The organism is Candidatus Edwardsbacteria bacterium (genome assembly GCA_018821925.1).
Lineage (GTDB): Bacteria > Edwardsbacteria > AC1 > AC1 > EtOH8 > UBA2226.
The window spans coordinates 1-57671 of the sequence record JAHJLF010000039.1 but is presented as its reverse complement, the minus strand read 5'-3'; the positions used below and the strand labels follow the sequence as shown (position 1 = coordinate 57671).

The 57671-nt window shown below is 53.3% G+C and carries 61 protein-coding genes and 2 tRNA genes (1 of these 63 running past the window's edge); 31 read left to right on the top strand and 32 right to left on the bottom strand.

Features of this window, described 5'->3' with window-relative positions:
- The 7 genes from KJ869_03960 to era all read left to right on the top strand — a co-directional run.
- Positions 1-527: the 3' portion of a hypothetical protein gene (locus KJ869_03960; GenBank protein MBU1576344.1), read on the top strand. Its footprint begins 34 nt before the window's first position; the window shows 527 of its 561 coding nt (coding positions 35-561); the start codon falls outside the window, past its left edge; it ends in the stop codon at positions 525-527.
- Positions 528-692: 165 nt separating this feature from the next.
- On the top strand, positions 693-1484 hold the full coding sequence (locus KJ869_03955) for a patatin-like phospholipase family protein (GenBank protein MBU1576343.1): 792 nt from the start codon (positions 693-695) through the stop codon (positions 1482-1484).
- 7 nt (positions 1485-1491) lie between these two features.
- Complete coding sequence (locus KJ869_03950) at positions 1492-2295, top strand: patatin-like phospholipase family protein (GenBank protein MBU1576342.1); 804 nt, start codon at positions 1492-1494, stop codon at positions 2293-2295.
- A gap of 8 nt (positions 2296-2303) precedes the next feature.
- Positions 2304-3425, top strand: a complete 1122-nt coding sequence (locus KJ869_03945; protein MBU1576341.1) for a DNA recombination protein RmuC — start codon at positions 2304-2306, stop codon at positions 3423-3425.
- Between the two features lie 3 nt (positions 3426-3428).
- On the top strand, positions 3429-4130 hold the full coding sequence (locus KJ869_03940; protein MBU1576340.1) for a hypothetical protein: 702 nt from the start codon (positions 3429-3431) through the stop codon (positions 4128-4130).
- Positions 4131-4449: 319 nt separating this feature from the next.
- A complete protein-coding gene (locus KJ869_03935) occupies positions 4450-4959 on the top strand; it encodes a DUF4833 domain-containing protein (protein MBU1576339.1) in 510 nt (169 codons plus the stop codon).
- Positions 4960-5038: 79 nt separating this feature from the next.
- A complete protein-coding gene (era, locus tag KJ869_03930) occupies positions 5039-5908 on the top strand; it encodes a GTPase Era (GenBank protein MBU1576338.1) in 870 nt (289 codons plus the stop codon).
- 22 nt (positions 5909-5930) lie between these two features.
- Here era and mltG read toward each other — a convergent pair whose 3' ends face one another.
- The 19 genes from mltG to KJ869_03835 form a co-directional block, all read right to left on the bottom strand.
- Complete coding sequence (mltG, locus tag KJ869_03925) at positions 5931-6938, bottom strand: endolytic transglycosylase MltG (protein MBU1576337.1); 1008 nt, start codon at positions 6936-6938, stop codon at positions 5931-5933.
- Positions 6916-7353 carry a Holliday junction resolvase RuvX gene (gene ruvX, locus KJ869_03920; GenBank protein MBU1576336.1) on the bottom strand — a complete coding sequence of 146 codons (438 nt, stop codon included), beginning with the start codon at positions 7351-7353 and terminating at the stop codon, positions 6916-6918. The genes mltG and ruvX overlap by 23 nt, the downstream gene beginning before the upstream one ends.
- A complete protein-coding gene (locus tag KJ869_03915) occupies positions 7350-7847 on the bottom strand; it encodes an NUDIX hydrolase (protein ID MBU1576335.1) in 498 nt (165 codons plus the stop codon). Before KJ869_03915 ends, ruvX begins: the two co-directional genes overlap by 4 nt.
- A gap of 73 nt (positions 7848-7920) precedes the next feature.
- The gene (gene rpmB / locus KJ869_03910) at positions 7921-8112 is read right to left on the bottom strand and encodes a 50S ribosomal protein L28 (GenBank protein MBU1576334.1); all 192 of its coding nucleotides are present in this window, start codon (positions 8110-8112) and stop codon (positions 7921-7923) included.
- Between the two features lie 23 nt (positions 8113-8135).
- Positions 8136-8483 carry a hypothetical protein gene (locus KJ869_03905; protein ID MBU1576333.1) on the bottom strand — a complete coding sequence of 116 codons (348 nt, stop codon included), beginning with the start codon at positions 8481-8483 and terminating at the stop codon, positions 8136-8138.
- 13 nt (positions 8484-8496) lie between these two features.
- Entirely contained in the window at positions 8497-8970 is a 474-nt protein-coding gene (locus KJ869_03900) for a PTS sugar transporter subunit IIA (GenBank protein ID MBU1576332.1), read from the bottom strand.
- Entirely contained in the window at positions 8952-9395 is a 444-nt protein-coding gene (rplI, locus tag KJ869_03895; protein MBU1576331.1) for a 50S ribosomal protein L9, read from the bottom strand. The genes KJ869_03900 and rplI overlap by 19 nt, the downstream gene beginning before the upstream one ends.
- Positions 9396-9419: 24 nt before the next feature.
- Complete coding sequence (gene rpsR / locus KJ869_03890; GenBank protein ID MBU1576330.1) at positions 9420-9686, bottom strand: 30S ribosomal protein S18; 267 nt, start codon at positions 9684-9686, stop codon at positions 9420-9422.
- Between the two features lie 63 nt (positions 9687-9749).
- Positions 9750-10130, bottom strand: a complete 381-nt coding sequence (ssb, locus tag KJ869_03885; protein ID MBU1576329.1) for a single-stranded DNA-binding protein — start codon at positions 10128-10130, stop codon at positions 9750-9752.
- A 17-nt stretch (positions 10131-10147) separates the two neighbouring features.
- The gene (ssb, locus tag KJ869_03880) at positions 10148-10603 is read right to left on the bottom strand and encodes a single-stranded DNA-binding protein (protein MBU1576328.1); all 456 of its coding nucleotides are present in this window, start codon (positions 10601-10603) and stop codon (positions 10148-10150) included.
- Positions 10604-10615: 12 nt separating this feature from the next.
- Positions 10616-10972, bottom strand: a complete 357-nt coding sequence (gene rpsF, locus KJ869_03875; GenBank protein ID MBU1576327.1) for a 30S ribosomal protein S6 — start codon at positions 10970-10972, stop codon at positions 10616-10618.
- Positions 10973-10983: 11 nt separating this feature from the next.
- Positions 10984-11571, bottom strand: a complete 588-nt coding sequence (gene pth, locus KJ869_03870; GenBank protein ID MBU1576326.1) for an aminoacyl-tRNA hydrolase — start codon at positions 11569-11571, stop codon at positions 10984-10986.
- 16 nt (positions 11572-11587) lie between these two features.
- Positions 11588-12247 carry a 50S ribosomal protein L25 gene (locus KJ869_03865; protein ID MBU1576325.1) on the bottom strand — a complete coding sequence of 220 codons (660 nt, stop codon included), beginning with the start codon at positions 12245-12247 and terminating at the stop codon, positions 11588-11590.
- A 59-nt stretch (positions 12248-12306) separates the two neighbouring features.
- The gene (locus tag KJ869_03860; GenBank protein ID MBU1576324.1) at positions 12307-13245 is read right to left on the bottom strand and encodes a ribose-phosphate pyrophosphokinase; all 939 of its coding nucleotides are present in this window, start codon (positions 13243-13245) and stop codon (positions 12307-12309) included.
- Between the two features lie 30 nt (positions 13246-13275).
- Positions 13276-13350 (bottom strand) — tRNA-Gln (locus KJ869_03855).
- Positions 13351-13356: 6 nt separating this feature from the next.
- On the bottom strand, positions 13357-13599 hold the full coding sequence (locus KJ869_03850; GenBank protein MBU1576323.1) for a GIY-YIG nuclease family protein: 243 nt from the start codon (positions 13597-13599) through the stop codon (positions 13357-13359).
- A 469-nt stretch (positions 13600-14068) separates the two neighbouring features.
- Positions 14069-14389, bottom strand: a complete 321-nt coding sequence (locus KJ869_03845) for a SpoVG family protein (GenBank protein ID MBU1576322.1) — start codon at positions 14387-14389, stop codon at positions 14069-14071.
- Positions 14390-14460: 71 nt separating this feature from the next.
- Complete coding sequence (gene ispE / locus KJ869_03840; protein ID MBU1576321.1) at positions 14461-15360, bottom strand: 4-(cytidine 5'-diphospho)-2-C-methyl-D-erythritol kinase; 900 nt, start codon at positions 15358-15360, stop codon at positions 14461-14463.
- 366 nt (positions 15361-15726) lie between these two features.
- Entirely contained in the window at positions 15727-15981 is a 255-nt protein-coding gene (locus KJ869_03835) for a hypothetical protein (protein MBU1576320.1), read from the bottom strand.
- A 60-nt stretch (positions 15982-16041) separates the two neighbouring features.
- Here KJ869_03835 and purD point away from each other — a divergent pair, with 60 nt between their 5' ends.
- The 11 genes from purD to KJ869_03780 all read left to right on the top strand — a co-directional run bounded on the left by purD (position 16042) and on the right by KJ869_03780 (position 33382).
- Positions 16042-17310, top strand: coding sequence for a phosphoribosylamine--glycine ligase (gene purD, locus KJ869_03830; protein ID MBU1576319.1), 1269 nt, complete (start codon positions 16042-16044; stop codon positions 17308-17310).
- Positions 17307-21722 carry a PAS domain S-box protein gene (locus tag KJ869_03825; protein MBU1576318.1) on the top strand — a complete coding sequence of 1472 codons (4416 nt, stop codon included), beginning with the start codon at positions 17307-17309 and terminating at the stop codon, positions 21720-21722. Before purD ends, KJ869_03825 begins: the two co-directional genes overlap by 4 nt.
- Position 21723: 1 nt before the next feature.
- Entirely contained in the window at positions 21724-26463 is a 4740-nt protein-coding gene (locus KJ869_03820; protein MBU1576317.1) for a GAF domain-containing protein, read from the top strand.
- Between the two features lie 78 nt (positions 26464-26541).
- Positions 26542-27792: a HAMP domain-containing histidine kinase gene (locus KJ869_03815; GenBank protein ID MBU1576316.1), complete on the top strand. Its 1251-nt coding sequence runs from the start codon at positions 26542-26544 to the stop codon at positions 27790-27792.
- 273 nt (positions 27793-28065) lie between these two features.
- Positions 28066-28227: a hypothetical protein gene (locus KJ869_03810; protein MBU1576315.1), complete on the top strand. Its 162-nt coding sequence runs from the start codon at positions 28066-28068 to the stop codon at positions 28225-28227.
- An 85-nt stretch (positions 28228-28312) separates the two neighbouring features.
- Entirely contained in the window at positions 28313-29872 is a 1560-nt protein-coding gene (locus KJ869_03805; protein MBU1576314.1) for a bifunctional response regulator/alkaline phosphatase family protein, read from the top strand.
- Positions 29873-29973: 101 nt separating this feature from the next.
- The gene (gene tsaE, locus KJ869_03800; protein ID MBU1576313.1) at positions 29974-30438 is read left to right on the top strand and encodes a tRNA (adenosine(37)-N6)-threonylcarbamoyltransferase complex ATPase subunit type 1 TsaE; all 465 of its coding nucleotides are present in this window, start codon (positions 29974-29976) and stop codon (positions 30436-30438) included.
- Positions 30435-31112 (top strand): tRNA (adenosine(37)-N6)-threonylcarbamoyltransferase complex dimerization subunit type 1 TsaB, encoded by a 678-nt coding sequence (tsaB, locus tag KJ869_03795; GenBank protein ID MBU1576312.1) that lies wholly within the window; start codon positions 30435-30437, stop codon positions 31110-31112. Before tsaE ends, tsaB begins: the two co-directional genes overlap by 4 nt.
- Positions 31109-31564: a ribosomal protein S18-alanine N-acetyltransferase gene (rimI, locus tag KJ869_03790; protein ID MBU1576311.1), complete on the top strand. Its 456-nt coding sequence runs from the start codon at positions 31109-31111 to the stop codon at positions 31562-31564. Before tsaB ends, rimI begins: the two co-directional genes overlap by 4 nt.
- The gene (gene rlmD / locus KJ869_03785) at positions 31558-32889 is read left to right on the top strand and encodes a 23S rRNA (uracil(1939)-C(5))-methyltransferase RlmD (protein ID MBU1576310.1); all 1332 of its coding nucleotides are present in this window, start codon (positions 31558-31560) and stop codon (positions 32887-32889) included. Before rimI ends, rlmD begins: the two co-directional genes overlap by 7 nt.
- A 4-nt stretch (positions 32890-32893) precedes the next feature.
- Positions 32894-33382 carry a hypothetical protein gene (locus KJ869_03780; protein MBU1576309.1) on the top strand — a complete coding sequence of 163 codons (489 nt, stop codon included), beginning with the start codon at positions 32894-32896 and terminating at the stop codon, positions 33380-33382.
- Positions 33383-33396: 14 nt separating this feature from the next.
- Here KJ869_03780 and KJ869_03775 read toward each other — a convergent pair whose 3' ends face one another.
- Positions 33397-34278, bottom strand: a complete 882-nt coding sequence (locus tag KJ869_03775) for a hypothetical protein (protein ID MBU1576308.1) — start codon at positions 34276-34278, stop codon at positions 33397-33399.
- 61 nt (positions 34279-34339) lie between these two features.
- Here KJ869_03775 and priA point away from each other — a divergent pair, with 61 nt between their 5' ends.
- Together priA and KJ869_03765 are read left to right on the top strand one after the other, a co-directional pair.
- Positions 34340-36694 carry a primosomal protein N' gene (gene priA / locus KJ869_03770; GenBank protein MBU1576307.1) on the top strand — a complete coding sequence of 785 codons (2355 nt, stop codon included), beginning with the start codon at positions 34340-34342 and terminating at the stop codon, positions 36692-36694.
- 109 nt (positions 36695-36803) lie between these two features.
- Positions 36804-37073 carry an HU family DNA-binding protein gene (locus KJ869_03765; GenBank protein ID MBU1576306.1) on the top strand — a complete coding sequence of 90 codons (270 nt, stop codon included), beginning with the start codon at positions 36804-36806 and terminating at the stop codon, positions 37071-37073.
- Positions 37074-37147: 74 nt separating this feature from the next.
- Here KJ869_03765 and KJ869_03760 read toward each other — a convergent pair whose 3' ends face one another.
- The 12 genes from KJ869_03760 to KJ869_03705 all read right to left on the bottom strand — a co-directional run bounded on the left by KJ869_03760 (position 37148) and on the right by KJ869_03705 (position 46553).
- A complete protein-coding gene (locus tag KJ869_03760) occupies positions 37148-37744 on the bottom strand; it encodes a DedA family protein (GenBank protein ID MBU1576305.1) in 597 nt (198 codons plus the stop codon).
- A complete protein-coding gene (gene ispF / locus KJ869_03755) occupies positions 37741-38217 on the bottom strand; it encodes a 2-C-methyl-D-erythritol 2,4-cyclodiphosphate synthase (GenBank protein MBU1576304.1) in 477 nt (158 codons plus the stop codon). The genes KJ869_03760 and ispF overlap by 4 nt, the downstream gene beginning before the upstream one ends.
- On the bottom strand, positions 38208-38888 hold the full coding sequence (gene ispD / locus KJ869_03750) for a 2-C-methyl-D-erythritol 4-phosphate cytidylyltransferase (GenBank protein MBU1576303.1): 681 nt from the start codon (positions 38886-38888) through the stop codon (positions 38208-38210). The genes ispF and ispD overlap by 10 nt, the downstream gene beginning before the upstream one ends.
- Positions 38889-39317 (bottom strand): GNAT family N-acetyltransferase, encoded by a 429-nt coding sequence (locus tag KJ869_03745; GenBank protein MBU1576302.1) that lies wholly within the window; start codon positions 39315-39317, stop codon positions 38889-38891.
- Positions 39318-39443: 126 nt separating this feature from the next.
- Positions 39444-40820 (bottom strand): DNA repair protein RadA, encoded by a 1377-nt coding sequence (gene radA, locus KJ869_03740; protein ID MBU1576301.1) that lies wholly within the window; start codon positions 40818-40820, stop codon positions 39444-39446.
- A complete protein-coding gene (locus tag KJ869_03735) occupies positions 40817-41209 on the bottom strand; it encodes a DUF559 domain-containing protein (GenBank protein MBU1576300.1) in 393 nt (130 codons plus the stop codon). Before KJ869_03735 ends, radA begins: the two co-directional genes overlap by 4 nt.
- Before the next feature lie 136 nt (positions 41210-41345).
- Entirely contained in the window at positions 41346-42539 is a 1194-nt protein-coding gene (locus tag KJ869_03730; GenBank protein MBU1576299.1) for a hypothetical protein, read from the bottom strand.
- An 18-nt stretch (positions 42540-42557) separates the two neighbouring features.
- Positions 42558-43397, bottom strand: coding sequence for an MCE family protein (locus KJ869_03725; protein MBU1576298.1), 840 nt, complete (start codon positions 43395-43397; stop codon positions 42558-42560).
- Positions 43398-43806: 409 nt separating this feature from the next.
- On the bottom strand, positions 43807-44442 hold the full coding sequence (locus tag KJ869_03720) for a phosphatase PAP2 family protein (protein MBU1576297.1): 636 nt from the start codon (positions 44440-44442) through the stop codon (positions 43807-43809).
- Between the two features lie 9 nt (positions 44443-44451).
- On the bottom strand, positions 44452-45369 hold the full coding sequence (locus KJ869_03715) for a 4Fe-4S binding protein (GenBank protein ID MBU1576296.1): 918 nt from the start codon (positions 45367-45369) through the stop codon (positions 44452-44454).
- A 15-nt stretch (positions 45370-45384) separates the two neighbouring features.
- A complete protein-coding gene (locus tag KJ869_03710; protein MBU1576295.1) occupies positions 45385-45951 on the bottom strand; it encodes a hypothetical protein in 567 nt (188 codons plus the stop codon).
- Positions 45948-46553, bottom strand: a complete 606-nt coding sequence (locus KJ869_03705) for a hypothetical protein (protein ID MBU1576294.1) — start codon at positions 46551-46553, stop codon at positions 45948-45950. The genes KJ869_03710 and KJ869_03705 overlap by 4 nt, the downstream gene beginning before the upstream one ends.
- Positions 46554-46738: 185 nt before the next feature.
- On the opposite strand from KJ869_03705, the gene KJ869_03700 reads away from it, so the two are divergent.
- From KJ869_03700 to KJ869_03650, 11 genes are all read left to right on the top strand, one after another.
- Positions 46739-48094 (top strand): DUF4139 domain-containing protein, encoded by a 1356-nt coding sequence (locus KJ869_03700; GenBank protein MBU1576293.1) that lies wholly within the window; start codon positions 46739-46741, stop codon positions 48092-48094.
- A gap of 113 nt (positions 48095-48207) precedes the next feature.
- Entirely contained in the window at positions 48208-49569 is a 1362-nt protein-coding gene (locus tag KJ869_03695) for a TldD/PmbA family protein (GenBank protein ID MBU1576292.1), read from the top strand.
- 66 nt (positions 49570-49635) lie between these two features.
- A tRNA-Ser gene (locus tag KJ869_03690) sits at positions 49636-49723 on the top strand.
- A 335-nt stretch (positions 49724-50058) separates the two neighbouring features.
- On the top strand, positions 50059-51024 hold the full coding sequence (gene gmd / locus KJ869_03685) for a GDP-mannose 4,6-dehydratase (protein MBU1576291.1): 966 nt from the start codon (positions 50059-50061) through the stop codon (positions 51022-51024).
- On the top strand, positions 51021-51959 hold the full coding sequence (locus tag KJ869_03680) for a GDP-mannose 4,6-dehydratase (GenBank protein MBU1576290.1): 939 nt from the start codon (positions 51021-51023) through the stop codon (positions 51957-51959). The genes gmd and KJ869_03680 overlap by 4 nt, the downstream gene beginning before the upstream one ends.
- A 77-nt stretch (positions 51960-52036) precedes the next feature.
- Positions 52037-52726, top strand: a complete 690-nt coding sequence (locus tag KJ869_03675; protein ID MBU1576289.1) for a hypothetical protein — start codon at positions 52037-52039, stop codon at positions 52724-52726.
- 24 nt (positions 52727-52750) lie between these two features.
- The gene (locus KJ869_03670) at positions 52751-53206 is read left to right on the top strand and encodes a dTDP-4-dehydrorhamnose 3,5-epimerase family protein (GenBank protein ID MBU1576288.1); all 456 of its coding nucleotides are present in this window, start codon (positions 52751-52753) and stop codon (positions 53204-53206) included.
- Between the two features lie 75 nt (positions 53207-53281).
- On the top strand, positions 53282-54292 hold the full coding sequence (gene rfbB, locus KJ869_03665) for a dTDP-glucose 4,6-dehydratase (GenBank protein ID MBU1576287.1): 1011 nt from the start codon (positions 53282-53284) through the stop codon (positions 54290-54292).
- A 37-nt stretch (positions 54293-54329) separates the two neighbouring features.
- A complete protein-coding gene (locus tag KJ869_03660) occupies positions 54330-55637 on the top strand; it encodes a nucleotide sugar dehydrogenase (GenBank protein ID MBU1576286.1) in 1308 nt (435 codons plus the stop codon).
- A gap of 311 nt (positions 55638-55948) precedes the next feature.
- Positions 55949-56866 carry an SLBB domain-containing protein gene (locus tag KJ869_03655; GenBank protein ID MBU1576285.1) on the top strand — a complete coding sequence of 306 codons (918 nt, stop codon included), beginning with the start codon at positions 55949-55951 and terminating at the stop codon, positions 56864-56866.
- Between the two features lie 252 nt (positions 56867-57118).
- The coding region (locus KJ869_03650) for a class I SAM-dependent methyltransferase (GenBank protein ID MBU1576284.1) at positions 57119-57671 on the top strand (553 nt) is incomplete at its 3' end.

Genomic DNA, 57671 nt, shown 5'->3' with positions numbered 1-57671 from the left:
CATCTATTGAGAAAATCTTAAGGTTTAAAAAAGATTTCCTGGAATATAGGGTATTGGCAAAGAAAAATAGGTTATCCAATGAAGAAGTTCTGGAATTAAAAAAACTACGAGAAAAACTAAACATATCGCTCACAGAAATAGCAAGACTTGTATTGCAAAGTGGTGTAGGTATTCGCTTCCACAGTGATTCGAATTCAATCGATATCTTTACCAATATATTCAATCTTGATCGTTTAAATATACCAAGTTCAGGTGTTATTGATTTGCTTGATCGTTCTATCGGTTGCTATTATGTTCTAAGAAGAAATGTTTATAGGAGATTGATCAATCCTTTTTATTGGATTGGTGAAGTTATAAGGTTTCCATTCCGAATTCTATCATTTGCCGGATTTGATTCTGTAAGGGCTGAAGTATCATTGATCGGCAAACTTTATAAGTTTACAATGGGTCTTATGACTTTTATTTTGACAGCAATTCAGTTATTGCGTCTTTTAGGGATTGATATTGGAAATCATATTTTGAAATAAATATTTGTTAAAAATAAACTGATTTATTCATAACCATCAATACACAAAGCGAAAGATTACAAATTACAAAAGGACTTGCCAGCAGGGCAGCCGTTTATTCGCAATGGTGCAATACGCTGGCCATCAAGGCCAGAGTAAGTTATTATAAATACTAAGGTAAATTAAATGTCTGAAAAACCAAAGATCGGCCTGGCCCTCTCCGGCGGAGTGGGCTACTGCATGACCCACATAGGTGTATTGCAGGCTCTGGAGAACGCCGGCATCCGGCCGGATATCATCGCCGGGACCTCGGGCGGGGCCCTGATCGGCGCCCTGTACGCCTCGGGCATCCGGCTGGACCGGATAGAGGAGATCGCCAAATCCATCAAGTGGAACAAGCTGATGGGGCCGCATTTCCTTTTCCAGGGTCTGGGCTCATCCAAACCGATCGAAGACCTGATGGATGACCTGCTGGGCAGGGGCCGTCGCTTCGCCGACCTCAACATCAAGCTGCTGGTCTCGGCGGTGGACCTGATCAGCGAGCAGAAGATCATCTTCCCCGAGAACGAATCCCAGACCATCTCCATGCCGGTCCGGGCCTCCTGCAGCCTGCCGCTGGTATTTTCCCCGGTCAGGGATGGAGAACGGCTGCTGGTTGACGGCGGGATGCTGGTGCCCCTGCCGGTGCGGGAGCTTAAGGAGCATGGCGCCGGGTTTGTGATCGCGGCCGATTTCAAAGTGGCCCGCGACGAGCCCAAGAATATGTTCGACGTGGCCCTGCGCACCCTGCGGATCGCCAACCAGGAAAGGGTCGAGGCCTCGGCCAGGGCCGCCGACATCATGGTGGAAAGCCATATCGGCGGGGGAAGCCGGTGGGACCTGGCTGCTGCGGTGGACCTGATCAAGGTGGGGCGGATGGAAACAGAGGATATGCTGGCCAAGAACGGCGAAAAGATCAAAACCATCAAGGATGTCTGATAATTATATGAATGACAAACCGAAGATCGGCCTGGCTTTGGCCGGAGGGGTGGGCTACTGCCTGGCCCATATCGGCGTGCTGAAGGCCCTGGAGGAGGAGAACGTCAAAGTCGACGTGTTGTCCGGGACCTCGGGCGGAGCCCTGATCGGGGCCCTGTATGCCTCGGGGATAGGCGCCGACCGGCTGGAGGAGATCGCCAAAACCATCTCTTGGAGCCAGCTGATGAGCCCCACCATGATATTCCGCAACAAGGGGCTGGTCTCCTCGGAGCCGATAGAGAATTTAGTGGAGGAGCTGATCGGCAAGAACCGTCGCTTCAGCGAGCTGAAGCTTCCCCTCTCGGTGGCCACCGTGGACCTGATCTCGGGGGACGAGATAATGTTCCCCAACAGCCCCGACGATCTTATAGCTCCGGCGGTACGGGCCTCCTGCTCGGTGCCGGTGGTGTTCGCCCCGGTGAAGATAGGCAAATGGCTGCTGTCGGACGGCGGGATCAAGGACCCCCTGCCGGTCAAGCCGCTGAAAAAATACCATCCCCAGTTGATGATCGGGGTGGCCTTTGTTACCGGGAAGTACGAGCCCACCAATCTTTTCGAGATCGGGGTCCGCTCCATGATGCTGGCCAACGACAAGATCCTGGAGGTCTACGAGCAGGAGCTGGATGTGCTGATAAAATGCCAGACCGGCGAGATATCCAGCTGGGACCTTAAAACCGCCGTCCAGCTGATCGACGTGGGCTACGAAGCCGCCCGGCAGAACATCGACAAGCTGAAAGGGTGCTGCGATAACAAAAAAATCAATTTGGGATAGGGCGTAAGATGACCGTGCTGTATGTTCTGTTGACGGCTGTGATAGTGATATTCGGGCTGGGGATGCTCCTGATGCAGAGAAGGACCGACCGGGCCCTGCGGGAGCTCAAGGATTCCGCCAGGAACGACCAGTCCCTCAATCTGATGAGCCAGTGGCTGCAGGACACCAAATCCTCCCTGGACGGCCGCATGCAGGAGACCAGGCAGACCCTGGATTCCCGGCTGGCCGAGGTGGACCGCAAGATCGGCAACTCCATGGAATCGGTCAGCCAGCGGCTGGAGGGCAACACCAAAACGGTGGGCGACCGCTTGGACAGCGCCGCCCGGGTGATCGGCGAGGTCCAGAAACAGCTGGGAATACTCTCCAAAGCCACCGACGCCATGCAGGAGATGGGAAAGGATATCTCTTCATTGCAGGATATCCTCCGGTCGCCCAAGCTGCGGGGCGGGATGGGCGAATATTTCCTGGGCGATCTGCTGGCCCAGATCCTGCCGCCGCACCATTTCGAATTGCAATATACCTTCCGCTCCGGCGAGAAGGTGGACGCCGTGGTAAAGCTGTCCGACAAGCTGGTGCCGGTGGACGCCAAGTTCCCGCTGGAGAATTTTCAGAAAATGCTGGCGGCCCAAAGCGACGATGACCGCAAGACCTGGCGCCGGAAATTCGTCTCCGACGTCAAGAAGCACGCCGATGCCATAGCCTCCAAGTATATCCTGCCGGATGAGGGTACCTTCGACTTTGCCCTTATGTATATCCCGGCCGAGAACGTCTACTACGAGACCATCATCAAGGACGAGAATTTCGGCGAGGAAAAGTCCATCTCCACCTACGCCATAGAACAAAAAGTTATCCCGGTCTCGCCCAACTCGCTCTACGCCTACCTGCAGGCCATCATTCTGGGCCTACGAGGCATGAAGGTGGAGGAGAGGGCCCAGGAGATAATAGAATCATTATCCCGCCTGGCCGGGGACCTTAGCAAATTCCGGGGGGAGTTCGACGTGGTGGGCACCCATATCGGAAACGCCTGGAAGAAATACGAGGAGGCCGAAAAACGGCTGGTCCGCTTCGAGGACCGGCTGGAGAGCGTGGAGGGTAAACATCTGGAGCAAACCAAGGAGATAACGGAGTAAACTATGCAAATCGATGCCAGATTGATACAAGACCTTTTCCCGGTGGGGGTCTTCACTGTTATATTTGCAGTGGCCCTGATTGCCAGCTACTACAGCCTCAAGAAACAGAAAAAGTTGATGAGGGAGGTGGCACTGAAACTGGGGCTTGAGTTCAGCGAAACAGACCCCTTCTCGTTCCTGTCCCGGGATAAACGGTCCCGTCCCGCCTACCGCCGGCCCAGCGATGCCGGGTTCGATATCCAGGGTTTCGTAAAAAAAATAGCGGCGGTATTCTCGCCCTGGCGGGTGACCGGGAAATATCACGGCTATCAGGTCATCATCCGGATCGAGAAGAAGGATAAGCAAAGTTTCACCGTGGTTCAGTTGCTGTTCAACCAGTCCCTGGGTATGGGTTTGAACATCGCAGAGGGCAATTTTCTTTCCAAGATCGGCAAGAACATATTGGGCAAGAAACCGATCAGCACCGGCAACCTTGATCTCGACGGCAAGGTCTACATCTCCGGTCAGGACGAGATGAAGATCAAGTATCTGGTGAAACGCTCCGAATTACAGCAGATATTGCTGTCGCTATACAACAAATACCCCGGCACACGGATCGACGATCAGGGCCTGACCTACCGGCAGAACAAGGTCCTGACCGATCTGGCCGGTTATCAGGCGCTGTTGACCAGCCTGATCGGCGCCGCCAAAGCATTTACTCAATAACCGAATTTAAACCTGATATTTCGCGAGTTATTAAGGAGAGCAGTTAATAGTGGTCTTTTTTTACCACAAAGGCGCAAAGACCGCTAAGAAAATTGTACCATGTGTCCTTGATATCATTTAGTTTTGTGCTGAATTTCCCTGACAAAAGACCCTTCGCGACCTTAGCGTCTTAGCGGTGATTGAATTTCCAATGACTACAATTAATCGCTCGGATTAATAATTTTCTGCCGTATGCGGCAGTCACCGTCTCCCGGTTGGGCGCCTATAGTCGAAGAAATAAGAATCCAAAACAGCCTGTAAATAAAAAACTAGGAGGCCTATGAAGAAAACAATAATCACAGCCCTGGCGCTGTCCTTCCTGGGAGGCCTGGCTCTGGCCCAGAGCACCCAGCCGCTGTTCCATATCGAGCGGACCAAGAACGCCAATAAACTTTATTACGAAGCCCGGATAGGGGCCGACGGAAAAATAGACGCCGAAGATCCCATCAAGGTCTATTGGATCATGTGGGCCAAGGATTCCACCGGGAAGACCACCGAGGGCATGAATTTCATCGAGCGGGTCAAGGTTTACGGATATAACATCAAGGCCGACAGCACCGGGAAGATATTCAAAATGACGCTTAAGCCCTTTAAGGAGCGACTGATAAGAGTTTATCTCAAGGATAATGTGGCCAAGGCCGAGATGACCATCAACTACCGGCCGGCCTATTTCGAGAAGATGTTCATCTATGCCAAGGGGGATTCCAAGCCTGATTCCATTAGGCTGTCCGGTTATGATGTGGATAGCGGTAAAGAGATATTCGAAATGTTCCTGCCGAATAAAAAATGAATAATTTTGATATGAATTTGACTGTCGTGAAAATAAATCCATTCTTGATACGAGCCCACAGAGATTATCGGAGATGCCCATGAAGACAGGCTATGTGGCCATTGCCGGAAGGCCCAATGTGGGCAAATCCACTCTGCTCAATAAATTCATGGGGGTAAAGCTCTCGGCCGTCAGCCGCCGGCCCCAGACCACCCGCCAGCGGGTGCTGGGGATAGACAACGGTCCGGAGTATCAGATAATCTTCCTGGACACCCCGGGGCTGCTGGATCCCAGCTATGCCCTGCAGGTGAAGCTGCTTCGGATCGCCCACCGATCCATCGAGGAGGCGGACCTGCTGTTGTTCATGATCGATGCCAAGATAGGGATATTGGCTGAGGATGCGGCCTTCCTTGAAAAAAACAAGAAGGGCAAGGTGATCGGAGTTCTGAACAAGATCGACCTGATGGAAAAGGAAGGGGTGCTGAAAGCCATAGCGCAGTTCCACCGCCTGACGGCCATTGAAGACATATATCCCATAGCTGCCCTGAAGGGGTTCGGCATCGATGAACTGCGCCGGGGCGTTTTGGACAAACTGCCGGAGGGCCCGGCCCTCTACGACCAGGATTCCCTGACCGACCAGCCGGAGAAATTCTTCGTATCGGAGATAATACGGGAGAAGATATTCGAGCTGTGCGGGGCCGAGGTGCCCTATGCTACGGCGGTGGTCATCGACCAGTTCAAGGAGCAGCCCGGCCGCAAGGATGTGATCTCGGCCACCATCTGGGTGGAGAAGGAATCGCAGAAGCCGATATTGATAGGCCAGGGCGGCCACAAGATGAAGGCCATCGGCTCGTCCGCCCGGCGGGACATAGAGAAGTTTTTGGACCGGCCGGTGTTTCTGGAGCTGTTTGTCAAGGTCAAGAAAAAGTGGAGGTCGCGGGAGAGCGACCTTAGGGACCTGGGGCTGTGATAAGAAAAAGACCGCCGCTGAATCAGCGGCGGTCTTTCAGTTCCTGGACCAGGCGTTTGGCCCGGTTATGCTCCTCCAGGGTCCTGGTGAAGATATGGCTGCCGTCCCCCTTGGAGACGAAGTAAAGAAAATTGGTCTGGGCCGGGTAGGCCGCGGCCTCCAGGGATCTTCGGCCCGGGTTGCAGATGGGGCCGGGCGGCAGCCCCTGGCGGCGGTAGGTGTTGTAGGGGGAGTCGATCTCCAGGTCGTCGTAGGTCAGCCTGCGATTCTTGTGCCGGGGCAGGGCATATTCAACGGTGGCGCAGGATTCCAGGGGACGCCTGGCCTTAAGGCGGTTGTAGAAGACCGAGGCCACCACCGGCCTCTCGGCATCCACCTGGGCCTCCCGCTCCACCAATGAGGCCATGATCACCATCTGTCGCAGGTCCCGCTTCTGCCTCTTGAGCTCATCCATCCATTCCGGCTTGATGTTGGCAAAAAAACTCTCCACCAGCCTCCGGGCGATCAGATCGGCAGATGACCCCCACTCGAAATCATAGGTCTCCGGGAAAAGGTAGCCCTCCAGCGAAGCGGCTTTTATTCCGTGGAAATTCATCAGGGCCGTGTCCCGGAAAGCCTTGATCAAAGCCTGGCTGTCGGCTCCGGCCTCATTGGCCAGAATGCCGGCGATCCGGGCCAGGGTCAGTCCTTCGGGTATGGTGACCTTATGATAAACCACCGCCCCGCTGTGGATCTTGTCCAATGCCTCCCAGGCCGAAAGGGGGTAGTCGAAGCGGTAGCGTCCGGCCTTCAGCCTGCGGTTCAACCCGCCGGCCAGGGCCAGATATTTGAACATGGCCGGATGCTCGATGACGCCGTCCCGGTGCAGCATATTGGCGATCTGCCCGGCCGAAGCCCCGCGCCGGACGGTGATTATCCTGGGCTGCCATTCCCGGTCGATGGACCTGGTGCCGAAGATTATGACCAGCAGATAAATAAAAAGGCCCAGCAAGGCCGCCAGGGCTATTTTAATCGCTATCTTTTTTAACATGAAGTTTTAGAAAATCACTTAATATTATAGAAGCGGATATGCTATCCAGCGCTTTTTTATTGTCTTTTAATTTTTGCCCGGCCAGATGGATCGATTGCTGGGCAATTTTACTGGTGAAACGTTCGTCGTACAGGTACACCGGCAGTTTGAATTCACCCTCCAGCCGGGATTTTACTTTATCCACGAAACAGGTCAGATGGGTGTCGCTGCCATCAAGCCTGGCCGGTCTTCCTACTACCAGAGCTGTAACATTGTTCTGAGTTATTATGGGAAACAGCTGCTTCATCAGATCGGGGATTCCCCTGATCTCCAGGGGAGGGAGGGGCTGGGCGCTGATCAGCAGTTCGTCGGTAAGGGCCAGACCCACCCGGCGCCGTCCCAGGTCCAAACTCAGTATCCGTCCCTTAAAACTCATTTCTGGCGGGCTAAAAAATCGCGGATGGCATAGCGGTGAGCCTTGAAAGCGATATCCCGGGGGAGGCTTTTGGGATTGAACAGCTCGATCTGGCTGGCATCGTCTCCGGCCACCATATTGCGGGTCACGGCCTGGCCCTGATAGACCACCAGGATGACGTGGCACCGGGGATCATCGACCCCGCTATATACGCCCACCAAGGGGCCGGTCTTTATCTTCAGGTTGGTCTCCTCCTTGGCCTCCCGGGCGGCGCATTCCTGGGCGCTCTCGCCGTATTCCATGAACCCGGAGGGCAGGGACCATAATCCGGCAAAAGGCTCGTATTTCCGTTTGACCAGAACCAGTTTTCCATCGATCATAATGATGGCGGCTGCCGCCGGGGTGGGGTTCTGATAATAGATGAAACCGCAGTCCAGACAGACCTGCCGTTTATGGGCGTCGATCTTTTTATGCTTAAGAGGCGATTTGCAGAGGGGACAGAATTTATATTTCATAAATGGGTATGTCGTTCTTAAAAGATGTGAAAGGGCTGCAAGTTATAACGCTTGCAGCCCCAGGGTGGTGGCGCTATTTGGCCTTTTGAACCTTGCCAGAACGAATGCAGCGGGTGCAGACGGAAATGCGCTTTACCTTGCCGTCGGTCAGGACCCGGACCTTTTGAAGATTGGGGTTCCAGCGGCGGGGTCCTACATTATGGGCGTGACTGATGGTATGGCCGAAGGCCACCCCTTTGCCGCAGATATTGCATATTTGAGACAATTTATGCTCCTTTCGTGATTATTTTATTCGGAAAGCCAGTAGAGAAAGCGGCCGCAATTGCCACAGGTGGTCAGCGACTGGTTTTTCCCCACCTTGGTGGCCTGAGCGGTCGGCATTCTGATATAACAGCCGCAGCACACCCCGTTGATCACCGGTACCACCGGGCGGCCGTATCTGATCTTGAGCTTCTGGTAACGGGAGAAAATATCCTTGTCCACCTGTTTGGCCACGTCGGACTGGGCTTTGGTCAGATGCTCCAGGCTGTCTATCTTGAAGCCCATGGCTTTCTCCTGGGCGGAATCCTCGGTGGTCTCCTTGATCATTAGTTCCAGGTCGTGCAGCGTAACCAACAATTCCATTTGGGGATGCATGATGACCTCGTCGTTAAATATTCTTTTCTAATTCTGTTATCCGGGAGATGAATTCCGCCGGCTGGTCCGCCGTGAACAGGGCATCGCCGGGTAACAGCTCCTTGGCCAGCTGGGCGATCCTGCCCAGGGTGATCAGGTACTGGTTCTGGGGGTCGTGGGGCGGAGCTATGATCAGGAAAAAAAGCTTGGTTGGCTTTTTATCGATGGCGTCGAAATCCACCCCGGCTTTTGACCGGCCGACGATCAGGGTCAGGGAATTAAGCAGCAGGGAGCGGCAGTGGGGGATGGCCACGGATTTTCCGATCCCGGTGGAGCCCAGCTCCTCGCGTTGCTTGAGGCTGACCAGCAGGATCTTCTGCTCTTTCTCCTCCAGCCCGGTCCGGCCCACCAGCTCTTTGAGGACGGAATCCCGCCCGGCGGCCTTGAGGTTCAGGTGAACCCGTTCCGCCTTAAGCAATGATGATATTTTTACTGACGCACTACCCATAATTTTATCGTGGCCTCCACTTCAGGATGGAGCTTGATCGGTATGTTGTAAACCCCCAGGGCCTTGATCGGCTCCTCCAGTATAATATTGTTTTTATCGATATCCACCCCCTGGTCGCCCAAAAGCTTCGCGATATCGGGGATGCTGACTGATCCGTAGAGTTTGTCGTCCTCGGCGGCCTGAACGGTGGCGGTGCAGGATACCTCGTTGAGCTTCTTGGCCAGTTCTTCGGCCTCCTGCTTCTTCTTGCTGAGGTGCAATTCCTCTTTCTTGATCTTGATCTGCAGCTGCTTCATGCTGTTCTCGTTGGCCGGAAGGGCCTTGCCTTGGGGGATCAGGTAATTCCTGGCATAGCCCGGTTTGACCTCCACGGCTTCGGTTTTTTTGCCCAGGGAGGGAATATCCTGGGTCAGTATGACCTTCATATTATTACTCCTAAAAATGCTTGATTAACGGTGATCGGAAATGAACGGGAGCAGCGCCAGGTGGCGGGCTCTTTTGATGGCTGTGGTCAGCATCCGCTGATGCTTGGCGCAGGTGCCGGAGACCCGGCGGGGGACTATCTTGCCCCGTTCGGTCATGAAGTGGCGGAGCTTTTTGTCGTCCTTATAGTTGACATGGGCGGCCTTATCCAAACAGAACTTGCAGTCCTTGCGGTGAAATACCCTGCGTTCTTTGGGATTGCGGGGGTTGTCTTTGGTTTCTCTTTTCAACATGATTTGAATGTCTTCCTTAAATATATGTTAGATTGAGTTTTTCTTAAGGTCGGCCGGACGCTGTCAATCGGCTTCGGGCGCGGAGTCCTGGCTGGTTTCGCTTTTTTCCAAAAAGCGGACGCTGTCGGCCCTGATCTCGATGACGGTTCTCTTCTGGCCGGTTTCGGTCTCCCAGGAACGGCTTTCCAGCCGGCCCTCCACCATCACCGGGCTGCCTTTATGCAGATACTTATTCACGTTTTCGGCTATGGCCTGCCAGGCCACCACGTTGATGAAGGTGGTGTCATCCTGCCAGCGCCCGGACTGGTCCTTATGCCTCCGGTTGACCGCCAGCGAGAAATTGCAGACCGCACTGCCGTTGGGAGTATATCTCAACTCCGGATCACGGGTCAGCCGGCCTGACAGCAGTACCCGGTTAAGGGTGGGAACGCGTAATTCACTCATATTCTTATCCTTTTAAATCAAAAGGGAAGATCGTCGTCGCTTTTGTCCGGAGAGACCTCAGGTCCGCTGGGCTGTCCCTCGGGACTGCCGCTGTCCGGGGAAGGGCCGGAGGTTCCGGCGGCCCGGGGCTCGCGATCCAGGAATTCTATCCGATCGGCCCTGATCTCCAAAGTGCTGCGCTTTTGGCCGTCCTCAGTCTCCCATGACCGGTTCTGCATCTTGCCCTCGACCAGCACCGCCCGGCCCTTGGCCAAAAACTGCTGGCATAGTTCGGCCAGTTTCTGCCAGGCTACTATGCCCACAAAGGTGGTGTCTTCCTTAAGTTCTCCGGAGGCGCTTTTGTATTTACGGTTGATGGCTATGCTGAAATTAGTGACCGGGGTCCCGTTGGAGGTTTGGCGGACCTCCGGATCCTTGGTCAGCCTTCCGATAAGAAAAACCCTGTTCAATTCGGCAAGTTTGAGATCAGGCATTTTACCTCCTAATTATTCGCTGTCTTTGGCAGGGGCTTTGGTTTCAACCGGGGCGGCTTCGACGGGCGCCGGGGTGCTGGTGGCAATATGCCCCTTGATTATCAGATGTCGTACAACATTCTCATTCAGACGGCATATCCGGTCCAGAGCCTTGGGGGCTCCGGCCGGGGCGTTGAACTGGATGCATAAGTAATTGCCATCGCGGTGCTTATTTAGGAGATAGGCCATCTTGCGGCGGCCCCATCGCTCCACGTTGACGGTCTCTCCGCCCTGTTCCTTGATGAGTTCGGAGACCTTCTGGATCTCGGTCTCCAGTCCGGCATCATCGGTGGCCGGATTTAGTATGATCACTGTTTCGTATGCGTTCAAGGTATTGCTCCCTAAATAGTTTTCTGATTTATAGAGTTCATGGCCGTTTCCAGGCCTAGGTTAATTATTTTTATTATCGAGTCGGCCGCTCTGGCGGTCATCTCTTTGGCCATAGGGTATTCCGGAGCGGTAAATTTGCCCAGCACGAAGTTGCTGGCATCGCAGGAAGAGGGCAGGGGACCCACTCCCAATCGCAGCCTGGCGAAATTTTCAGTCTTCAGGGAGTCGATGATGGATTTAAGGCCCTTCTGTCCCCCGTGTGACCCCGCTAACCTTAAACGCAGCTGCCCCAAAGGCAGATTGATGTCATCGCAGACCACCACCAGCCGATCGGTGCCGAAATTACGCTCCTTCATAACCTGTTTGAGCGCCTGCCCGCTTAAGTTCATATAGGTCAGGGGGCGCACTAAAAAGAACGGGGGGGTCCGGCCGATGCCATAGCTGAATTTGTTTTTATAACGCCAGGTGATGCCGTTCTGGCGGGCCAGATGATTAAGCACCGAAAATCCCAGGTTGTGCCGGGTACTGCCGTATTCCCGGCCCGGGTTTCCCAGGCCGGCTACGCACCAGGTGTTGCTGTCCGGATATCTGTTAGGCATTTATGAGGCCAGCAGGCTATTCTGCCGCTGCTTCCTCGTCCTTCTTGCCCTTGACGATCACCTCGGGCTCTTTGACCGCCTCGGCAATGGCTGGAGTCTCGGCCACGGCGGTTTCCACTATCGGGGGAAGGATTGTGGTGATGACCTTGGATGGATCGGAGACCACCTCGCCCTTCTCCAGCTTGATGTCGCTGACATGAAGGGACTGCCCGACCTTGAGGTGCTGGACGTCGAGGGTTATCTGATCGGGGATATCGGTGGGGAGGCAGAAGATCTCCACCATGTCCAGAATATGATCCAGTATTCCTCCGCCGTTTTTGACACCATCGGGGATTCCGGTCAGGGCGATGGGTATCTTTACCTTGATCTTCTCCTTGAGCTGGATCTCCTGCAGGTCCAAATGCAGCAGTACGTTGTGGATGGGCTCGGTTTGGGCCTCCTTGATGATGGCCTTGAGTTCTCTTTTTTCGTCGGCCAGCTGGAGATTGATGATGACATTCTCGCTGGAGGCATACTTGAACAGCGGCAGAAGGTCCTTGGCATCGAACATCAACGGAATGGCAGGCTTGCCATGGCCGTAGACCACGGCCGGTATCTTGCCGTTCTTTCTTAAGGCCTTGGCTTTCTGTTTTCCCTGCTCCTCTCTGCGGTGAGCAATTAATGTGACTTCATGCATGGTTGGTTTTCTTCCTAATATTAATGATTTGGCAGTTTATTAAGGTCGTTTTTCTTAGATCAGTTAAAAAGGCTGCTGACGGACTCTTCGTTGTGGATCCGCTTGATGGCATCGGCCAGGAGCTTGGATATGGAAAGCACCTTGATCTTGGGTATCCGTTTCTCCGGCGGCAGGGGGATAGTGTTGGTCAGAACCACCTCGGTGAGTGGGGCCTCGGCGATGGATTCTATGGCTTGGCCGGACAACACCCCGTGGGTGGCGGTGGCGTAGATGGATTTTGCTCCATTCTGCTTCAATATGCCGGCCACTTCGCAGATGGTGCGGGCGGTGTCCATGACATCGTCGACGATCAGGCAGTTCTTGTCGGCCACCTCTCCGATGATATTCAGCACCTCGATCTTGTTGGGCCCGGGCCGTCGTTTGTCAATGAAGGCCAGGGGAAGGTCACCCAACCGCTTGGCAAAGGCCCTGGCCCGGTTGACGCCGCCGGTATCGGGGGACACCACCACAAAATCCTGGACCCCCAACTGCTGGAAATGCTTGATCAGCACCGGCGAGGCATAGAGGTGGTCCACCGGGATATCGAAGAACCCCTGAATGGCCTCGGTGTGCAGGTCCATGGTCAGTATTCGGTGGGCGCCGGCTACGGTTATCAGGTTGGCCACCAGTTTGGCCGAGATCGGCACCCGGGGCATGTCCTTGCGTTCCTGCCGGGCATAACCAAAATAGGGGATGACTGCCGTGATCCGCTTGGCCGAGGCCCGGCGGGCGGCGTCCATCAGGATCAGCAGTTCCATCAGGTTGTCGGACGGCATGAAAGTGGGCTGGAGGATGAACACATCGGTGCCCCGAACGTTCTCGTTGATCTGGACCCGGATCTCACCGTCGGAGAACCTTCCGATGGTGCATTCGCCCAAGGCCTGGCCCAGCTCCCGGCCGATATCTATCGACAGATCGGGATTGGCGGTTCCGGAGAATACCTTCAACTCACCGTTCATTGTTAGATCCTTACCAAATATCTTTAATTATGGCTCAGGGGCAGGGACTCGAACCCTGGTTCTCAGCTCCAAAGGCTGGTGTCCTGCCAATTGGACGACCCCCGAATATTTTTATCCTATTACTTTATCTATGAACTCCCGGCCTTGGCCGGTCTTGAAATATCTTTCGCGTTTTCGGGCCTCCGAAAGATTGGGGAATTCTTCTTTGTAAATCAGGACCCAAGGCCTTCGGTTTCTGGTATAGGTGCATTTACCGCTGTTATGCTCTTTTATCCGTTGTTCAATATTGGCTGTAGAACCGATGTATCTGGTGCCTAAAGAGACACTTTTTAAAATATAAACAAAATATGGCATTTTTTAGGGACTCTCTGCCGGCAGACAAGCTTTGTAGCAGAGCGACGGCAGATCCGCCGCCGCTTTACTTGTATCATTCCAACCGGCGGAGAACCCAAGGTGTATCAGCTCCAAAGGCTGGTGTCCTGCCAATTGGACGACCCCCGAATATTTTTATATACAACAACGATACAGGGCTAAAATAGGAAATCAAAAAACGGGAAATAGTAGTAGCGTTTTCGTGGTTACTAATCCAAGCAACATTGATTACGGGGTTTTAATAAACTTCGTGTCTTCGTGGTTAATGGTGTCTGCTATTTGATGCCCTGCTTTAGCAAGTAGTGCCCCGGGCAATAAAAAAGCTGACAACAGGCTGCTTGTAATAGTCAAGCTATAAGTAAGCCGCATGGAGATGTTCCCTGCATAACAGCAAGGAACGCGACGACCTACTGTCAACCGTCGGTTTCCCGGTCCGGAAATTTATATCAATCTAAAGATTAGTGGGTTGGTCTACCGGAGCATCCTCCTTGATGACAGGCGGAGCCCCACCTTCCTTAAGGGTCTTGTGATATTCGTCGAGGATGGCCTTTTCCAACATCTGCCGGGTCTCGGCGTTGATGGGGTGGGCCACATCTTTGTAGGTTCCGTCGGCCATCTTGCGGCTGGGCATGGCGATGAAGGGCCCGTTGTTCCCCTGGATGATCTTGATGCCCCTAACTGCAAAGGCGTTGTCGAAAGTCACGTTGGCGAAAGCCAACAACTTGTCGTTGCCGCCCTGGCGCAGCGATACCCTGATCTCGGTGATCTGCATAGATGTTTTACCTTCCGTAGCCGATGTTAGTAGTTGAGTTATTGGGATTGGTTCGGTATAAATCTATCGAATTATTTTCCCGAGGATACGCTGTGTGCCAGGAAACTGCCGGGCCAGATTTTTGAAATTTTACTATAACCTTTTTCGGCCGAAGCGGCATCGGGGAACAGGCCAAAAACAGAAGAGCCGCTGCCAGACATCATGCTGCCCAAAGCTCCGGCTTTCAGCAGATCGGCTTTAACCCTGGAAATCCGCGGATGACGGGGGATGACCGCCGGTTCAAGATCGTTGATCAAATGCCTGGATATATCAACAGCGGCTTTGCCCAGCCCACAGGATTTCAAAAGTATTTTACTAAATTTATGCCCTTTTGTCAACCTGTTTTTTGTTTTTTTATGATTTTTATAAGCCCAGGCGGTGGATACCGGAAATCCCGGATATACTAAAACGAAATGGTATTCCCTGGGGCATCTTCGGGCCCTTACCTTTTCGCCCCTTCCGGTGACATGGGCGGTGCCTCCCTTTAAAAAGAAGGGGACGTCCGATCCCAGGGATGCGGCGGCTTTCTTCAGGTCGGCCGGGGACATCTCTTCCAGGTGCCACAGTTTTTTCAGCCCCAGCAGAACCGCGGCGGCATCCGACGACCCGCCACCCAGACCGGCCCCGATGGGGATGTTCTTCTTCAGGGTTATCGTTGCGCCGAATGTCTTTTTGGCGGGGTGTCTTTTCAGCGCCAGGTTCCTAAGTGTCAGGGCTGCCCGGTATGCCAGATTGGAGTCGTCCGTCGGCAGTTTGGGGTCATTGCATTTGAGTACTATCCGGCCATCCCGACGGGAGGACAAGGTTAATTCATCATGCAGTGATATGCAATGGAAGACAGAATCAATATCATGGTATCCGTCGGGGCGTTGGCCAAGGATCTTCAGGGTCAGGTTGAGTTTGGCGTAGGCTTTGATTTTCAGTTTGTCCATGGCTTGATTGTAGCATAACAGGCCGGGGAAACTCAATGGAAATATTAAATGCATGAATTTTCTTGACAATATTGGGGCCAAAATTAAAATTGCCAAACACGGGTTTCGGCCAGAATAGAGACCAACCGGGCGCAATGCGCCTGCCGGACAACACCAGCCAGTTACTTTCTTGTGACCAAGAAAGTAACAAAGAAGTCTTTACCGCCCAGTTACGCGGTAAGCCAAGCCTATGCTCCGGCATTCACTGAACCAGAACCGGCTATAGGCCAATAACACACTGAATGCTTTTTCGGAGCTGTAGCAATGCCGCTCCACTGATGGCTGGGAACCGAAAACCCGGCCCATTTTCGTCGGCAAAAAGTCGCATTAGCTCTGCTGCTGAAAAGAGGAGGCCGTTAAGAATTTGGCATTGTTCGAGCGAAGCGAGTTTGTCAAATTTAGACCGACGACTTTGGACCTGCCGGGCAGAGGTTTAGCGACGAGCTTTTTTCTTTCTGGTTCTTTTTCTTTTTGACGGGACAAAAAAGAAAAAGAAATATAGAGTAACCAGAACCTTCTGTAATTCAAAAGCCACCTTCGGGCAAGCATATCTAGGCGCAGGAGAACCTGCGCCTTTTTCATTGGTTTTTTGATGACTTTTTGTTTGACATTGTTATTTAATTCGTGATATCATAAAATGTTATGAAAATTTTAATCATAGGCTCCGGTGGGCGGGAGCATGCTTTAACGTGGAAGCTGGCACAAAGCCCCAAAATAGACAAATTATACTGTGCCCCGGGCAATCCCGGCATGGCCGAGATCGCCGAATGCGTGGATATTTCCGCCGACAAGCTGGAATCTTTAAGGGATTTTGCCCTGAATCAGCAGGTGGATATCACCATGATCGGCCCGGACGATTGCCTGGCCGCCGGTATAGTGGATGTTTTTCAGCAGGCAGGGCTTAAGGTCTTCGGGCCCTCCCAAAAAGCGGCCAGGATCGAATCCTCCAAAAGCTATGCCAAAAAACTGATGGCCAAGGCCGGCATTCCTACCGCGCAACACGCCGAGTTCGACGATCATCAAAAGGCCCTGGAATATCTGATTTCACAAAAATATCCTTTAGTGATAAAGGCCGACGGGCTGGCCCTGGGCAAGGGGGTGTTTATCTGCCATTCCCCTGATGAGGCCGTACAGGCGATCAAATCCATGATGGTGGACGGCAATTTAGGGCAAGCCGGCAGCAAGGTCATCATAGAAGAATTCCTGGAGGGACAGGAGATCTCCATTCATGCCTTCTGCGATGGGGGCACGGCCAAGTTGTTCCCATCCGCTCAGGACCACAAGGCCGCTTACGATGGCGACCAGGGGCCGAATACCGGCGGGATGGGGACCTATGCCCCGGTGTCGTGGGTGAATGATGAAATGATCGATGGGATAGAGCGGCAGATTGTGAATCCCATCCTCAAAGCCCTGGCCGAAGACGGCAACCCTTTCAGCGGCTGTTTGTATCCCGGCTTGATATACACCAAAGACGGTTTCAAGGTTTTGGAGTTCAACGCCCGGTTCGGCGATCCCGAGACCCAAAGCTACATGCGGTTGCTGGAGACGGATCTGCTGGAGATAATCGAAGCCTGCATTGGCGGGAGACTGTCCGAATTGGATATCAGATGGAGCGATGGTTCCGCCTGCTGTATCGTGGCCGCCTCGGGAGGATATCCCGGCAGTTGCCAAAAAGGCTTTGCCGTGAACGGCATAGATAAGGCACAGGAGAAATCCGGCATAGTGGTCTTTCAGGCCGGCACCAAAAAGGATAACGGGGATATCGTGACCTCCGGCGGCAGGGTGCTGGGCGTGACGGCCATCGGCAAGGATCTGAAAGAATCGCTTGAAAAAGGATATGATGCATTGGCAAAGATAAATTTTAACGGTATGCATTTTCGTAAAGATATCGGTCGAAAGGGCCTGCAATGATCAGAAAAAACAGCAAGGTGAAAAAGGTCAAACCGGCCAGCACCTCCAGGGCTGTGTCAAAAACGGCCAAGGCGGATGAAATCCTGCGTTGCCCCGAGATAGTGCTGGATAACATCTCGGACAGCATCATCCAGCTTGATCTGCAGAACAGGGTGATCTGGACGAACAAGGCAGCGGCTGTTACGTTGGGCAGGGAGCCAAAGGATATCGTTGGCAAGCTATGCTACAAGCTCTGGGGAAGAGCCTCCTCCGACTGCCAAGATTGCCCCACGGTGCTGGCTCGCAAATCCGGCGTCATCCAGACAAAGGAGATGGCCTCAAAGGACGGCCGGATATGGCAGGTAAGCAGCCATCCCGTAAAGGATGGTAAGGGCAAAGTGGTATCGGTGGTGGAGGTCAGTCGGGATATCACCGAAAGCAAAAGGGCTCTGGAGCAGGAGACCAAGCGGTTGCTGGACAAGGGAGCCATATCGGAGACCGCCCTGCAACTGGCCAAAACCTCGGATGAAGAACAGATATTCAAGCTGATCAGCCAGGGGATCCATAAACTGGCCGGGAATGCAGTTGCCACAGTCAGCTCGTTCGACAGCTCGGATTCAACCCTTACCCTCAGGGAGATCGCCGGCTCACCGGCCAGTTTGAAAAAGATAAGCGAGGTGCTGGGCAAAAATACCGGCCCGTTAAAACTCCAGAATATACCGCCCCGGGTGATCAAAAAATTCCGGATGGGCCGGCTGATAACCTTGGCGGGAGGTCTGACCGAGGTCTTTTTGGACAACCTACCGTCCAGAATGATAAATGCCCTGTCCTCGGGTTTGGGGATCCAGCAGGTCTACGGGATGGGCCTTTACTGCGGCCAGAACATCCTGGGGACCATCATCATCTGCCAACTGGACAAAAGGGCCGGGCTGAATCAGGATCTGATAGAGAATTTCATCAACCAGGCGGCCATGGCCCTCAGCCGGGTCAAGGCCGAAAAGGAGATCAAATACAGCCAGGACTATTTCAAAGCCATCATCGACAACACCTCAGAGATCATCACCATACTCGATTCGGACGGTATCATCAAATTCAAGAGCCTATCGGCCGCCCACGAGCTGGGCTACCAGCCCGAGCAGCTTATAGGCAGAAATGTTTTCGACTTCATTCATCCCGAAGATGTCCCCGGATTGATAGCGAAGTTCAATCAGGAATTGCTCAATACCGGGAAAAAAGTCAGGCTGGAACTGAGGTTTAAGCATAAAGACGGGACCTGGCAAACACTGGATGCCACCAGCATCAATCTTTTGGACAATCCTTCGGTAAACGGCCTGGTCATAAGCTCGCGCAACATCACCCAGAGAAAGAAAAACGAGCTGGCGCTTAAACAATCCGGGGCGGTTTTAAAGGAGAGCCAGCGCAAGCTGGAGACCCTGATGGGCAACCTGCCGGGGATGGTCTATCGCTGCCGGAACGATCGGGACTGGACCATGGAGATTACCAACGATGCTTGCCGTGATCTGACCGGATACGACCCCGCCGATATCATCGCCAATAAAACCGTTTCTTTTGCCCAGCTAATACACCCCGCCGACCGGGAGATGGTGTGGAGCGATATCCAGATCGCGGTGCAGAAAAAGAAAGCCTATCAGCTTATCTACCGGATCATTGCCCGGGACGGCACCGAAAAATGGGTCTGGGAACAGGGACTGGGGGTTTTTGATGAAAAGGGAATCCTGCAGGCTCTGGAGGGATTCATTACTGACATCAGTGAACGCAAGAGGGCCGAGGATGCCCTGCATACTTCGGAATACCAGTACCGCTCTACCATTGACTCTCTGGCGGACAGCATCCATGTGGTGGATGCCAAGCTGTCAATCATGCTGACCAACCGGGTGTTCAAGGAGTGGAATAAAAAGATGGGGCTGGCCAGCGAAGCGGTGGGCAGAAATATCTTCGATATATACCCCTATCTGCCGAAGGATGCCGTCAGTAAAGAATACCAAGCAGTATTCCAAACCGGCAAAGTGCTGGCCACCGTTGAGGAGAACAGCATCAACAATAGCCAGGTGGTGACAGAAACCAGGAAGATCCCCGTTTTTGAGAATGATAAAGTGATTCGGGTGACCACCGTGGTCCGTGATATTACCGCGCGTAAGCTGGCTGAGGCGAAGCTGAAAGAATCGGAGGCCAACTACCGGCAGATCTTCGACGGGGTGGCCGAGGGGATCTACCGCAGCACCCCGGAGGGAAAAGTGCTGCTGGTCAACCCGGCCCTGGCCCGGATGCTGGGCCATTCCTCGGTCGAAGAGGCCTTGAAACGCGACATCCAGCGGGAGGGATATTTAGACGCCAAGACGAGACGACAGTTCATTGATCTGATCGAAAAGAACGGATATGTCAAGGATCTGGTCAGCCAGTGGCGCCGCCAGGACGGGTCGGAGCTAACCTTAAAAGAGAACGCCCATGCCGTCAAGGATCCCTCCGGTAAGACCCTGTACTACGAGGGCACGGTGGAGGATATCACCGAGCAGATAAGAGCCGAAGAGGAGATCCTTTCCTCGGAGATGAAATATCGGATGCTGATGGACCAGGCCAACGACGCCATCTTCGTCGGGGATCCCGAGACGGGCAGATTGGTGGACGCCAACCTGAAAGCCCAGCAGTTGATAGGGCGCACCCTGGATGAGATTTTGAAAATGGATCAGTCCGCGCTGCATCCCGCCGACCAGAAAGAAAGATACCGGGATATCTTCCGGCAACATATCAAGGACGGAAAGGCTATCGAGCATGACCTTTTTGTGGTTCACAAGGACGGGCGGCTGATCCCGGTGGAGATCAGCGCCAACCTGGTGGAGATCCGGGGCCGAAAACTGCTGCAGGGGATATTTCACGACCTGTCCGAGAGGCAGGGCATGGAAAGCGCCCTCAAGGAATCGGAGGAAAAGTACCGCCAGATATTCGAGGGCATCTCCGAGGGCATCTACCGCAGCACCCCCGATGGCAAGCTTCTTTTTGCCAACCCCTCCCTCATCCGGATGCTGGGATACGAAAACCCGGAGGATGTCCAGGGGCTGGATATTAACCACAGCGTCTATCTTGACAAGAAAACCAGGGAGAGATTTATCAAGCAGATCGAGCAGACCGGCGAAGTAACCGGGTTTGAATCCGAGCTGGTGAGTAAAGACGGCACGGTTCTGGCGGTGAGCGAGAACGCCAGGCTGGTCAAGGACGAAAGCGGCAAGGCTCTTTATTACGAGGGGACCCTGGAGGATGTTACCGTCCGGAAGAGGGCCGAGCTGTCTTTGAAGAGCGAGAAGGATAAACTGGAGCATCTGTTCAAAGTCGGCCTGTCGGTGGCCCGGGCCCAAACCCTGCAGGAAAAGCTGGATCTGACCATGAAGGGCATAGCCGACTGCCGGTTGTTCCGTAAGGCGGTGATCGTGCTGGAGGACAACGGGTACCGCAGCCACATCGCCCAATACGGCCTGCAACCCGAAGAGGTGGAAAATATCGAAAAATCCCCGGTCAACGACGACCAACACAAGTCTAAGATATTCCTTGATAAATACCGCAGAAGCAATTCCTATTTTATTCCCCACGCTGATGCCGAGATCCATAAATATTTCGCCGCCCGGTTCGTAAGCCAGGACTATAAATCAAACGGGACCTGGCACCGGGAGGACGTTCTGATCGTTCCCCTGGCCATCAAGGGGACCAACGTGGGATACCTGTCGGTGGACGAGCCTTGGGACGGCAATATCCCCGCCATCGAGACGGTCCACCTGTTGGAGCTTTTTGCCAATCAGGCGGCCATCGCCATCGAGAATATCCGGCTGTATAACGACCTGGAACGAAGCTATTACGACACCCTGAAGGCTTTTGTGGCTGCCATGGATGCCAAGGACCCCTATACCAAGGGGCATTCGGAGAACGTCCGGCATTATGCCCTGAAGATTGCCAGGCATATCGGGTTGCCGGAGGACCGGCTCAGGCTGATCGATTACAGTTCGCTGCTTCACGATATAGGGAAGCTGGGGATCAGGGAGGACATTTTAGCCAAGCCGGATGTGCTGTCCACTGCCGAGTTCCAGGAGGTCAAACTGCATCCGGTCATCGGCAGCCGGCTGGTGCTGGAGATTGACGCCCTGAGCCAGACCGGGGACGTCATCTACTGCCATCACGAGTATTACGACGGTTCGGGGTACCCCCGGGGCATAAAAGGCGATGATATCCCACTGGAAGCCAGGATCATAGCCGTGGCCGACGCTTTTGAGGCCATGACCTCCGATCGGCCGTACCGTAAGGCCTTCAGCTTCCAGGTTGCTCTGCAGCGGCTGCAGGATGCCGCGGGCACCCAGTTCGACCATAAGATAGTAAACGCCTTTACCGAATTGTTCCGCCGGGAATCGGGCATCGGGGAGGGCCAATAAAATGATCTCGAAAAAAAGCGGCAATCGACCTTTGCGGAAACAGACCCCCCAGCGTAAAGTACCCAAGGCCGCCGCCGACAGGGGCAATTCCGGAATAGGCCGGGATGATATCCTGCTGGACACCATCGTCGAGGTCAGCCGGGCCGCCGCTACCTACGCCGATTCCGACAGCGTCTTTGAGGAGATATACAGTCGGATCATCAGGTTCATCAGGCCCCGGAACATGCTGCTGGCGCTGGCGGAGCCGGAGAAAAAAATATTCACCGTGATCTTTGAATACCGGAACGGCCGGAAAGCGAAACCGGTGAGCTTCCCTCTGGGGCAGGGGTTGGCGACCTATGTCTGGGAAAAAAGGGAGCCGATACTCAGCAACGACTATAGAGAAGAATGCCGGAAAAGAAGGCTAAAGACCACCGCTCCGGCCACCAAGGCCTGGCTGGGAGTGCCGCTGCTGGCCGGGAATGTCTGCCTGGGCATACTGATGATCTGGGACGACCAGCATCACGATATCCTGACCGGCGATACTTTGAAGCTGTCCGAAATCCTGGCTAACCAGGCGGCCGGGGCCATATACAACGCTAAAATGCTTGGAGACTCCAGGCAGAGCATCAAAGAGCTGTCCACCCTTTTCCAAGTGACCAGCGCCGCGGTAAGCCAGCAGAACCTGGGACAGGTTTTGAACACCATTCTGGAGATCATCAGCAATTCATTGGGATATCCCAATTGCGCCATCCTGTTGAAGGACCAGACAGGACAAGATCTTTTCATCAAGGCGGCCGTGGGGTATCCTGAAAAACAGATAGGGATGAAGATCAAGATAAGACAACAGGGTATATGCGGCTGGGTGGCGTTTCATGGGAAGACCCTGTATGTACCAGATGTTTTAAAGGATAAGAGATATCTGGAGGGAGTCCCAGAGTGTCGTTCGGAGGTGGCCATACCATTATGGCACAAGGATGAAGTGATCGGGGTGCTGGATATCGAAAGCCCCACCGTCAACGCTTTCGGAGAAAATGACCTCAAGCTGCTTGAGAACTTTGCCGGGCAGGCCGCCCTGACCATCAACAAGATCCGGTTGGAGGAGCTGGCCGAAAGGAGGATCCAGGAGCTTTCCGATATCAACAGCATTTCGCAAAGCCTTACGGTCAGCAGCGATCTGGGGGCAGTCACCGGCAAGATAGTGGAGAAGATGGCCTCCTCTCTGTCGGTGAAAAAATGCCTGATAAGTCTTTACAACCAGGAGAGCGACGAGATAGAGGTCCAACTGCCGATCCATTATTCCGAGCCGCTGTCCAAGACCCAGCGGGAAAAATATCGGAATATCGAGACCCTGGCCGGGCAGTTCCACTTCAAACTGAGCCAGGGGGGCATTGCCGCCTCTGTTTTCGAGAAAGGCCGCCCGTATTACAGCAATGAGGTAGCCCAAGACCCTTACGTGCTGGAGAAATTTGTCGAGATCTTCGAGATAACCAAGCTGATCGTCATTCCGCTGTCGACCAGAAACCGGATCATCGGCCTGGTCTATGCCGCCGATAAGATCGACGGCGGCGATTTTACCGATCGGGACGTCAAATCCGCCGAGGGCCTGGCCTTCCAGGCGGCCCTGGTGTTGGACAACGTCGGATTATACAACGATATGGTGGAGGGCCTGAAACAGCTGTCCATTTTGTATCAGTTCAGCCAGGCCATCACCTCATTCACCGATGCCAATGAGATCTTAAAATTGGGGATGGATACCATCTCCCAGGTGATAACCGCCGACACTCTCTCGATAATGCTGGTGGACCAGCATGACCAAAAGCTGAGGATAAAGGCTTCCAAAGGATTGTCCCCGGCAACCATAGCCAAGACGGCCTTCTCCATAGGGCAGGGGCTGGCCGGCTGGGTGGCGGAGCAGCAGCAGCCGGTGCTTACCGACGATCTGGGCCAGGACAAGCGTTTCAAATTGACCGGGCAGGAGGAAAAACTGGCCTCCACGATCTCCGTTCCCCTGATGGCCAAGAACCGGGTGATCGGGGTGCTGAACATCAACAATTATTCCGGCAACCATCGCCGTTTCGTCCGCAAGGATATGGAGCTGGCTTTGACCCTGGGCAATTCCGTAGCCATGGCCATGGAAAGGGCCGAATTAGTGGCCGCCCTGGACGGCAGGATCACGGCCCAAAAAGCCCTGCTGGACACCAGCTCCCTGCTGCTGGGGACTCTGGATGTCAACCAGATGCTGGATCAGATCGCCGGCCAGATCGAACAGCTGATCCCGTTTGAACGGCTGGCCATCTACCGGGCTGACTGGGAAAAAAGGCAGCTTTATCCCATTCTGGCCAGGGGCCCCAACACCGAGGAGATCATGGCCGATCTGCCCTTCTCTGTGGACACCGGTCTGACCGGGGCCATCGCCAGGAGCGGGGCGTCCGAGATGATCAAAGACACCGATAAGGACCAGAGGACCGCGGTGGTGCCTGGCACCACCGCGGAGGCCGAGTCGTTGCTGGTGCTTCCGTTGATGGTTCAGGAACGGGCCGAGGCGGTATTGGTCATAGGGCGGGAAATATTCCGGGGCTTTACCGACCGGGAATTTGAACTGGCTTCGCTGTTCACCAACCAGGCCGCAGTGGCCTGGAAGAATGCGGCCCTGTTCTCCGAGATAAAGAACAGCGAAAACAAGCTGGCCGACACCAACAGCCGGCTGAACCTGGCCTTAAAACGGCAGATAGAGGTCAACACCGAGCTGTCCACTCTGCAGTATCTGTCCAGCACCATCCTTTCTTCGCTCAAACTGGAGGAGATCCTGTCGGTGATCGTGGAGGGCATTCGCAGTAGCCTGGGCTTCGAGGCGGTTCTGATCAGTCTGGTTGAGGGCGGCGGCCAATTGCTTACCCATAAGGCGGCCTCCGGTTTCAGCCCTGAGGAATTTGAAAGCATCCGGCAGGTGCATTCCAGCCTGGAGCAATACCTGAACCTGATGAAACCTGAATATAGGATAGGCAATTCCTACTTTCTGCCTTTTGGCAAAGATGATGGCAACGGGGACAGCCCTCGGCCCGATAAAGAAGGCAAGGGTGAGGATTGGCAGCCCGGCAACCTGCTGATAGTGCCCCTGTATTCCAAGGAGAAGAAACTACTGGCCATCATCCAGATAGACAAGCCTGCCGACGGCAAGATCCCCGACAAACGGAAGGTGCGTTCGCTGGAGGCCTTTGCCAACACTGCGGCCCTGGCCATTGCCAACGCCACACTGTACAACGATGCCCAGGCCCGTATCAGCGAACTTTCCACCCTGCACGACATCGGCATAGTGATATCCTCGGCCATCGAGAGGGAAAAGCTGCTGGAAAAGGTGGTGGAGGTCATCCGGGATACCCTGCATTACCTGAAGGTGGCCATCTTTACGGTGGAACCGCAGAGCAAGAGCATCTTCATCGGGGCCCAGTGCGGCTACGGCGAGGAGCTTAATATGCTTTACTTCACCGTGGGCGGCAACAGCGTGGTGGGCTGGGTGGCCGAGCACGGGGAGCCCCAGGTAGTGAACGACGTCCGCAACGATCCGCGCTACAGCGCCATCGATCCCCGGGTGCTTTCGGAGATTGCGGTGCCCATCAAGCGGGAGGGCAGGACCATCGGGGTGCTCAATATTGAGGATGACAAGACCGACGCCTTTACCGAGTCCGACCTGCGGCTGCTGACCACCCTGGCCAGCCAGGTGGCGATAGCCCTGGATAACGTCAGGCTGTACGAAGAGGCCAAACGCCGGATCATCGAGCTGTCGGCGCTGCATGACGTGGGCACCACGGTCAGCTCCACCTTGAAGCTGGATGTCCTGCTGGACCAGGTCTGCCGCATCCTGAGTGACACCTTTCATTACAACAAGATCGCCATAATGATCGTGGACCGCAATGCCAACGAACTGGTTTTCAAGGCCAGCCTGGGGTATGGTGATATCCTGAAGGAAATGGGGCGGCGGCTGAAGATCGGCCGGGAGGGTATCACCGGAATGGTGGCGGCCACCGGCGAGCCGATCATGGTCAAGGACGTCACCCAGAGCCAGCATTACGTCAGCATCGACGGCAAGACCCGCTCGGAGCTGGCGGTGCCGCTTAAGATCAAGCAGCAGGTGGTGGGGGTGCTCAACGTGGAGAGCGACAACGTCAACGCCTTCGACCAGGTGGACCTGCGATTGCTGACCACCCTGGCCAGCCAGGTGGCGGTGGCCCTGGAGAATGCCCGGCTGTACGAGGAGACCGAGCAGTTGGCGGTCACCGACGGCCTGACCGGCCTGAACAACCACCGCTTCTTCCAGTCCTTCTTTGAGCGGGAACTCCATCGGGCCCGGAGGTACAATCATCCTTTGTCCCTGATAATGATGGACATCGACCATTTCAAGAAGATCAACGATACCTTGGGGCATCCGGTGGGGGACAAGGTCCTGATAGAGGTGGCCAGGCTGCTCAGGGAGCAGGCCCGCGACGTGGATCTGGTGGCCCGTTACGGCGGCGAGGAATTCATGCTGGTGCTGCCCGAGACCAAAAAGTCCGAGGCCCAGCTGCTGGCCGAGCGAATCCGGATGGCGGTGGAGAAGAACCGGTTCGAGGCCGAGGGGGCGAAAAACATCGGCCGGGTGACCATCAGCCTGGGTGTCTCCGGTTTTCCGGATGACGGCTCCGAGAAGGACGAGATAATAGACAAGGTGGACAAGGCCCTTTACCGGGCCAAGGCCGGAGGGCGGAACCAGGTCAGGATTTAATAAGATCTTTTGAAATAGATAGTTGTTAGGGTTTAGAATTTAGTGCCTAGGATTAAATTTCATTAATTGAAATCATTTATGGTCTCTTTTGTAAAACCGCATTCCAGATGGACCGGGATCTGGCGTTCCTACTTGTTCGTGGGGGCCGCCAGCCTGGTGCTGGTCTCTCTGATCTACACCACCCTGCTGATCCGCAAGCTGGAGGAGGAGCCCCGGATCATGTCCCGGGTGTTCGCCCGCTTTTGCATGACGGCGGCGGTGCCGGAGGTGGTGGGGGACGTGCCGGAGACCGGCATCATCTTCGAGGAGATCATCCAGAAGATTAACTTCCCGGTGGTGGTGACTGATAAGAACGGCGTCCCCCTGGCCTGGAAGAACATAGGCATCGAGCCCTACCCCATGACCCCCGAGCAGATACAACAATGGGATTCTCTTAAGCCCGACGATCCACTGCTGGGGGTAAAAACCGCCATTCATAAATTGGATGATGAGAACGAACCCATTCCTATGATGATTAACTCCGACTCCACGGTGGTGGGTTACGTCCATTACGGGGATCCCCAGATATTGAAGGAGCTGGGCTACATCCCCTTCATCCAGATCGGCATGATCGCCCTGTTCGTCTGGATAGGATTCATAGGGTTCCGGGCCATCAAGGCCGGCGAGGAGCGGGCGGTGTGGGTGGGGCTGGCCCGCGAGGCGGCTCACCAGCTGGGCACCCCCATCTCCTCCCTGATGGGCTGGCTGACCTTGCTCAAGGACGGCACCAAGGCCGCGCCGGAGATAATTCCCGAGATGGAGAACGACCTGGCCCATCTGGAGAAGGTGCTCAACCGTTTCAACCAGGTGGGCTCCATTCCCAAACTGGCCGAGGCCGATATTAACCAGCTATTGCATCAGGCGGTGGAGTATTTCACCCATCGGGTGGCTAATATGGGCAAGAATATCCGGTTTGAGGAAAACTACGACCATGATCCCGCGGTCCTGCTGAACCAGGACCTGTTCACCTGGGCGGTGGAGAACCTGATCAAGAACGCTATCGATGCCATTGACGATCCCGACGGGGTGATATCCATAGGCACCACTGTTTCCGCCAAAAAGATAGAGATCACCATCAGCGACAACGGGCGGGGGATACAACCGGGGCACCAGAAAAAGATATTCTCCCCCGGCTTCACCACCAAGGCCCTGGGCTGGGGGCTGGGGCTTTCGCTGGTCCGGCGGATCATAGAGGATTATCATCAGGGAAAGATCAAATTGCTCAACAGCCGTCCGGGACAGGGATCAACCTTTATGATAACCCTGCCCCTCAAAAGGCACGGCCAGTGATTTTTAGGGCAATATCGAACTGATATTAAGTTTCACCTGCACAGTTATCTGCTTCTCTTTTAATGCTACTTTCTGTACCGCCAGAAAGTAGCCAAAGAGCTCGGCCTAGCAGCTACCGGATGGGTAACTATATCCGTGGCCTAAATTTCTTGATGGGATAAATAAAGCATACACTCTGCAAAAAATTCTTCACGGCCACTGTAGTCTTCCCCGTCCGCTGAAACGGCCACTTTACGGGGGTTTTGTAACCGCGGTTCGCTTCAGCGATGCTGCTTGACAAAAGCTGCCGTTAAGAATGTTTTGCCTGCTGCAGCTCTGTTTCGTGGTCAAGACATTCAGGCAGCTGGCAACAAGGTCTTCAGAGCAGCGCTGCGCGAAAGTTCTCTTTGTAGCTTTCTCTTCAAAGAGAAAGCGGAGAAAAAAGAATATGCGTAGACTCTAAGAAATAGGTTTCTTCCCTTGCTATGTAACTATCCGCAAGTGTTACATACTACAAAGTTATCTAAAGAAGAGGTGTTTTATGGATGAGGGCTACAGGATACTGTGGGTCGATGACGAGATTGATCTGCTTAAATCGCAGATCATTTTTTTGGAGGGAAAAAATTACAAGGTGACCCCGGCCGCCTCCGGGGAGGAGGCGGTAAAAAAGATCGGGACTTCCTCCTTTGACCTGGTGCTGCTGGATGAGATGATGCCCGGCATGGACGGGCTGGAGACCCTGTCGCGTCTTAAACAGATAAATCCCGACCTGCCGGTGATCATGGCCACCAAGAGCGAGCGGGAGGAACTGGTGGAGCAGGCCCTGGGTCAGAGAATAGACGACTTTTTGCTGAAGCCCCTGAATCCGGCCCAGGTGCTGGCCTCCTGTCGCCGGGTGCTGGACGGCCGCAAGCTGGTGGAGGAGCAGACAGTCCGGGAGTACGTCCAGGCCTCACAGGATCTGCGCAACTTCGACTACCGCACATTGGACTGGCAGGAATGGTGCCGCCATTACCGCAATCTGATAGAATGGGACATGCGACTCTCCCAGCTGCGGGACGACGGCCTTCATGCCAGCCATGAGGGCACTCTTCGGGAGGCCGATCTGGAGTTCTCCCGTTTTGTGGAGGACAACTACCCCGGCTGGCTGCATGGCCAGTCGCGGCCCCTGCTGTCCACAGACATCGTGGAGCGCTACGTGGTACCTCCGGCCAAAGCCGGCAAAAAATGTCTGTTTCTTATTTTGGACTGCATGAGGCTGGACCAGTGGATGACCATCGAGCCGGTGATCAAGAATTATTTCGACATCCACACCGATTATTATTATTCGGTGCTGCCCACCGCCACGCCTTATTCCCGCAACGCCATATTCAGCGGACTTTTCCCGTCGCAGATAGCCAGGAGTTACCCCCAGTACTGGGAGAAAAGCGATACGGCCAACGAGGCCAGCCGCAACCGTTACGAACATCAGCTGATGGATATCAATCTGGCCCGGCTCAAGTGCAAAACCTCGCCCGATCCCCGCTATATCAAGATATTCAACATTGATGAGAGCCGGGAGGTGCGCAAGAACTTTGGCTCCTACCAGAACGTTCCGTTGATCAGCCTGGTGGTGAACTTCATGGACATTCTGGTGCATTCCCGGGCCGACTCCCAGGTATTGCAGGAGATAACCCCGGACGAGAAGGCCTTCCGTTCTCTGACCCTGACCTGGTTCGCCAATTCCGACATCTTCCATATCCTGCAGATGGCCGCCCACCAGAAGCGGGAGGTGATCATAACCACCGACCACGGCTCCATCCAGGGGCGGCGGGGGAGCGAGATCAAGGCCGGGCAGAACACCACCTCCAACCTGCGTTACAAGTCCGGCAACAACATCTCCGGGGATCCCCGCCAGGTGTTGTGGATAAAGAACCCGGCGGATTATCTTCTGCCGGAGGAATACAAGGGGATGCAGTACCTGATCGCCAAGGAGGATTTCTACTTAGTGTACCCGACCAAATACGAGGAATACCGCAAGCGGTACGAGGGAACCTTCCAGCACGGCGGGATCTCCATGGAAGAGATGATCCTGCCGGTGGCGGTAATGAAGCCGAAATAAAGATTAACTAAACCTATAAAACCATATGACATTCCCGAGAAACTTGTCCTCATGAAAATGGGGATCGGGAATCCAGGATAGTACAATCTGATTTGTAAAATATGGCAGATATAAGCAATCCTTCACATATAACAACTTCTTCTCCCGAAGATACCAAAGCCTTCGGGCAGAAGCTTTCGGCCCAGTTAAAGCCCGGACAGGTGGTCTGCCTTTTCGGCAATCTGGGTTCGGGCAAGACCTGCCTGGCCCAGGGCATCTGCCGGGGTTGGGGCGTGCAGGAGCCGGTGGTCAGTCCCAGTTTTACCCTGCTCAATGAGTATACCGCCAGGCATCCCATCTATCATTTCGATCTGTACCGATTGAAATCGCCCGATGAATTGCTGAACATCGGGTATGAAGAATATCTTTACGGGGACGGTCTGGTGCTGATAGAATGGCCGGAGAACGCCGGAAGCCAGCTTCCCCAAGACAGATTGGATATTTTCATCACCATCAGATCACCGGAGGAAAGGGAATTCAAAATGATCCCGGTTGGCGGGTTCCCGATGGATTGGGATATTTTATGATGTATTTGTGCCTGGATACCAGCGGGATCTATCTTAATATCGCCGCCTGCCGCAAAGGGAAAGTGCTGGCGGGCCTTTCCAAGGAGGTCGGCGCAGGGCATTCCGAAATTCTGGCGGATGAGCTGGGAGCGCTTCTTAAGAGCCATGATATGAAGTTATCGGATATTGGACTGCTGGCGGCAGCCACCGGGCCCGGATCTTTTACCGGGTTGCGGGTGGGTATTGCTTTTATAAAGGGCCTGGCCGCCGGGCTTAAACTGCCGACCATTTCCCTGAACACCCTGGATGTGATGGCCTGCTCGCAGGAATCAAAAGACGGGTATTTGTCGCCCATGATCGATGCCAAGAAAAAAGAGATATACACCGCCTTATATAAAATGAAGGACGGTCGGCCCGAAAGGGAAAGCGATTATCTGGCCATCTCGCCGGATAAATGGCTGGCAATGCTGCCGGAGGATGCTCTGCTGTTCGGCAGCGGTGAAGCAAACTATAGGGAGCTGTTCAAGACCTCTGTTAAAAAAATCCGGCAGGATGAGAATTTCCTCACCTCGGGCAGGATACTTCCCGGCCTGGCGGGATTGGCTCACCGGTTGTACCAGGAGGGTCAGGCAGTAGACCCCCATCAACTGGATGCCTTCTATGTGCGTCCGGCCGATGCAATAATAAAAAAATGAGCGAAAGAACCGTTAAAATGCGGCCGGAGCATCTGCCGGAGATATTGAATATCGAAAGGAGCTCTTTCCCCGACCCCTGGTCGGAGAATATGTTCCGGGAGGAGATGAAAGAAGACGGCCGCCGGATATTTTTGGTGTTGGAAAGCGACGGGAAGGTCGCCGGCTATGCGCTCGGCTGGGTGGTGCTGGACGAGTTCCATCTGGGGAACATCGCAGTGGTTGCCGAAAAAAGAAGGTCGGGATACGGCCGGCGCCTGCTTCAGGAGATCCTGCAACAGGTATACCAACTGGGCTGCCGGATGGCCAGCCTGGAGGTCAGAAGCTCCAACGAATCGGCCATCGAATTATATAAAACTTTCGGATTCAGGCCGATCGCCATCCGAAAAAAATATTATCAAAACGAGGATGCATTGGTTATGATGTCCGATATTGTTCCGGTGAATTCATGCTGAGGGCCGGACAGGTCCTGAATATCTCTTTGGATAACCTGGCCTACGGCGGCGATGCGGTGGGGCATCATCAGGGCCAGGCGGTCTTTGTGCCCTACGGCGTTCCGGGCGACGAACTCAAGGTCAAAATAACCGAGCCCCACAAGACCTACTGCCGGGGGGAGATCTATGAGATAATAAAACCGTCCGACCACCGGATAAAGCCGGACTGCAGGCATTTCGGGATCTGCGGCAGCTGTCAGTGGCAGATGATGGACTATCAATATCAGCTGGAGCAGAAGATAATTATAACCCGGGAGATCTTCAAACGGTTGGGTAAAATCGAAATCGATGAGATCGCTGTTTTGCCGCCGGCCGGCGAGTGGCATTATCGCAATAAAGCCCAGCACCCTGTCCAGGCTTCAAAAAATGGCAACAAGATAGGGTATTACCGGCTAAAAAGCCACGACCTAGTTGACATCGAAGAATGTCCCTTGTTGGAGGATTCGATAAATAAGGCCTTCCTGAAAGTTAAGGAGATCATCAATAAAAGCGGACTTAAGGGCTGCATCCCGGCCGGGCACAGCGGAAATTTGCGCCACCTGATCTTTCGCTATAGCAGGATCGAAGACGCCCTGTTGCTGGTTTTGGTCACCAGATTTGAACCGGACCTTCATAAGATAGCCCAAAGAATTTTGACGGAAGTCCCCAATATAAAATCAGTCTGGCAGAATGTGAATCCCACCCGGGGCAACGTCATCCTGGGAAAAAAATGGAACCACCTGGGCGGCGTGGAATACCTGTCCGAACGGATCGGCGAAATAACCTACCGGTTAGCGCCCGGCTCTTTTCTGCAGTCAAACCTTCAGACCACCGAGATCGCTTATCAAAAAATAAAGGAAAGCCTGTCGCTGGCGCCCGGTGATGAGGTGGCCGACCTGTATTCCGGAATGGGGTCCATCGCTCTGCAGCTGGCGGGGCAGGCTAAAAAAGTGGCGGCCATTGAGGAGTTCGCCCCGGCGGTGGATGATGCCAGAGCCAATGCCGCCCTTAATAATATCGGCAATTGCGAATTCCTTGGCGGCCGGGTGGAGGACCAACTGATTAAAATAAAATCAGCCGATGCACTGGTGCTGGATCCGCCGCGGCAGGGAGCCGCCCCCGGGGTCATCGAAGCCATCGCCAGGCTGAACCCCTCCCGGATCGCCTATTTGTCATGCAATCCCTCGACCCTGGCCAGGGATGCGGCGTTGCTGATCAATAACGGATATAAACTGCAGAAACTTTTTCTGGCGGATATGTTTCCCCAGACCTATCACATAGAGAATCTGGCAATTTTAACCAGGTGAGAAAATGAAGAATCGCATCATAAATTTATTTATAACTGCCGGCGTTCTGCTCTTGATAATGTCCGGTTGTTATTCTTTCAGCGGAGGCCGGCTGGATTTCAAGACGGTGGGGATCCCAGTAGTCGAGAACACCACCGCCGAATACCGTCTGTCGGAGATCATGACCAACACCATGATAACGGCGGTGAACAACGACGGCCGGGTCAAGGTCAGCGACCCGGAAAAGGCGGAGACCGTATTGGAGCTGGTGGTGACCGGCTACGCCCGGGTTCCTTTTGAATACACCAGCCAGGAACAGGTCAACCAGTACAAGATCACCGTCACCGCCAAGGCTAAGCTGAGATCGGCGGCCGGGAAGGTTTTATGGGAGTCGGCCGGCCTTTCCGGGTGGAGTGCCTATCAGGTCAGCGAATCTGACGAGGAATCCGGAATGAAAAAAGCCGCCGAAAATCTGGCGGCCGAGATCATAAGGCAATCCTTTGAATCATGGTAGGTGTTTCCATGCTATTACTGGGAGCTGAATACCTGGACCCGGTGGTTATCGGTGTCCACAATATAGAGGTTGCCCCGGCTGTCTATTGCGATGCCGTTGGGATTTAAAAACTGGCCGGGTTCGGTGCCGGCCCCGCCACCGTAGCTGGTAAAAAGTCCTTCACCAGTGAATTCCTGGAAACGATCGTTGCCGGAGTCGGTAATCATCACCTGGCCCGAGGGCCCGCTGAAAATACCCCCCGGGCTATCGAACTCCCCGTCGCCCTCGCCGTAACCGCCCCAACTGCGGATAAAAATGCCCTCCTCCGAGAAAACCTGAATCCGATTGTTTCCGGCATCCACCACATACAGGCGTTTATTCCCATCCACCGCCAGGCCCTTGGGGTGAAGGAACTGTCCGTTCAGGGATCCGCTCTGCCCCAGCGCTGAGATCAGGTTCCGGTTTTGATTAAAAAGATAGATCTGGTTGTTCTGCCGGTCTGAAACATAAAAATAATCGGCGACGAAAGCAATGCCCCATGGTTTTGAGGAATCCGGCAGAGGGATGTATTTCAACATATTTCCCGCGGTGTCGCAGACCACCACCCGCCGGTTGCCGCTGTCCACGATATACAGGTTGCCTTCGGGACCGAAGGCCAGCGCTGTGGGGTCGTCAAAGCCGGCGCTGTCCCGCCCGAAGCGGCCCCAGCTGTTTATCCACTGTTGGTCGGGGTCCAGCTTTTGGATGCGGTCATTGCCGATCTCACTGACATAGATGTTTCCTTCTTGGTCAAGGGCTATACCGCTGGGGAAGATGAATTCGCCGGGCCCGTCGCCGAAGTCGGCCCAGACTGTTCCACCGGCCGCGAATGTCAATATGGCTGCCAGCAGGAAATATTTCACTGTAGTTTTATCCATCTATAAATCCTTGTTCAAGGCATAAGGTTAATTTAAAAAAACAAATTTGTCAAGCAAAAGTTTGAAATACGCTGATGTGGCGCTGTCCATTCCCCAGAGCCGCTGTTTTACTTATCTGATTCCCGATCACCTGTCGGTGGAAATTGTGGGGATCAGGGTGCGGGTGCCCCTGGGCCAAAGGGAGGCCATCGGATATGTGGTGCATCTGAGGGAATCATGTGATTTCCCGGCCAAGCCCATTCTGGAGGTGATAGATAATAAGCCGGTCATAAGCCGCGAGATGCTGGAGCTGACCGAGTGGGTCTCCAACTATTACCGCTGCGGCTGGGGTGAGGCCATCCGGGCAGCGCTGCCGCCGGGAATGGACGCCAAACAACTGAGGATGGTCTGGCTCAACGGCAATTTTTCCGGGGAGATCCCGGCCGACCCGCTGCTGGATCATGTAATTGAGAAGGGCTCGGTGTCGCACCAGTATCTTTTGAAGAAATTCGCTCCCTCCGCCGAAAAGGGCATTGAAGAATACTGCCGAATGGGGCTGCTTTTTTCCGAGCCGGTGTGGCAGAAGGCCAAGATCGCGGTCAGAAAGGAAAGATGGCTGGTATTCCGCGGCCCGGCCGATAAAACAAGTTTGAAGCTTTCCAAAGGACAGGCCGAACTGTTGAGCATCATTAAGCAGAACGGGGCGGTGCCACCGTCAGCGATCAAAAGCAAAAGGCCTGCGGCCCTGAAGCTGGTGGCCCTGGGGCTAGCCGGTTGGGAATGGCGGGAGAAATTCAGGGGACAGCAGGAGCCTGGGTGGGCCGAGGAGGATACTGAGGTCACTTTGAATGCTGAACAACAGCAAGTGTTGGATTCAGTATCAGCGGATATCAATTCCAAAGTGTTCTCGGTGAACCTGATATCCGGGGTCACCTCCAGCGGCAAGACAGAGATCTACCTGAAGGCCGCGGAACAGGCCCTGGCCAAGGGCCGCCAGGTGCTGATACTGGTTCCGGAGATCGGGATGACCTCGCAGATGCTGCACCGGGTAAGATCCCGGCTGGGCCAGGTGGCCGTCTGGCACAGCGAAATGGGAAGCGGGGAACGCTATGATGTCTGGAGGGCAGTAAAACGCGGAAACTTCCGGGTGGTGGTGGGCACTAGGTCGGCGGTGTTTACCCCCTTTGATGATCTGGGGTTGATAGTGATCGACGAGGAGCATGACGCCTCGTACAAGCAGTCCGACATGGCTCCCTTGTACCATGCCAGGGATCTGGCCATCATCCGGGCCCGAAAAAATGACGCCGTGGTGCTGATGGGATCGGCCACCCCTTCGGTGGAAAGCTACTACAAAGCAAAAACGGGAAAGTTCAAATTATTCCGGCTGGAAAAACGGGTCGGGTCAGCCGATCTGCCGATGGTGGAGGTGGTGGATCTAAAAAAACTTCCTAGGGAGGACCGCCTGATCTCGCCGCTGCTGGGCCAGGAGATCGGAACCTGTCTGCAGGCCGGGCGCCAGGCGATGATCCTCCTGAACCGCCGGGGGTTTGCGCCTTACCTTCAGTGCGGGAAATGCGGCACCCTGATAACCTGCCCCAATTGCAGCGTCAGCCTAACCTATCACCGCAGCGGGGAATCGGTGTTGTGTCATTATTGCGGGTACCAGGCCAGGCTGCCGGAAACCTGCCCTACTTGCGGCAGCCTGATGTTGCAGCACCGGGGCTATGCCATCCAGCAGCTGGAGGCGGAGTTGAAGAACATTTTCCCGGAGGGAAGGATCAGCCGGATGGACGCCGACACCACCGGGCGCAAGGGGGAGCATCACCGGATACTGCAGGATTTTCTGTCGGGCGGCTCGCAGATACTGCTGGGCACCCAGATGATATCCAAAGGACACCACTTTCCCAACGTCTCGCTGGTGGGGATAATAAACCTGGACGATATTCTGGGCCTGCCCGATTTCCGGGCGGCCGAACGGGCCTTCCAGTTGATGGTGCAGATGGCGGGCCGGGCCGGGAGGGGGCAGCATCCGGGGAAGGTGGTCATCCAGACCAGGATGCCCGATAACCCGGTGATCAAATGGTGCCGGGGGAACGATTATTATTCTTTTGCCGAGTGTGAACTGGCGGCCCGTGAGGAGTGCGGCTATCCGCCGCATCGGTACCTGGCCCTGCTGACTTTTACCGGTAGCAGCCAGGCTGGCCTGGAGGACTTCACCGAAAGTGCCGCCGAAAAAATAAAATCCGGTGCCAGCCGGGCGGAGGTACTGGGCCCCACACCGGCTCCGCTGGCCAAGATCAAGGGAAGATTCCGCTGGCAACTGATGTTAAAGGCAAGTTCGCCTTCGGAGATTAAAAAAGCTTTGGATGGAATCGCCCCGGGCCGGAACGAAAAAATAAGATTATCGGTCGACGTCGACCCGGTGAACATGCTGTAAAGAAAATATTTAAAAAAAATACTTGACGCTAATGCCCGTAAATGCTATACTATCGTTAAGTTTGAAATAACATTCTTATATTTCATTAAACGAAAGGAGGGATAAAGTAGTGAACAAAGCCGAATTGATCGAAGCAGTGGCCAAAGTTACCTGCACCAAGGCAGAGGCTGGCAATGCGGTTAACGCCGTGATCGACAACATTGCCAAAGCTTTGAAGAAGGGCGACTCCGTTACCTTAGTTGGTTTCGGTACCTTCAGCGTCAAGAAGAGAAAAGCCAGAATCGGAAGGAATCCGCAGACTGGCAAGGAAATCAAGATTGCTGCCAAGAAGGTCCCCGCCTTCAAGCCTGGTAAAGAGCTAAAAGAAACCGTAAGGTAATTATCGTTGGAAAAAGTTAGGGTCTTGTATCATATGATACAAGACCCTTTTTATTTTGCCCCACCCCCCCCCGGTCACTTAAAAAGCTTTTTAGTGATTATCAGGGATAGCACAGACAGGGCCATTATGATCATCACCACCATGATGATCCCGCTGACCATCTGCTTGGCCCGTTCCCCGAAGTAAACTCCCAAGGCGATCACCAGTACATACCAAAGTACGATGCCGGGGATGCCGTAGATGATCACTTTCCTGAACTTGTAATCGGTCAGCCCGGCGATCAGGAATCCGAATGATCGGCCGCCGATCACCGCCCGGTTGAGGGCCAGGATGATGTTGCCGTATTTTTTAAAATGACCCTCCATCTCCAGCAATCTTTTGGGGGAGAGGAAAAACCGGGGTTTGGCCAGAAAGAACTCCCGGCCCTTGCTGGCCCCGATCCAATAGATCAACAGGGCCCCCAAAGCCCCGCCCACAAAGGCGGAGACGAACAACGGAAACCAATGCAGGCTGCCTTGGGCCACCAGCAGGGCGCAGAACAGCACTACCACATCGCTGGGGATGATTGGGAAGATGCCCTCGACAAAGGTGGTGACGAAAACCGTCAGATAGGCCCACAGCCCGCCCTGGGCGGCGAAGGACTTGGTGATCCCTTCCAGGTCCAGATTCATTTGATCCTCTCTACCAGCGCATTGGCAAAAGCGCAGATGCCTTTTCCTTTTCCGATATCCCCCAGCCCTTCGTTGGTGGTGGCCTTAACCGACACTTTCGTTCTATCGATCCCCAGGGCCAGGGCGATATTTATTCTCATGTCATCGATGTACGGCGTCAGCTTTGGGGCCTCGGCGATCAGCATGCCGTCGATATTAGCCACCCGGTAGCCGGCTTTTTTGATGACCAGGGCCGTTTTCTTCAGTAGCAGCAGGCTGGAGATGTCTTTGAACTTGGGGTCAGTATTGGGGAAATGCCGACCGATGTCCCCGGCGGCCACTGCCCCCAGCAGGCTGTCGGCAATGGCGTGGCAGAGTACGTCGGCATCGGAATGGCCCAGCAGACCCAGCTTGAAGGGGATATGTACTCCACCCAGGATCAGACGGCGGTCCTTTGCCAGACGGTGGATGTCGTAGCCGAAGCCTATGCGGATCTTTTCTTTTTTAACAGGCATGACGCTATCTCCAAGTCTATAGGGGTGGTTATCTTTATGTTGGTGTCGTCGCCGGGGACGATGAAAATTTTTCCTTTGATCATCTCCACCAGCTGGCTGTCATCGGTTACGGATATGGCTCTCTGGTTAAAGTGAGATCGCTCCAAAATCTCTTTCTTGAATCCCTGCGGAGTCTGGGCCTTCCACAGACCGGAACGATCAACCGTCCCTTTGATCCGCCCTCTATCGGAGCTTTTTATGGTATCGGTGACCGGCGAAGCCAGTATGGCCGCGCCGTGCTTTTTAACGGCCGAGATGACCAAAGCTATCTGCTCCGGACGTATCAGGGGCCGGGCGGCATCGTGTATCAGCACAATATCGGCTTTTGGGGAGACGGAATTGAGCCCGGCCCGAACCGAGTCCAGCCGTTCTTTGCCGCCGGAAACAATGGCGGCCAGTTTGGAGAATCCGGCGAAATACTTAAGACCATCAAACTGATAGGAGGGAGGCTTCACCAAAACGATCTCGTTGATCATTTGGCAGTTCTGGTAGGCCTGCAGGGAATATTCCAGCATCGGCCTGCTGTTGATCCTGACGAAGGCCTTGGGGATACTGTATCCTAAACGGAGGCCGCTGCCGGCGGCTACTATGATGCAGGAAATATAAGCCATCTAAATATGATCTCCATCGCGTTTGGTCAGATAAAGTATGTCGGTATGCACCACATAACCCATCTTTTTGGCCAGTTTGAGGGAGGCCTGGTTGTATTCGTGGACCAAAAGTCCGAATATCCTGATGCCATGCTTCCTTAAGGCTTTTTCTCCGGCCACTGTCAGTGCCTGGGCCACGCCCTTCCCCCGGTAATCGGGCCCCACCGCTATCCGGTTAAGCCAGCCCTTGCGTCCGTCATGGGAAGCGATGACGGTTCCGATCATCAGGTTTTGGTCAAAAGCCCCGATGAAAAAGTCGGGGTTCTGTTTCATCTCCCTGGCGATGTGGGCCCGGCTGTCCCGTCCTTTGGGCTTGACCGGCAGTTTGGATCTGGTCCAGAGCTTTATCAGTTCCGGATAGTCGGCAATGGTGAGTTTTCGAATCTTCATAATAAATTCCTTTCTTGAACCGCGGAGACGCAGAGGATACTGAGGAATCTAAAAATACGACTTTTAGCGCTTCGCGTCCCTTCGGCTCGGCTCAGGGCATGCTTTACTGTAAAAAAGATTTGTTGCTTATACTATCAAAGCCTGGAGGGCATCGGACAGGTAGCGGACCTCCACCAGCTTGATCTTGGCTGAATACTTGTCCTTGGTATTGTGGGCCGGGATGATCATCCGTTTGAAACCCAGCTTCTGTGCCTCGTTGATCCTCTTGTCCAATTGTCCGACGCTGCGGATCTCGCCCCCCAGTCCGATCTCGCCCACCACTGCGGTGTCCGGGTCGGCGTTCTTATTTTTGAAGGCCGAGGCCACCGCCGCAGCGATGCCCAGGTCTATGGCCGGCTCATCCAGCTTGAGCCCGCCGGCGATGTTGACGAAAACGTCGTGCATCCCCAGATTCAGTCCGGCCCGGCGTTCCAAAACAGCCAGCAACATAGACAGTCTGCGATGATTGAATCCGGTGGGCACCCGCTGGGGGTTGCCGTAGGAGGCCGGGGACACCAGGGCCTGGATCTCCACCAGCAGGGGACGGGTGCCCTCCAGCGAGCAGACCACGGTGGAGCCCGGGATCTCCCGGGTTCGTTCCGAAAGAAATACCTGGGAGGGATTGGCCACCTCAACCATGCCGGCCTCCTGCATCTCGAAGACGCCGATCTCGTTGGTGGAGCCGAAACGGTTCTTGACAGATCTCAAAATCCTATAGACGTGGTGCCGTTCGCCCTCCAGATACAGCACGGTATCCACCATGTGCTCCAGGGTGCGGGGCCCGGCGATGACGCCCTCCTTGGTGACGTGGCCTATCAGGATGGTGGCCAGGTTTTCGGTCTTGGCCAGGCGCATCAGCTCGGCCCCGCATTCCCGTACCTGGCCCACCGAGCCGGGGGCTGATTCCAGATCGGTCCGGTATATTGTCTGGATGGAGTCCATCACCAGGATATCGGGCTTTAATTTGTGCACCGTCTCCAGGACATTCTCTAATATGGTCTCGGACAGCAATAATAAATTATCCGAGTTGACTTTCAGCCGCTGGGCCCGGAGCTTGATCTGGGCCGGGGATTCCTCTCCGGAAACATATAAAACCTTTTGGCCGGATGAGGCCAGCCGATCCACCAACTGCAGGGTGAGGGTGGACTTTCCAATGCCGGGGTCGCCGCCGATCAAGGTCAATGATCCCGATACTAAGCCGCCGCCGGTGACCCGGTCGAACTCGGAGATGCCGGACATTAATCGCTGGTCATCCCGGATCTCGATCTCCTTCAGCGTCTGCGGCAGGGTGGGGGCGGATTGCCGTGTAGCCTTGTTCTTGCCCGGCCGGAGGTCGGCCCGCTTGATCTCCTCCACAAAGGTGTTCCAGCCCCCGCAGGACGGGCATTTGCCCAGCCATTTGGAGTTCTCAAAGCCGCAGGACTGGCAGACGAAGTTGGTTTTTGGTATGAGTTTGTTTTTCATGACCCCTCCCTTAATCCCTCCCCTCGAGGGGAGGGTGGGGTGGGGTCAGAAAGAATTTGTTTTATTACCATATCCATATTATTCATAACTTCTTCATTGGAAAACCTTAGAACCCTTATACCGTGTCGGTTTATGATCTGGTCCCTGAGTGTGTCGTAATCCTTTTGCTCTTCATGAATGCCGCCGTCTATTTCGACTACCAGGTTTAATTGGTTGCAATAAAAGTCGGCAATAAAGCCGTGAATTATCTGCTGTCTCCTGAAGTGTAGGTTGGCAATTTGATGTTTTCGGCAGGCATTCCAGAAGCATTTTTCGGCCAAGGTCATTTCTTTGCGAAAGGCTTTGGCCATGGTTAGTTTTATTTTGGTGCTTTTTTGATTGCGTATCATATTTTTACCCCTCCCTTGATCCCTCCCCCTTCGAATCTGATCAGGGTGCAAGTCTCAGGGCAGGCTCTCGAGGGGAGGGTGGGGTGGGGTGGGGTCGGGGCGGTCAAACCCCGCAGGACTGGCAGACGAAGTTATTTTAAAAAGGTGAAGTAATACGTATATATTTAAAAATAGCGTCACAATTCCATACACCAAAACCAATATAATTATCATCATCTGGTATATTATCGGTGGTTGTTTCAGCTACGCAAATATCATCTACAAACAATTTAATAACAAAATTATTTAAATCGACTCTCAATTTATAATATTTATCTGTTTCAAAATGCGGTTTGCATGTGTTTAATTTTAAGGGGATTTCTTTTGATTCAATGCCTTTCCTTAATGTTAGTTTGTTGTGGCCACCATCTCTAAATATTACGGCATATCCACCAGGCAAATGAAAGCCAACGCCACCTAATTTTAAGTTTGAAGAATATTTAAAAATGCAATATATTTCAATACTAACCGATTTTGGAATTGGGTATCGATACTTTAAAATGTAAGGTTTTACAGAATAATTCATTGCAGATAATAAAAGCCCCTCATCTGTTATCTCATGTCTGCCCTTATATAAGGTAACCCAGTTCAATATATTATTAAATTGATCGTATAACGAAGGTGTAAATAAAAAAGATGCTGTTTGTGGTTTTTTTAAATTGTAATCCTTTGTTATAATGTCAGCTTTATATATATTAATATCCAAGTCTTTATTGGGTGCCCAAGTAAAAAATCCATCTTTTGTTTTATTTAATTTGTAGCGATATTTAGATGCATTATTTTCATCATATAAGTCAATAAAAGCGTCACCAAAGTTTGATAGATTTTGTATTTCTAATTTAATAGTGGGGGAGAGGGTGTTATATATTGCTATTTTGCTAGAACCTTTGACAAAATAGGTTGCGTCTAATTGTTTTTCTGTGGGTGTAGTAATTTTAATGTTGTCAGTAATTTTCCAAGATAAATAATATCTTATGCCGCTAATAGATGATGATAACATCAATAAAAATGCTAAAAGAACAATAAACCCCTGAAATTTTGTTCTACCCAAGGCTTCAATTATTGGTTTGAGATGCATTTTGTTCTTGGAAAAAGAAGTAATCCCTTTTTCAAATAATTTGCCCTTTGCTGTAAACTCAAAATATATGAAAATAAATAATATTATAGAAATTAAAACGTTAAATTTTATGCTTAGTAATAATCTTAGACCAGTTATAAAGTCTAGTAAAATACCAATACCTATAATGATATATGGTATCAACCTAACTAAAAGTGATTTTGTTTTTTTCATAATTAAATAACGTTATATTTAAAATATCTCCACCGTCAAATACTTCTTGGGGTTGGCCTTTATGTCGGCTATCAGCGCCTGCAGGTCCTTGTTGGTCTTGTTCAACTGCTCGTAAAGTTCTTTACTATTCACTAGCTGTCCGACGGTGCCCTGCCCGGAGTTGATCTTATCGGCAATGGAATCCATCTTGGCGCTGGATCGAGTCAGGTATTGAATGGTGCTGTCCAGTTTCTCCTTATTGGGCGAGATCAGCTTATTCATGTCCTTGACCGTCTCGGTGATAGCGGCCCGGTTCTGGGAGGCCATCAGGCTCAACTGCTGAGAGGCCTGGTCCAGGTTCTTTAAGGCCGACGAGATATTCTTGATGTTCTCCGGGGTGGCCAGGTCGTTCTTCATCTTGCCTATCAGTTGGGCGGCCTCGTTGGCCAGATAGCCCATCTTGACCATGGTCTCCATCAATCCCGGCGAGCGGTCGCCGTCAACGGTCTGCGAAGGGTCGAAGGGCTGGGCGGAGCTGCCGGGGTAGACCGCGATCCGCTTGTCGCCCATCAAACTGGCGTCCGACAGCCAGAACTGAGCGTCTTTCTTTAATGCCACGTCGTGGTCTACCATCAGTACTGCGATCACGCCGGGCTTGGCGGAATTCAGCGAGATGGACTTCACCTTGCCCTTGTCGAAGCCGGACACCGTCACCGGGTCGCCGCCCCGCAGGCCGCCGGCATCCTCGAAGGCCACGTTGACCAGGTAGCTCTTGCGCCCGATGTCCACCCGGTTGAACCATAAAAGTCCGATTATCAAAAGGGCGATGGCCGAAAGCACCACCACGCCCACTATGGTCTCATTGTATCTTTTGGACATGAAATACCTCTAAATGAAATATAATTTAATGCTCATATTAAAAAGTCTTTTCTCGGCCCTTTCTGTCCGGGCAGAAAGGGCGAAAGACCCGCCGGGGGCACAGGGCTTAACGGTTAATAAACCGCTTATATTAACAACAATGTTTTGAAGAAAAGAGCACACGCTACGAAGCATTGATATTTTAGGTATTGTTTTCAGCAGCTATTCGCACTGTGCCCCCGGACCCCATTTGGACGCCTGGTCCACTTAACTTAACCTGTAAGAATTTACAGGTTAAGCCGGGTCTTAAAACTTCCGACCTCACCCTTCCCTCTCCTAATGCTTTAGGAGAGGGGTAGGGGAGAGGTGTTATAAGAGAAAGCGGGAAAACCGCCATATGATAGGAACATTAGTTCTATATTTGCTGTATTCAGGGGGACGGATCCGGATTTTCGTCCTTACTGAATACATTGTGCAAAAAAGTGTCGAACTCGAATCCCAGTATCTGTTCCTTGAAATGCAGGGTCAGCTTGGCGGTGGCAAATCCCACCACGGCTCCCGCCAGAACATCCGACGGATAATGACGGCCCAGGTATATTCGTGATACTGCGACTCCAGTAGCTGCCGTATATAATGGTATGGAAAGCTTCGGGTATTGATGAGAGAAAACGGTGGCCAGGGCGAAGGCGCCGGTGGCGTGCCCGGAGGGAAAGGATGAATTGGATCGTTCGGTGGGGCCCTCCGGCCGGTCCCGGTTGACGATGTTCTTCAAACTGTAGGTTATGACGGCCGAGGCGCCGTCGGCCGTCAGCGCCAGCTTGGCGCTCTGCCGGGCTTTCTCCCCGCCGAACAGCCCTACCCCGGCACAGATTGCTATGCCTACTTTGGTATCTCCGGCATCGGTGCAGAACTGCATGGGGCCATCCAGCCAGTCGCGCTGCCAGCGAGTATGGATTTGATCGAACAATCTCTGGTCAAGACTTTCGGCCTGACAGTAACCGGAGAAAGCTGAGGAAGATACCACGAAAAACAGGATCAGGGATATTTTTAATATTTTATTTTTCATCTTTTATGTTTAAAACCCACTCAGGTCCACATGCCCCAAGGCTCCCAGCATGGTTACCGCCTTGATGGGGCAGACCTCGAAGCACAGTCCGCAGCCGATGCACTGGCCGCGCATCACTTTGTGGTGCTCGCCCTTCTTGCCGATGATACAGTCGGTGGGGCAGACCGATTTGCACTGCTGACAGCCGTTGCACTGCAGGCCGATGAAAGCGGTGGGGCGGTTGGGAATGCGGTCCAGATATGATTTTTGCGGGCACTTATAAACGCAGATGGAGCAGGACCGGCACTTCTCATAATCTATTTTTGGCAGGGAGCCGTCCCAGATAATGGCTCCGTAGGGACATTCTTTCAAGCAGCTTCCGCAGGTGGAACAACCCTGCCGGCACTGCCCGGGTAAACCTTCCGATTTGGCCTGGCAGATGCAGGCCAGGTATATCTGCTGGGTCTTGGGGGCCAGCTTCAGGATCCCCTTGGGGCAGGCGTTGGTGCAGCGTCCGCAGCCGGTGCATTTGGAGTAGTCAATCTTGGGCAGGCCCTGGGGTGTCAGGCCGATGGCCCCGTAGGGGCAGGCCGTGATACAATCGCCCAGCCGCAGACAGCCGTAGAGGCATTCCCGGTTCCCTCCATATAACAGCATGGCCCCCCGGCAGCTGTCCACGCCGAAATAATTGAAACGGTTCCGGGCGTTCTCGGTCGAACCCTGACAATCCACAAACGAGGCCACGCTGGACCTGGGCATGACTGTCTCAGCCTGCATTTCGGCCAGTTTGGCCTTGAGGTTCTCGCCGCCGGGCAGGCACCGGCTGATATCGGGCTCGCCCTGGGCCAGCCTTTGGGCATACCCCAGACAGCCGTCCTCCAGCCGGCAAAGCCCGCAGTCCAGGCCGGGCAGAAGTTTCAAGAAACTATCAGTGAATTTTGTAGACATGGCAGAGTCGAGTCCCTAAAATAAAAGAGATATTCCATGATAGGAAAGCCAGAATACCGAGCAGATCAGCAGGTATACCGGCCACCCTTGAAGGGTCCGGCTGAACGATCCCCGCTCGGACTTTTCCCGGAAGAACGATATCAGCAGATTGGATATCATGAAACCCAGGGAGATGCCGATAGCACGGCTCAGGGCGGTCAGAATGCCGTCCGGCGTATAGTGTATCAGCAGCAGGCCGGATCCCAGCACGGCGATGTTTAAAAAATAGAACGGCAGGTGACGGCCGATCAATGATTGCTTGCCGAAGGACCGCTTCATCAGATAGTGCCAGCCCCACATCAACAGCATCAGCAGGGGCAGCTCCAGGGACAGGGCTTTCAGCGGACCCAGCACCAAGTAATGCAGGATCCATGCTGAGAAGCCGAAGACGGCGATCAATATCCCGCCGGCCAGGCTGTATCCCAGGGCCTGAGAGGGCTGGCGCGACATGCCCTCGGCCGAGGAGGGGATCAATCCGAAATTTATCAGCGGCTGATACAGGAACAGGCCGGACAGGAAGGCAATGGCGATATGAGCTGTCATTTTCGGCCTCCCGGGGCTGACATCCGGTAGATTACTATGGCCAGAGCGGTCAGCAGCATCCCGCCGAAAGCCAATCCCAGCATGGGCCAGGGGGGGCGGCTGAAAAGCGGCCCCCCTGCCAGGTAGCCTTTGCCGATCAGCTCCCGCACGAAGGCCACAGCCATCATCACCAGCAGGATGCCGGCTCCCTGGCCGGCGGCGTCGAACACCGCCCGGCCCAAAGAGGTGGTGTGTGAGAAGGCCTGGGCCCGAGAGAACACCACTGGACCGGCGGCCAGAAGATACATGATGATCACCGTGTGTTCGGGAAGATGGGACAGTCTGACGGCAAAAGCGGAGCCGATGATTGCCAGCATCACCGCCGAGGCCAGGGCCATTGCCCACAGGGGTATCCGGTAACGGAATATATCGCCGGCAATGGAGGAGACGATGCTGTTGACAAGTATAAGAGCCAGGCAGATGCTGCCCAGAAAGAAGGCCTGGTCCGTGGTCTGGGTTCCGGCCACTGCCAGGAAAATCCCGGTGCCCGAGAACAATAGGCCGTTCTCGGAGAACAGGTTCTTGATGAAAAGCTGTTGTTTGGTCTCTGACGGTAGCCGCATTAGACATCCGATAGGTGGTTAGATATAAATTTACATCTAAGTATATGTTTTTTATAATTTAAAGTCAAGGCAAAACGAATGCCCTAACGGCAGCTTAGGCAAAGTAGTCGGCCAATGATATTCCTTGACTAATGAAAATTTATAATCTATACTTAAAATCCAATAATCAAATTAGGGAGGGGTAAATGAAGAAGCTATTGATCGCCTGTCTGACAATTCTGGCCTGCCTGCCGGCAGCCGGCCAGGAGAGGAAGGACATCAGCCTGACCGTATATAACAGCGACCTGGGGCTGGTCACCGAGGTCAGGAACCTAAAGATCGGCAGCGGCAAATCGGAGGTCCGGCTAAGCGACGTACCCTCGCAGATCGACCCCACCTCGGTGCACTTCAAATCGCTGACCGCACCGGACAAGGTGGCGATCCTGGAACAGAACTATCAGTTCGACCTGGTCAGCCCGGCCAAATTGATGGAGCGGTATATAGACCAGAAGATAAAGGTGATCTCCTCCCTGGGCAAGACCTACGAGGGAATCCTGATGTCCCACGACGGCTCCAATATCGTGCTCAACACCGGGGGGAACATCATCACCTTGCGGCTGACCGACAACCTGCAGAATATCGAATTTCCCAGCCTGCCCCGGGGGCTGATCACCAAGCCCACCCTGGTATGGCTGGCCGACAACCGGGGTCCCAAGGATCAGCAATGCCAGATATCCTACATGACCGGCGGAATCAGATGGCACGCCGAGTACGTGGCGGTGCTGGATAAGGATGAGAAAAACCTCAACCTGGGGGCCTGGGTGTCGCTGGATAACCGCTCCGGGGCCTCCTACGAAAACGCCAAACTTAAGCTGATAGCCGGCGATGTCAACCGGGTGGAGGCCCGGCCTCAGCGAAGCTACGACCGCATGGCCAAGAGCTCACTGGCCGAGGCCGCTCCGCAGTTCGAGGAGAAGGCTTTCTTCGAATATCACCTGTATACTTTGCAGCGCCGGGCCACGGTGGCCAACAACGAGATCAAACAGGTGGCGCTGTTTCACAACACCGACGTCAAAATAAAAAAGGTCTACATCTACGACGGGGCTTATAACGCCAAGAACATCAGGGTCAACCTGGAGTTCCGCAACGATAAGGCCTCGGGCCTGGGGATGGCCTTGCCGGCCGGGAAAGTGCGCACCTACAAGCGGGACAGCGACGGGACCCAGCAGTTCATCGGCGAGGACATGATCGGCCACTCCCCCAAGGATGAGAAGCTGCGGGTCTTTCTGGGCAATGCCTTCGATCTGGTGGGAGAGAGGAGCCAGAAGGATTACAAGCGGATAAACGACCGCACCCAGGAGCAGACCATCGAAGTGAAGCTGCGGAACCACAAGGATGAAGCGGCTGAGATTGTGGTGGTGGAGCACCTGTCCGGCGACTGGAAGATCACCCAAAACTCCCATAAATACCAGAAGAAGGACGCCCACACCGTAGAGTTCGTCATCCCGGTGGCCAGGGACGGCGAGACGGTGGTGAATTATACCTACCGCAGCAAGTGGTGAGTCTTTTGGCTCTGATTTCAGAAGGACCTCCCCGTAAATCGTTTATTCTACTTGACCTTAAATTCAATTATTGATATAATCACACTTCTTCGTTACATCCGGGAGATATTTTAATGTACGGCCAGTCTAAGATAAAAAAAATGCTCCAGCTGGCACTGTCCGCTTCACGGGCCGATCAGACCGAGGTCTTCATAACCGCCGAGGACTCGGCCCTGACCCGGTTCGCCAATTCCTATATCCATCAGAATGTGGCCCAGCGCAATGGGACCATCTCGGTGCGGGCTATTTTCGGCAAGAAGATAGGGATGGCCTCCAGCAACATACTTACCGAGCAAAGCATCAGGGATACGGTGTCGCAGGCCTGCCGCATCGCCAAGTTACAGCACGATAATCCCGATTTCGTATCCCTGCCAGGCCCGGAGAAGGCCGGCCGCATGGCGACCGATCTTTATGTCGAGGAAACGGCCAAGATCACCCCGGCCCAAAGGGCCGAAGCTGTGGGCAGAATTTGCCGCAAAGCGGAGAAGCATAAGGCCAGGGCTTTCGGGGCCTTCAGCACCGGAACGGTGGAGATTGGCATCGCCAATTCTCTGGGCGTCATGCAGTACAATTGTTCCACCGATGCCAACCTCAACACCGTGGTGATGAGCGATACCGGTTCGGGCTACGGCCAGGGGGCCTCCCGTGATGTAGGAAAGATAAACATCAACGCCATTGCCGACAGCGCGGTCAAAAAAGCGGTGGACAGCCGGAACCCGGTTGACATCAAGCCCGGGCGCTATCAGGTCATATTAGAGGACATGGCGGTATACACCCTGGTGGAGTTTATGAACTACACCGGATTCTCGGCCATGGCGGTACAGGAGGGACGCAGCTTCATCGGCCTGAATATGGGCAAACCTGTGGTCGATACCAAGATCACGATTGTAGACGATCCTTACAATAAAAAGGGCTTTGCCTTTCCCTTCGATTTCGAGGGGGTGCCCAAGCAGAAGGTGACCCTTATAGACAAGGGCATTGCTTGCGGCGTGGTCTACGATTCCTACACAGCGTATAAGGAAAATAAAAAATCCACCGGGCACGCCCTGCCGGCCCCGGCCTACTTTCCCATGGCTCTGAACCTGGAGATGAAGGGCGGCCAGTCATCAATCGAAGAAATGATCAGGACCACCGAGCGGGGCATCTATGTGACCCGGTTCCATTACTGCAACCTGATCGACCCCATGCAGGTCTCCCTGACCGGGATGACCAGGGACGGGACCTTCCTGATAGAAAACGGAAGGATAACCAAGCCGGTCAAGAACCTTCGGTTCACCGAGAGCGTTTTGAAAACCCTGTCGAAGGTATCCGCCATCTCCAAGAAGACCAGCCTGGTAACCGAGGACAATGCTTATGGCAATCGCTTTGCCAACGGGATACGGGTCCCGGCCTTAAAGCTGGAGAGTTTCAATTTCAGCGGGACCACAGAATTCTGATCTTGAATGCAGGACAAAAAATAGAGGAGACCAGTAATTTAATATCTGTATACGATTATCAAAAACGGAGAGATGTCCGAGTGGCCGAAGGAGCACGTCTGGAAAGCGTGTATACCGCAAGGTATCCTGGGTTCAAATCCCAGTCTCTCCGCCAGAATATAGTTTGAACCAGGAAAGCGGAGCGGGAGGGTTCTCCGCCTGTTGTAAGGCATATCTGCAAAGCGGCGGCGGATGCGCCTCGGGCGTAAAATCCCAGTCTCTCCGCCAGATTTAGTCTGAGGAGGCATAAATATTAAGCAGATTACGTTTGGTAAACCAGAATAGACTAAGCGGTAGCGCAAGTGGCAAGGTTAGAACATAGTCGGCAAAATGCGCCAATGAGGGTTTAATGTTATTTGGCTTCGACCGGCAGGCCGGAGTTAAATCTTTTAGGGATGAATATCACTAACAATAGGTCTAAAAATCAATAAATATAAATACAGGTAATTTATGAAAGCTTTGATTACCGGGATCACCGGGCAGGACGGATCGTACCTGGCCGATTTTCTTTTAGAAAAGGGTTACCAGGTCTACGGCATGGTGCGCCGGGCCTCCACCGAGAATTTTGAACGGATCGAGCATATCAAGGACCGGGTTCAACTGGTGCAGGCGGACCTGCTGGACCAGCTTTCCATCATCAATGTGATCAAAGAGTCAAACCCCGACGAGGTCTATAACCTGGCTGCCCAGTCATTCGTTCCCACCTCCTGGGACCAGCCGGTCCTCACCGGGGAGTTCACCGCCCTGGGGGTGACCAGGATGCTGGAGGCCATCCGGCTGGTCAATCCCAAGATAAAATTCTACCAGGCCTCCAGCTCCGAGATGTTCGGCAAGGTCCGCGAGACGCCACAGACCGAGCTGACGCCGTTCTATCCCCGCAGTCCATACGGCGTGGCCAAGGTCTACGGCCATTGGATCACCATCAACTATCGCGAGTCCTACAATATCTATGCCTGTTCCGGCATCCTGTTCAACCACGAATCCCCCAGAAGGGGCAAGGAGTTCGTTACCAAGAAGATCACCGATGCCGTGGCCCGGATCAAGCTGGGCCTGGAGAAGGAGCTCCGGCTGGGGACCATGGATGCCAAGCGGGACTGGGGCTTTGCCGGAGATTATGTGCGAGCCATGTGGCTGATGCTGCAGCAAGAACAGCCCGATGATTTCGTGATCGCCACCGGCCGGACCCATTCGGTGCGGGATTTCTGCCGGATCGCCTTCGAGCATGTCGGTTTGGATTACAACGATTACGTCAAGATCGATCAGAAATTTGTTCGCCCGGCTGAGGTGGACCTGTTATTGGGCGATTCCACCAAGGCCCAGAAGGCCCTGAAATGGAATATCAAGGTGCCCTTTGAGGAATTGGTAAAGATGATGGTAGACACCGATCTGGAAACCTATAAAAGACGGATGAGGTGAGAGTTTTCATCACCGGCATAGAGGGTTTTGTGGGTCATCATCTGGCCGGGCATCTGATAGCTGCCGGGCATGAGGTCTCCGGGAGTTATTTCGATGAGCCTGCGGTGGGAGATCTCAACGGCCGCTGCACCCTTTTCCGGATAGACCTGCGAAGCGGGGAGGGGCTGCACCAGGCGCTGGCATCCGCCAGACCGCAATGCCTGTACCACCTGGCGGCCCAGAGCTCTCCGGCCCTGTCTTTTAAAAAACCGGTGGACACCTTTGAGATAAACGTCATAGGCCTAGTGAACCTGCTGGAGGAAGCCCGGAACACAGTCCCGGAATGCAAAGTAATCATGGTCAGCTCCTGCGAGGTCTACGGGCTGACCAATACTCCTGACCCGGTAAAAGAGGACTACCCATATAACCCCGCCAGCCCCTATGCCGTCAGCAAAATATCCCAGGAGCAGCTGGCCATTCAGTATTTTCATACTTATAAAATGAACACCGTGGTGGCCAGGCCTTTCCCGCATACCGGGCCGGGACAGCCGGAGATGTTCGCCCTGCCCAGTTTTGCCAGGCAGATAGCCGGGATCACAAAGCACGGGAGCGACCCGGTGGTCCTGGTGGGCAACTTAAGCGCCCGGCGTGATCTTTCCGATGTCAGGGATATAGTGCGGGCCTACGGCCTGTTGGCAGAAGCGGGCCTGTCCGGGGAGATCTACAACGTATGCTCGGGCAAGAACATCACTATTCAGCAGGCTCTGGAGATGTTGATAAAGATTTCGGGCAAAAAAATAGAGGTTCGAACCGACCCCCATAGGTTCCGTCCCCTGGACATCCCGATATTGTGGGGCGATAACAGCAAGATCAGGCGGCAGACAGGCTGGCAGCCGGAATATGAGATCGAGCAAACACTGAAGGAACTTCATCAGTACTGGCTGGACCGGGTATAATCGATAATTGTCGATTGAAACTCTGGCGGTAGGAAATCTTAAAATTACTTCTCCCAAAATAATTAATAGGGGTAATTATGAAAAAGTTAATAGCAATAATTCTTATCGTTGAAACTTTATATTTTGTTGGTTCATGTGGTAAAAGCACTCCAACTTCTGCTACGGATGAAACGGCAACGCCCACATCTGCATTACTCCCTCTTACACCAGGAACATGGTGGAAATATGAATTTCCGGATACTCTTAACTTTGGTGGTACAGACTCTTTATTGGTTACAGTAAGTGAAAACATTATTTCAGGCACAGATACAACAGTTAATCTATCTGTTAGTTATACCAATGCCGATAATCCCACCTCAATATCCATAAAAAAGGCAAATTTAAATTTCCTGGCAAAATATGAACAATATAATATAGACCAATATTTGTATTATCTTTCAACAGATCAAGTTCGTGATTTGGTTGTCGGAAAAAAATGGCAAATTAACAGTGATTCTGTTTTTTCCGGCCATACATTTTCCTATCTTATAGATACTTTAACTATAGTGGGTATAGAAACCATAATTAATGCAACAACTACTTATAATAACTGTTATAAAATTGAAATGAAACGATATAGCAAATATTTATGGACTTCTCTGTGGGGTGAAACTAAATTATTCACTGGTTGGGTAGCCCCTCATATTGGTATAGTGAAAGGAACAATGGTAAATTTCTCGGATGGTAAAACTATGGAGATAAAATTAAAGTCATATCTAATTAAGTAACTATTTAAAATAAATGAGATGATTATGATCGAAGGCGTCAAGACAAAAAAACTGAAGGTCATTCCCGATGAGCGCGGGCGGCTGATGGAGATATTACGCTGCGACGAGGAGGTCTTTGAAAAGTTCGGACAGGTCTACCTGAGCACCACCTATCCCGGAGTGGTCAAGGGTTGGCATTATCATAAGGTCCAGACTGACAACATCGTCTGCGTAAAAGGCATGCTGAAGCTGGTGCTGTTCGACAACCGGGAAGGCTCGGCCACCAACGGCGAGGTCAACGAGTTTTTTATCGGCGAGCATAATCCCATGCTGGTGCAGGTTCCCAAGGGCGTCTACCACGGATGGAAATGCGTTTCCAACGAGGAGGCTATGGTGATAAACTGTCCCTCCGAGGCCTATAATTATTCCCAACCCGACGAGTACCGGGTCGATCCTCATAAGAACGATATCCCCTATAAGTGGGAGCGCAAGGACGGGTAGCTCCGGGATCTGATTACAGGGAACAGATTATTAGGAACGGAAAACGCTAAACTGTAAACATCTACTGTATCAATCATGGCCAAAACAATTTTAGTGACCGGCGGAGCGGGGTTCATCGGCAGCAATTTCGTCCGCTTGATGCTCTGTAAATACCCCGATTATAATATCATCAATCTGGACAAGCTGACCTATGCCGGAAACCTGGAGAACCTTAAGGATATCCAATCCCACAAGAATTACCGGTTCGTCCATGGCGATATCTGCGATGCCCAGTTGGTCGAGGGCCTGATGCCGGGGGTGGAATGGGTGGTCAACTTCGCCGCCGAGACACATGTGGATCGCTCGGTGGACGATCCTTTCGTCTTCACCCAGACCAACGTCATCGGCACCCACACCCTGCTGGAATATGCCCGCCGCCATCAGGTTAAGCGGTTCATCCAGATCGGGACCGATGAGGTCTACGGCAGCGTGGAGACAGGTTCTTCCGTTGAGACCGATATCCTTGATCCCCGCAGCCCCTACTCGTCGTCCAAGGCGGCCGGGGATCTGCTGGCCCTTTCCTATCACACCACCTTCGGAATGGATGTCCGGGTCACCCGCTGCACCAACAATTACGGGCCCTTCCAATTCCCGGAGAAGCTGATCCCCTTCTTTGTTACCAACGCCCTGGAGGACAAGGAGCTTCCCATCTACGGCGACGGCCGGAACGTCCGGGACTGGCTGTATGTGGAGGATCACTGCCAGGCCATAGATTTCATCCTGCACCACGGGCAGGCCGGGGATGTCTACAATATCGGTGGCGGCCAGGAGATGGAAAATATCCAGATTACCGATATCATCCTGAAGGAGTTGAACAAGCCGGCCAGCCTTAAAAAATACGTCAAGGACCGGCCGGGACACGATAGGCGCTATTCGCTGGATATCACCAAGATAATGAAGCTGGGCTGGAAACCGAAATATACTTTCTCTACGGCAATCAAAGAGACCATAAAATGGTATAGGGAGAACGAAACGTGGTGGCGCAACATCAAAGAGGGCAAACGGGAGTTCAATGATTTTAAGGACCGCTGGTACAAGGAAAGATGACAATAAACTTTAAAATATATTATTAAGGTGTACCCCCATGGATCTTAAACAAAAAATTGAGACCCGCCGCGCCAGAATAGCAGTAATAGGCCTGGGTTATGTTGGTTTGCCTCTGGCGGTGGAGTTTGCCAAAGCTGGGTTTGAGGTGATCGGCATTGATCTGGACCCCAGGAAGGTTGCCAGCATCAATCGGGGGAAGAATTACATCATCGATGTCGATGACCAACAGCTGAAGCAGGTGATTTCCCAAGGCAAGCTTAAGGCCACCACCGACTACAGCGTTCTTAAGAAATGTGATGCCGTTCATATCTGCGTTCCCACGCCGTTCACCGCCACCAAGGACCCCGACATCAGCTACATAATCAGATCAGCCGAGGGGATCGCCAAACATCTTCACCAGGGGATGCTGGTCATCCTTAAAAGCACCACCTATCCGGAGACCACCACCAAGGTGGTCAAGCCGATACTGGAGAAGACCGGCCTTAAGGCCGGCAAGGATTTTTACCTGGCCTTCTCTCCGGAGCGGATAGATCCCGGCAACCAGAAATTCACCACCGCCACCACCCCCACCGTGGTGGGTGGATATACTCCGGCCTGCGGTCAGATGGCCAAGCTGATGTACGGACAGATCATCGAGAAGATAGTGATGGTCTCCTCGCCGTCCACCGCTGAGATGACCAAATTGCTGGAGAACATCTTTCGCAGCGTCAACATTGCTCTGGTCAACGAGCTGGCTTGTCTGTGCGAAAGAATGGACCGGGTGGACATGTGGGAGGTGGTGGATGCCGCCGCCACCAAGCCCTACGGCTTTATGCCATTCTACCCCGGGCCTGGGCTGGGCGGACACTGCATTCCCATCGATCCCTACTACCTGTCCTGGAAGGCCAAGGAGTACGATTTCCATACCGATTTTATCGAGCTGGCGGCCGAGACCAACGAGAATATGCCTTATCATGTGGTCAACAAGGTGATTGAAGCTTTGAGCGATAATGGAATGGCAGCCTCCAAATCCAAGGTGCTGGTGCTGGGGGTGGCTTTTAAGCGGGATATCGACGATGTCCGCAGTTCTCCGGCCATCAAGGTTATCGAACTTCTGGCCCCCAAGGTGAAATCTCTTATCTACAACGACCCGTTCGTGCCGGAGCTGGAGACCGGATGGAAAAAAATGAAATCAACCAAGCTGACTCAACAACTGATTAAATCGGTTGATTGCATTCTGATCACCACTGATCATACAAGTTATGATTTTAACATGATTGTCAAGAATGCCAAGCTGGTGGTTGACACCCGGAATGCCACCAAGAAGATAAAAAGCGGCAAGGTGGTCAAGATCGGCCGCAAATAATCGCTTTGGGCAAAGACACCCGAACATCAAGGGTGTCTTTTTTATTGAATAATTTGCTTGACAAAAAGCTGTTTTTGGGATAAAATCTTGTAAAGTTTAACATTATGAGGGAAAACAAGTTGCTGTATTAAAGTTTGTGGCCCGGTCAATCAATTATAGTCATGCTTTTTTGTTGTTTTAGTTGATTGCCTTTTTGCTCCAAATTTTAATATGGCGCCCAATAAATTCCCAAATTAAATTTATAATTTGGCCGGGCGCCGGTAGAAGCGTTCCGGCCATTTTTTTATGTCCTTAATATAAGCGGAGGCAGCATGTCAATTAAGATCAACCTTATTTCGGCGGTATTTCTGGCCGCGCTGGCCGGCGTGGCCTGCTCCCAACAGCGGTCTGATGGCCGGGATCCCTACCAGATGCGGAACCAGCCCATGATGAAGGTCCAGGTGCTGGGCCAGGTCCGCACACCGGGCATATATTCCCTGCCGGTGATGGACCGGGTCTCGTCCGCCATGGCCGCCGCCGGCGGCACCAACGAACAGGGCTCTCCCCGCAGCATCCAGCTTGTCCGGCAGGGCCGGATGATAGACACACTGGACATGTATTATTACTTATACAAGAACCAGCAGTCCGAGAACCCGATGCTGGAGGACGGGGATATTATCTTCGTTCCGGTTAACGACAACAACATCAAGGTGGTGGGACAGGTATTCCGTCCCGGGATATTCGAGGTCAAGCCGGGCGAAAGATTGATGGATATCATCGAGATGGCCGGGGGCATCACCCCGGTGGCCACCAAGGAGGAGATCAAGATCGAGAATGTGGCCACGCCGGAGGTGGTCCAGAGCATCAGCTATCGGGGGCTTTTTATCGACGGCGACCAGTCTCTGAACGTTCTCTTGAAAGAGGGCGATATCGTGACGGTGCCCACCGCACCCACCTCGGTGACTGTGGTGGGAGCGGTCCAGAAGGGCGGGACCTTTGTTTTTGAGCCGGGCACGGTCTTAAGTTACTACCTTGGGATGGCCGGCGGCTACGGGGAGCGGGCCAGCACCGGCAATATCAAGATAAACCGCTGGGGCGGTAAAAGCCTGAAAGCCAGGGAGGATACCCCCATCGAACCCGGAGATGTGGTCATCGTGGGTGAGATGCAGATCAAGGGCTGGCGGGATTATCTTTCGGTGTCCGGCCAGCTGATCACCATGTTCTATATCGTCTGGACAGTGGCCAATTAAATTTTATTTTCCTAGATTCAGTTGCATAGTGAAAAGGATGAATTCATATTTGCCACTGCTTTGCCCCAGTTGTTGCCGTAGTGGCAAAGGGAATGATGACGAAATGACGAAAAACGCTAAATTATGATAAACAGCATTACGGTTATCTCTGAAAAAAACACCTGAATACAATGAAAGGGCATTGTGCAAAATAGATATATAGCATTAAGACGAAGGGCCTTTGGCGAGTCATTGCCACTCGACCAGTATCTGATGAGCATCATCAAAGATCATCCTACCCATGGGTTTCTTCAGAATCCTGCCGGTCAAAACGTTTTCCTGTATCTGACAAAGTATGTCAGAGATTTTACGGAAAGTTATTTTTCCCGGGACATCGGCCAACTTTCTATTCTCGACTGGGGCTGCGGCAAAGGGCATGTTACATACCTGCTGCGTAAGCTGGGGGCCCGTCCAATCAGCTGTGACCTGAAATGCGACAGGGGTGATTCCAGTTTCGGGCAGGATGTGCCGATAATAATAGATCAGGGGTTAAGGGTCGAACCCTTAAAACATGAATATCTTCTGCCGTTCGATAACGCATCCATGGATATTGTGCTGGGTTTTGGTGTCTTGGAGCATGTTCCTTACGACACAAACTCGCTAATGGAGATAAACAGGATCCTTAAACAAGGAGGAATATTTTTTTGTTTCAATCTGCCGTATATCCTATCATGGACACAAAGATTATGCCGTTTGAGAGGCGATTATTATCATGACCGTTTATATAATAAGCGAAAAGTAAATACAATGCTCAGCACTTCTGGTT

Bases quoted from the DNA above. Each gene is read 5' to 3' on its own strand.
- KJ869_03955 (MBU1576343.1), top strand. From the start codon at position 693: ATGTCTGAAAAACCAAAGATCGGCCTGGCCCTCTCCGGCGGAGTGGGC.
- KJ869_03950 (MBU1576342.1), top strand. From the start codon at position 1,492: ATGAATGACAAACCGAAGATCGGCCTGGCTTTGGCCGGAGGGGTGGGC.
- KJ869_03945 (MBU1576341.1), top strand. From the start codon at position 2,304: ATGACCGTGCTGTATGTTCTGTTGACGGCTGTGATAGTGATATTCGGG.
- KJ869_03940 (MBU1576340.1), top strand. From the start codon at position 3,429: ATGCAAATCGATGCCAGATTGATACAAGACCTTTTCCCGGTGGGGGTC.
- KJ869_03935 (MBU1576339.1), top strand. From the start codon at position 4,450: ATGAAGAAAACAATAATCACAGCCCTGGCGCTGTCCTTCCTGGGAGGC.
- era (MBU1576338.1), top strand. From the start codon at position 5,039: ATGAAGACAGGCTATGTGGCCATTGCCGGAAGGCCCAATGTGGGCAAA.
- mltG (MBU1576337.1), bottom strand. From the start codon at position 6,938: ATGTTAAAAAAGATAGCGATTAAAATAGCCCTGGCGGCCTTGCTGGGC.
- ruvX (MBU1576336.1), bottom strand. From the start codon at position 7,353: ATGAGTTTTAAGGGACGGATACTGAGTTTGGACCTGGGACGGCGCCGG.
- KJ869_03915 (MBU1576335.1), bottom strand. From the start codon at position 7,847: ATGAAATATAAATTCTGTCCCCTCTGCAAATCGCCTCTTAAGCATAAA.
- KJ869_03905 (MBU1576333.1), bottom strand. From the start codon at position 8,483: ATGCATCCCCAAATGGAATTGTTGGTTACGCTGCACGACCTGGAACTA.
- KJ869_03900 (MBU1576332.1), bottom strand. From the start codon at position 8,970: ATGGGTAGTGCGTCAGTAAAAATATCATCATTGCTTAAGGCGGAACGG.
- rplI (MBU1576331.1), bottom strand. From the start codon at position 9,395: ATGAAGGTCATACTGACCCAGGATATTCCCTCCCTGGGCAAAAAAACC.
- rpsR (MBU1576330.1), bottom strand. From the start codon at position 9,686: ATGTTGAAAAGAGAAACCAAAGACAACCCCCGCAATCCCAAAGAACGC.
- ssb (MBU1576329.1), bottom strand. From the start codon at position 10,130: ATGAGTGAATTACGCGTTCCCACCCTTAACCGGGTACTGCTGTCAGGC.
- ssb (MBU1576328.1), bottom strand. From the start codon at position 10,603: ATGCCTGATCTCAAACTTGCCGAATTGAACAGGGTTTTTCTTATCGGA.
- pth (MBU1576326.1), bottom strand. From the start codon at position 11,571: ATGCCTAACAGATATCCGGACAGCAACACCTGGTGCGTAGCCGGCCTG.
- KJ869_03865 (MBU1576325.1), bottom strand. From the start codon at position 12,247: ATGCATGAAGTCACATTAATTGCTCACCGCAGAGAGGAGCAGGGAAAA.
- KJ869_03860 (MBU1576324.1), bottom strand. From the start codon at position 13,245: ATGAACGGTGAGTTGAAGGTATTCTCCGGAACCGCCAATCCCGATCTG.
- KJ869_03850 (MBU1576323.1), bottom strand. From the start codon at position 13,599: ATGCCATATTTTGTTTATATTTTAAAAAGTGTCTCTTTAGGCACCAGA.
- KJ869_03845 (MBU1576322.1), bottom strand. From the start codon at position 14,389: ATGCAGATCACCGAGATCAGGGTATCGCTGCGCCAGGGCGGCAACGAC.
- ispE (MBU1576321.1), bottom strand. From the start codon at position 15,360: ATGGACAAACTGAAAATCAAAGCCTACGCCAAACTCAACCTGACCCTG.
- KJ869_03835 (MBU1576320.1), bottom strand. From the start codon at position 15,981: ATGAAAAAGGCGCAGGTTCTCCTGCGCCTAGATATGCTTGCCCGAAGG.
- purD (MBU1576319.1), top strand. From the start codon at position 16,042: ATGAAAATTTTAATCATAGGCTCCGGTGGGCGGGAGCATGCTTTAACG.
- KJ869_03825 (MBU1576318.1), top strand. From the start codon at position 17,307: ATGATCAGAAAAAACAGCAAGGTGAAAAAGGTCAAACCGGCCAGCACC.
- KJ869_03820 (MBU1576317.1), top strand. From the start codon at position 21,724: ATGATCTCGAAAAAAAGCGGCAATCGACCTTTGCGGAAACAGACCCCC.
- KJ869_03815 (MBU1576316.1), top strand. From the start codon at position 26,542: ATGGTCTCTTTTGTAAAACCGCATTCCAGATGGACCGGGATCTGGCGT.
- KJ869_03805 (MBU1576314.1), top strand. From the start codon at position 28,313: ATGGATGAGGGCTACAGGATACTGTGGGTCGATGACGAGATTGATCTG.
- tsaE (MBU1576313.1), top strand. From the start codon at position 29,974: ATGGCAGATATAAGCAATCCTTCACATATAACAACTTCTTCTCCCGAA.
- tsaB (MBU1576312.1), top strand. From the start codon at position 30,435: ATGATGTATTTGTGCCTGGATACCAGCGGGATCTATCTTAATATCGCC.
- rimI (MBU1576311.1), top strand. From the start codon at position 31,109: ATGAGCGAAAGAACCGTTAAAATGCGGCCGGAGCATCTGCCGGAGATA.
- rlmD (MBU1576310.1), top strand. From the start codon at position 31,558: ATGCTGAGGGCCGGACAGGTCCTGAATATCTCTTTGGATAACCTGGCC.
- KJ869_03780 (MBU1576309.1), top strand. From the start codon at position 32,894: ATGAAGAATCGCATCATAAATTTATTTATAACTGCCGGCGTTCTGCTC.
- KJ869_03775 (MBU1576308.1), bottom strand. From the start codon at position 34,278: ATGGATAAAACTACAGTGAAATATTTCCTGCTGGCAGCCATATTGACA.
- KJ869_03760 (MBU1576305.1), bottom strand. From the start codon at position 37,744: ATGAATCTGGACCTGGAAGGGATCACCAAGTCCTTCGCCGCCCAGGGC.
- ispD (MBU1576303.1), bottom strand. From the start codon at position 38,888: ATGGCTTATATTTCCTGCATCATAGTAGCCGCCGGCAGCGGCCTCCGT.
- KJ869_03745 (MBU1576302.1), bottom strand. From the start codon at position 39,317: ATGAAGATTCGAAAACTCACCATTGCCGACTATCCGGAACTGATAAAG.
- radA (MBU1576301.1), bottom strand. From the start codon at position 40,820: ATGAAAAACAAACTCATACCAAAAACCAACTTCGTCTGCCAGTCCTGC.
- KJ869_03735 (MBU1576300.1), bottom strand. From the start codon at position 41,209: ATGATACGCAATCAAAAAAGCACCAAAATAAAACTAACCATGGCCAAA.
- KJ869_03730 (MBU1576299.1), bottom strand. From the start codon at position 42,539: ATGAAAAAAACAAAATCACTTTTAGTTAGGTTGATACCATATATCATT.
- KJ869_03725 (MBU1576298.1), bottom strand. From the start codon at position 43,397: ATGTCCAAAAGATACAATGAGACCATAGTGGGCGTGGTGGTGCTTTCG.
- KJ869_03720 (MBU1576297.1), bottom strand. From the start codon at position 44,442: ATGAAAAATAAAATATTAAAAATATCCCTGATCCTGTTTTTCGTGGTA.
- KJ869_03715 (MBU1576296.1), bottom strand. From the start codon at position 45,369: ATGTCTACAAAATTCACTGATAGTTTCTTGAAACTTCTGCCCGGCCTG.
- KJ869_03710 (MBU1576295.1), bottom strand. From the start codon at position 45,951: ATGACAGCTCATATCGCCATTGCCTTCCTGTCCGGCCTGTTCCTGTAT.
- KJ869_03705 (MBU1576294.1), bottom strand. From the start codon at position 46,553: ATGCGGCTACCGTCAGAGACCAAACAACAGCTTTTCATCAAGAACCTG.
- KJ869_03700 (MBU1576293.1), top strand. From the start codon at position 46,739: ATGAAGAAGCTATTGATCGCCTGTCTGACAATTCTGGCCTGCCTGCCG.
- KJ869_03695 (MBU1576292.1), top strand. From the start codon at position 48,208: ATGTACGGCCAGTCTAAGATAAAAAAAATGCTCCAGCTGGCACTGTCC.
- gmd (MBU1576291.1), top strand. From the start codon at position 50,059: ATGAAAGCTTTGATTACCGGGATCACCGGGCAGGACGGATCGTACCTG.
- KJ869_03675 (MBU1576289.1), top strand. From the start codon at position 52,037: ATGAAAAAGTTAATAGCAATAATTCTTATCGTTGAAACTTTATATTTT.
- KJ869_03670 (MBU1576288.1), top strand. From the start codon at position 52,751: ATGATCGAAGGCGTCAAGACAAAAAAACTGAAGGTCATTCCCGATGAG.
- rfbB (MBU1576287.1), top strand. From the start codon at position 53,282: ATGGCCAAAACAATTTTAGTGACCGGCGGAGCGGGGTTCATCGGCAGC.
- KJ869_03660 (MBU1576286.1), top strand. From the start codon at position 54,330: ATGGATCTTAAACAAAAAATTGAGACCCGCCGCGCCAGAATAGCAGTA.
- KJ869_03655 (MBU1576285.1), top strand. From the start codon at position 55,949: ATGTCAATTAAGATCAACCTTATTTCGGCGGTATTTCTGGCCGCGCTG.